The organism is Rubrobacter aplysinae (genome assembly GCF_001029505.1).
Classification (GTDB): domain Bacteria; phylum Actinomycetota; class Rubrobacteria; order Rubrobacterales; family Rubrobacteraceae; genus Rubrobacter_A; species Rubrobacter_A aplysinae.
Map to the genome: position 1 here is coordinate 1 of NZ_LEKH01000011.1, position 57,671 is coordinate 57,671.

Sequence of the window (57,671 nt, forward strand, 5' to 3'; positions counted from 1 at the left end):
TGGTAAGCTCAAGTGCTTCCGGCGTATCGCCACTCGTTACGATAGGAAGGCCCTGTACTATAAGTCTTTCGTGTATCTGGCAGCTTCTCTAATGTGGCTATGATCCGCAAATGTCGATTCTGCCTAGGCGTAGTAGTCCGGGGCCTTCTTGAATTTGGGCCAGGCGTCGGGGTCGTGGCCGGTCACGAGGGTCGCGCCCTGGCCCTCCACGGTGCGCCGGACCTTCTCGGTGGAGTAGGCCACGTCGGCGGCGGAGTGGACGAGGCCGGGGAGCGCCTTGTTCTCGTAATGGTCCATCGTGTAGCAGGCGTCCGCCGTAAGCATCATCGGGCCGCTCTCGGGCAGATCCACCAGGAGCGAGGTGTGGCCCGGCGCGTGGCCGGGGGTGAACATCGTCTTCATGGTGCCGTCGCTGAAGAGATCGTAGCCGTCGTCGTTGGGGCCGTCGAGAAACACCCAGCTAACGTCCTTGTCGAAGTCGGGCCGGATGTAGGCCGGCTTCTGGAACCAGTCCGGCGTGAACGCGTACTGGAGCTCGCGGCGCTGCACGACGTAGCGGGCGTTCGGGAAATGGCCTATCGCGCCGGAGTGGTCGAGGTGCAAATGAGACTGCACGACGTACTTCACGCTCGCCGGGTCCACATCGAGAGCCTGGAGCTGGTCCACGACGAATTCATCGGGGCGCATCACGGGCTGGTAGGCGTCGGCGACCGCGCCCCAGTAGTCGTGGGCGTCCACGTCTCCCGAGACCTCGCGGGCGTTGCCGCCGTCGAAGAGGACGTTGCCCCTGGGGTGTGTGATCAGGAAAAACGGCACCGGGATCTCGTACGGGTCCCCGAGCCCCTGGTTCATCTTGATGAACTGCACCTGGGTCTTTAGACTGCCGCACTCCATGAAGTACAGTCGCAAATCTTCAGCCATTCTCTTCTCCTTTCTGTCGTTTCCGCGGTTTCTCTGGTGCGCCTATCTGATGTACCGGAGGTTTACTCTAGTAGTCCTACCAATTCTCCAGGGACTCGCGCAGGATATTCGCTAGATCCTCCTCGGTGGCCTCTTTCGGCGCGCCGACGAGCAGCCGCTGCTGCTTCATCGCACCCTCGACGAGCGCGCCTATATCCGACTCGTCGTAGCCGAGCTCCCGCACGCCGCGCGGCGCGCCGACATCCTTCATCAGGCTCAGGAGTATGTCCGGCAGCGTGTTCTCGTCGTGGTTCTGTATGCGCTCCCCGGCGAGCAGCTCGGCGACCTCGCGGTGGCGCTCGGGTTGGGCATCGTAGGTGAAGCGGAAGGCGGCGGGCGCGGTGACGATGACCGACCAGCCGTGGGGCACGAAGCCGTGGTCCTCCGGGTAACCGGGCGGCTGGTACTCGTGCTTTAGCCCGGCTATGGGGTAGGCGCAGGCGTGCGGGATGTGGACCCCGGCGGATCCGAAGCCGATCCCGGCGAGCGTCGCCCCGAGCATCATCGCGCCCCGGGCCTCGGTGTCCTCGCCGTCGGCCACGGCTCGCCTGAGATACTGCCCACCATACTCCAGCGCCTTCGAGGACCACATGTCCGCTATGGGGTTCGCCCCCTGGTATGGCGGGCGCTCGTCCGGACTAGAGACCGCCGGGCGCTCGTTGTAGGGCTTCGAGATGTAGGACTCGGCGGCGTGGCAGATCACGTCCAGGCCCGTCGAGGACGTAACCTCCGACGGCAGGCTCCGCGTGAGCAGCGGGTCCACCACCCCGCGGTCCGGCCGCATGTAGGCGTGGGAGATACCCGTCTTTACCTGTTGCTCGGGGATGTCGAGGATGGCGACGGTCGTGGCCTCGGCCCCGGTCCCGGCGGTCGTCGGCACCGCCAGGAGCGGCTTGAGTGGTGAGGGCGGCTTCTTGCCGCCGCCCACGGGCGGGTTGACGTAGTCCATGATCTCCCCACCGTGGGTGGAGATGAGATCCGATACCTTCGCCGTATCTATGCTGGTCCCGCCGCCGACGGCGACGAAGCCGTCGAAATCACCCTCACGGGCGAAGTCCGCGGCGGCCTGCAGGGAGTCGGCGGTCGGCTCGACGCGGGAGCGGTCCCAGACCTCGACCTGTATCCCCTCCGCCTCTATAAGCTCGCGGGCCCTACCGGCTATACCGGCCTCGACCACGCCGGGGTCGGTCACCATCATCACCCTGCCGACGCCGAGCCGTTTTAGCTCCCAGCCCACCTCTTCGGAGGCGCCGGGGCCGTACTTTATCGGCGTCGCCTCCATCGTAAAGATCTGCTCGTAGTTCCCGTTGTCACCAGAGTTACCGTTGGACGGCATCCAGCGCGCCTCCTCTCCTCTTTTAGGCCCGCTTCGGGGCCCCTGTCCCCTCTGCCGGCAAGACGCCGGCAACCGGATTATTGCAGCGCTCCCATCTCCGGGGCAAACCGGGCTCCCGTTGCTGTTCGCCGCTGTTCGCCGCTGATAGCTATTGAACGCTGTTGACACGCGGCGGCGCACGGTAAAGAATCAGCTAAAGGGTGCGCGCCCGGGTCCGAGCCGGGCCGCCGGAGGAAAGAGAGGATCGGGTGGAGTCTTCCCCGTATCGCAGCAAGCCGTGGCTGGATCGCTACGCCCCGCACGTCCCGGCCGAGTTGCCGCCGCCCACGCGAAGCATGATCGACCTCTTCGAAGATTCGGCGCGGAGGCGTCCGGACACAGACGCCATACGCTACTTCGACACTGCCATCTCCCACGCCGAGCTCGACCGGCTGGCGGAAGGCTTCGCCGCGCTGCTCTCCAGGCACGGGATCGGCAAGGGCGAGCGGGTCGCGGTCTACCTGCAGAACAACCCGCAGTTTCTCGTGGCCCAGTACGGGGCCTGGAAACGCGGCTGCATCGTGGTCCCCGTAAACCCGATGCTCAAGGCCCGCGAGCTCGACTACCACCTGAACGACTCCGGCGCGCGGGCGCTCGTGTGCCTGGAGAGCCTGTACCACGGCGTGGCCCGTGAGGTGGTGCCGCAGAGCTCCGTCGAGTTGGTAGTCACCACGAGCGAGCTGGACCTGATCCGGGGCGAGATCCCCGAGCCGCTCCAGGGCTCACAGAAGCTGTACTTCGACGAGACGGTAGACCTCATACAAAACGCCGAGAACGGCGGAGCGGACCTCGATGCTCGCATCGCCGTCTCGCCGGAGGACGAGGCGTACATCGTCTACACCTCTGGCACCACCGGCAAGCCAAAGGGAGCGGTCGAGACCCACTCCAACGTCGCGTTCAACGCCGAGGTGTACCGGACCTGGATGCAGATCGGCGACGAGGACTCCGTGTTCGGGGTAGCGCCGCTATTCCACATAACCGGCCTGGTCGGGCACGCCGCGCTCGCCGGGCTCGCGGGCATCCCGCTCGTGCTCTTGCACCGCTTCGAGCCCCGCGAGGGGATCAGGCTGATACAGAAGTGGCGTCCCACGATGACGGTCGGCGCGATCACGGCGTTCATCTCCATGATGAACGCGCCCGAGGCGGAGAACGCGGACCTCTCCTCCCTGACCAAGTGCTACAGCGGCGGCGCGCCCATAGCCCCCTCCATAACCGAAGGATTCGAGACCCGGTTCGGCGTCTACATCCACAACATCTACGGCCTGACCGAGTCCAACTCCCCGACCCACGCAACGCCCCTGGGTGGGCGGGCTCCCGTGGACGAGGCGAGCGGCGCGCTCTCGGTCGGGGTGCCGGTCCCGAGTTGCGACGCACGGCTGGTGAGCCTCGAAGACCCGACGCAAGAGGTGCCGGTCGGGGAGCCCGGCGAGTTCGCCGCGAAGGGGCCGATGGTCTTCCGCGAGTACTGGAACAAGCCCGAGGAGACCGAGAACGCCTCCGCCGAGGGATATTTCCTGACCGGCGACGTCGCGATAATGGGCGAGAGCGGCTGGTTCTACATCGTGGACCGCAAGAAGGACATGATCAACGCCGGAGGCTACAAGGTCTGGCCCCGCGAGGTCGAGGATGTGCTCTACACCCACCCCCGGGTAAAGGAGGCCGCCGTCGTCGGCGTCCCCGACGAGTACCGGGGCGAGACCGTCCACGCCTTCGTCGCCCTCAAGGAGAGCGCGGAAGAAGCCGCAACGGAACAAGACCTGATCTCCTTCTGCAAACAGCACATGGCCGACTACAAGTACCCGCGCCACGTCTCGTTCCTGGACGAGATCCCCAAAACGGCCACCGGAAAGTTCCTCCGCCGCGAGCTCCGAGACGTGTAAAGACACATAAGCCACGCCAGCCCGCCTCCAAGCAAGTATATGCTTTTTACACATAAACCCTCGATCCTAGTATAATGATCCCGAGATACGGGAAAAGACTGGCGCGGGCCGTACGCGAGGTGCGTCCAGAGGCGCTCAGACGAGGAGGTTTCGAGGTTGACGGAAGGTAGCAAGAGCATGGGTGCCATGGATCCCATGGAGCTGTGGCGGCAGTGGTACGAGACGAGCTCTAAGATGTGGTCCGACGCGATGCAGGGCGGCCGGGAGAGCGCCGTGGACCCTTACGGGCTATACCGGCAGTGGGTTAGCGGGATGCAGGAGTTCCAGCAGAAAGCCGAAGAAGGGGCCGAGAGCATACCGCAGTTCGGCGGTGCGGCCAGCATGGGCGGTGTACCAAACGTAGACCCGGACGAGGTGCGCCAGAACATGCAGCGCTGGATGGACGCCACCGCCGACTCCTACCGGCAGGCAATGGAGGCCAGCCGGGGCATGATGGATCTCGCGCCCAAGTGGATGCGCGTATTCGAGGACTCCCGGCAGAACCTCATGCAGCAGGAAGGCATACCCTCGGACCCCGTCTCCTTCGGGGTGCAGTGGTACAACGCCACTAGCGGCCCCGTAGCCGAGTTCGCCGAGGGCGCGCTGCAAAAAGACGAGGTGCTAGGCCCGGCCAGCCGCTTTCTGGAGAGCTACACCACCTTCTACAACGTCTTCAAGAAAAACGCCGAGGAGAACCTCGGCACGTTGCAGATGCCGAGCCGGTCCGACATCTCGCGCGTGGCGAGCCTCGTGATCGCGCTGGAAGACAAGGTGGACCGCATCGAGGAGGCCTTCGAGGACTTTGAGTACGGCTACACCGAGCCCGCAAGCTCCGACTCCGTGCACAAGCTCGAAGAGCGCATGGACCGCGTCGAGGGCAAGCTCGACCGCCTGCTCTCCGCCGTCGAGAACGGACCGGCGAGCAGTGGTCCGGCGAACGGCTCACAGGCCGCCTCCTCTGGCAACGGCTCGTCACAGAGCAGCCCGTCGCAAGCATCGCAGGGTGGGGATCAGGAAGAGGTAAAGGCGACCCAGGCCGCACAACGCAAGGCCCGGGAGCTAGGCGTGACCCTCTCGGAGGTCAGCGGCACCGGGGCGGACGGCCAGATCACGGTAGAGGACGTGCGTAAGAAAGGAGAGAGCTAGATGGTTCAGGGCACACAGCAGACGGAGCAGCAGTCCCCGGCGGGCTTCGAGGAGTTCTTCGAGAAGTATCAGCAGGGCATGAGCATCGTCCTCGAAGGGGCCCAGGCCGAGACCGGCAAGACCCCCAAGGAGACGATCTGGACCAAGAACAAGGCCAGCCTCTACCGCTACCAGACCACGGCGGAGAAGAAGTACGATACCCCGATACTCTTCGTCTTCGCGCTCATCAACAAGCCCTACATCCTGGACCTCATGCCGGGCAACAGCCTCATAGAGTTCCTCTGCGACCAGGGCTACGACGTGTATCTTCTGGACTGGGGCACCCCCGGCGACGAGGACGCGAACATGAGCTTCGAGAACTACGTCCTCGACTACATCCCGCGGGCGGCCCGCAAGGTCCTCAAGCACTCAGGCGCTGATCAGTTCACCCTCTTCGGCTACTGCATGGGCGGCACCATGAGCGCCATGTACGCCTCGCTCTTCCCCGAGAAGCTGAAGAACCTGATCCTGATGACCACCCCGATAGACTTCGACAAGGAAGAGCTCGGGATGTACGGCCTGTTCACCGACGAGCGTTACATAGACGTCGGCACCATGACCGAGACCTTCGGCAACATCCCCGGTGACATGATCGACACCGGGAATCGCATGCTAAAGCCCGTAACCAACTACGTCGGCACCTACGTGAACATGTGGGAGCGCATCTTCGAGGACAAGCCGATGGAGACCTGGCTCGCCATGAACAAGTGGGTCAATGATGGCCCGCCGTTCCCCGGCGCGACGTTCAAGCAGTGGATCACGGACTTCTACCAGAAGAACAAGCTCTCAAAGGGCGAGATGTACCTGCGGGGCCGCCACATAGACCTCTCGAAGATAGACGTCCCGTTCCTCGTGATCGCCGGTACCAAGGACCACATCTGCACCCCGCCCCAGGCCGAGGCGGTCATGGACCTCGTCTCCAGCCAGGACAAGGAGTTCTTCACCATGGACGCCGGACACGTCGGCCTCATGACCGGCCGCGGCTCCAAGAAGATCCTGTGGCCCAAGGTGGACGACTGGCTCTCGGATCGCTCCGAGCTAAAAGCCGAGAGGTAAAACAAGAAGTAGCCGCTAGCGAATAACCGAATACGTTGAATCCGAGGGGGCCGTCCGGCCCCCTCTTCCATCTGTAGAGCCTAATACACTCTAGTCCGGTTCTGTAGGGAGTCCATGAAGGTCGAGCGCGGGGACCGCGCTTATCGCAACGAGGATAATAGAGAACTCACCTTGCCTTCGGAGTAGCAAAGATGGTGTAACATCAGGCGTATAGATGTGGGCTTACTCGGTGGAGACTTTGAGGACCATTGGATAATCTGGAAGCCATCCTCTGGGCCGTCGTCGGTGCGCTTACCCTGGTAGGCGAGGTACTGAGTGTCTCTTTCTTCCTGATTTTCTTTACCTTGGGGGCGGTCGTCGGGCTTGCTCTGGCTCTTCTCGGGTTCGGGCTGACGCTACAAATCACGGGATTCATCGCGGTCTCCGTACTGAGTATGCTCGTGTTAAGACCCGCGCTACTAGACCGGCTAGCCGTCCAGAGTGGTGAGAGATACGAAGGCCACAGGGGAATAGCCGGGAAGAGCGCGACCGTCAGAGAAGTCATAGAGGCCGGTGAAAGCGGAGTCGTCCAACTAGAAGGCGGCGAGTACTGGACGGCCCGGTCTGCGCTCCCGAAGAGGAGGATAGAGAAGGGCGAGCGGGTCAGGGTACTGGATACGGACGGGATAACGGCCCTGGTCGACACTCTGGACAGCACCGAGGGCCCGGAGAACGAGACGGAGGTTTAAAGCATGATTGGCTTGATAGTACTCGGAATCCTCGCGGTAGTCGTGCTGATCGTCGCGGCGCAGACGGTCAGGATCATTCCCCAGAGCCGGGTCGCCATAGTGCAGCGCTTCGGGCGCTACCACCGCACGGCGGAGAGCGGTATCACGGCGATCATCCCGGTGGTGGACAAGATGCTCCCGAGGACCGACCTCAGAGAGCAGGTCGTCGCGTTCCAGCCCCAGGCAGTCATCACCAACGACAACGTCGGGATCCAGATCTCGACGGTCGTCTACTACCAGATCGTGGACGCCCGGGCGGCGGAGTACGAGGTAGCGAGCCTCCACACGGCGATGGAGCAGATCACCCAGACCAGCCTCAGAAACGTCATCGGGAACATGCAGCTCGACCAGACCCTAACCTCCCGGGACGAGATCAACGCAAAGCTCCGCTCCATCCTCGACGAGGTCACAGGCAAGTGGGGTGTGAGGATCACCCGCGTGGAGCTCAAGGAGATAACGCCTCCGGGCGACATCCAGCAGGCGATGGAGAAGCAGATGCAGGCCGAGCGCAACCGGCGGGCGGCCATACTCACCGCCGAAGGCGACAAAAAGGCAGCGGTACTGAAGGCGGAGGGCGACAAGGAGGCGGCGATCCAACGCGCCGAGGGCGAGAAGCAGGGCTCTGTACTGCGCGCCGAGGGCGAGGCCGAAGCCTACCGTAACGTACAGCAGGCCCAGATCGAGATGGCCGGCTCTCTCTTCGAGCGTCTGCATGACTCAGACCTCTCACCAGAGTCCCTGCGCTATCTGTACCTGAAGACCCTGCCGGAGATGGCTAAGGGAGAAGCGAATAAGCTCTTCGTCGTACCTTCGGAGCTGCAGGACCTCGCCGGTGCGGTCGGCGCCCTGGCTGGCGGCGCCTCGATGGCGAGCGAAGCTAGCGGGGCCAGCGAGGGCGGCTCTCCCGCATCCCCGGAGGGCAGGGCCAGCAATGGCAGTAACAGAAAGGGTATCTCGAAGGGAGCAGAGGGCCCCGGCTCCTGAGCAACAAGGCCTCGCCCGGGCGTTTGATAGTGGCGGTCCGCTCTATTTCTTGACGAGGGTAAGAGCGTTGGCAGAGCGACCGCGCCCCTCCCACAGACTCCCGAACCGGGTTTGCGGAGCAGAATCATCGAAACCTTCGTCTGGCGCTAGCCCCCAACCCTCCGCACGCTCCGCCAGCTCAACCATCCGGCAGAAATACTCCTCGTGGTCGGTGACGGCCACCAGCCTGCCGCCGGTTTCCAGCGCCTCGTGCATCTCTTGCAGGAAACGCCCGGAGAAGATCCTCCTCCGGCGCTGACGCTCTTTCATGCCGGGGTCCGGGAACAGGAGGTATGCCGCCGCCAGCGACTCTGGTACGAGCAGCGGGTACAGTAAATTGAAGTCTGCTCGAACAAAGAGCACGTTGTCCAGCTCTCGTTCGGCGGCCCCGGAGACGGCCCGGTACAACGACTTTACGTGCAGGTCGACGCCGACGAAGTTCGTACCGGGGCGACTCTCTGCCCGGGAGCGCAGGAACTCGCCGGTGCCGCAGCCTATCTCCAGTTCTAGCGGCGCGTCGCTTCTAAAGGGGCCGAATAGAGCCTGCGAGGAGATGCGGGGCAGCGTCTCGGGCTCGTGGTGCAGGCGCTCCCCGGGCAGCCACAGCAGGTAGCGCCGGGCGGTCTCTTCGTCCGGCGTCTCGACCTTCATCCTGCCTAGCTTTCCGCGGGGCATGCTCTCCTGGACCTTCTGGCCTCTACGTATACCGTAACCATCACGACCGACGTGTAGAAGTTAGCAGCAGGCCTCGCGTCGTCAACCCCCGACTTGTAGTAGCTTACGGGTGTACAGGGAGGTATTCGGTACAGGCGTGGAGAAGCGTGGAGAACACGGAAAGATACGGAAAGGTGTAGCGATGACCATGAAGCCAGAGTCGGTTCGCGGGGCATCCGGCGCGACGGATTTTATCGGCGTAGACCGATTGCTCACCGACGAGGAGCGCGAGATGCGCGACCGGACGCGGGCGTTCGTGGACGAGCGGGTTATCCCGGTCGCCGCCGACTACTGGGACAGGGCCGAGTTTCCGTTCGAGCTCCTGGAGCCTCTGGGCGAGCTGGGCGTTCTCGGCGCGACCTTCGATCCGGAGTACGGCGGGTCGGGCGTGAGCAACGTCGCCTACGGGCTCGCCATCGCGGAGCTGGCGCGCGGGTCGGGCAGCCTCTCCACCTTCCTGCACGTCCAGAGCGGGCTCGCCATGGCCGCCATCCACTCGCTGGGTTCGGAGGACCAGAAAGGGGAGTGGCTCCCGGGGCTGGCCCGCTGCGAGAAGATCGGCTGCTTCGGGCTGACAGAGCCCGACGCGGGATCCGACCCGGGCTCGATGAAGACGACCGCCACCCCCACCGGCGACGGCTACGTGCTAAACGGCGAGAAGAAGTGGATCGGCAACGGCTCGTTCTCCGACGTGGCCGTGATCTGGGCCCGCATCAGCGGCGGAGAGGACGACGGCAGGATCTCGGGCTTCCTCGTGCGCGGCGACGCCGCAGGCTACGACGCCGGGATCATCCCGCGCAAGGGTTCCCAGCGCGCCGTGTGGCAGACTCACATAACCCTCACCGATTGCCACGTGCCGGAGCAGGACCGTCTGCCGGGGGCGAAGGGCCTCGGCTCCACCCTCTCGGTGCTCGCCCACTCCCGCTACGGCGTCGCCTGGGACGGGCTCGGACAGGCCACGGACTGCTACGAGACAGCCCTGACCTACGCCACCGAGCGCGAGCAGTTCGGCCACGCTCTGGCGAGCTTCCAGCTCACCCAGCAGAAGCTAGTCGAGATGGTGAACGAGATCTCCCAGATGCAGCTACTATCCATCCAGATAGGCCGCCTCAAGGACGACGGCGAGATGACCGCCCCCCAGGTCTCGATGCACAAGATGAACAACCTCAACAAGGCCCGCCGCATAGCGGCCACCGCCCGTGACGCCCTCGGCGGTAACGGCGTCCTGCTGGACTACCGCGTAATGGAGCACATGGCCGACATAGAGGGCGTCTACTCCTACGAGGGCACCAACGACGTGAACACCCTTATAGTGGGACAGGCCATAACCGGACACAAGGCGTTCTCCCCCGCACCGGCGAAGAACCCCGAAAAGAACGGCCGCGCGGAGCGCGCGGAGGAGAAGCCCGAGTAGAGAGCCGCAGAGCCCCATAGAGCCTAGGACAGACGATTAAGACGGTCAGAGCACCGGGAAGTGGAGGCGAAGTTGCGGGCCTCAACGGCTCCGCCCGGTGGGAAAGACCCTACGACAGGAGCGTAACACGAAGCCTGTCTGCGGGATCAGGGCTCCGGAGCCGCCTCTAAACTGCTTCTGAACGAAGAGGCCCGGCGCTGGGGGCTCCGGGCCTCGAAATTCTTTCGGACTCCCGGGCTAGATCCGCTCGAAGATCGCGGCTATACCCATGCCGCCGCCAATACAGAGCGTAACCAGACCGTAGCGGCCATTCGTGCGGGCGAGCTCGTGCAGGATCTTGACCATCAGGATGGCTCCCGTGGCCCCGATGGGATGCCCGAGGGCCACGGCCCCGCCCATCGGGTTCATCTTCTCGTCCGGCACCCCGAGCTCGCGCCCGACTGCGACGGCGATGGACGCGAAAGCCTCGTTCGCCTCTACGACGTCCAGATCGTCCACGGTGAGCCCGGCCTTCTTCATGGCCTGCCGGGAGGCCGGGACCATGCCGATACCCATTACCGAGGGGTCCACACCGGCGACGGCGGCGGAGACGAGCCTGCCGGCGACGGGGAGCCCGAGCTCCTCGGCCTTCTGGGAGCTCGAGACCAGCGCCATCCCCGCACCGTCGTTGATGCCGCTGGCGTTACCCGCGGTCACCGTGCCGTCTTTGGTGAAGGCCGGCTTGAGCTTGGAGAAGGACTGCTCGTCGGCGTCCCGGCGGACGTGCTCGTGGTCGGTGAACTGGACGGTATCGCGCTTTTGCTTGATCTCTACGGGCACGATCTGGTCGTCGAAGTAGCCTTCTTCCATGGACTTCTGCGCCCGCTGGTGGCTGCGCAGCGCGTAGGCGTCCTGCTCCTCGCGGGTAACGTTGTACCGCTCGGCGATGTTCTCGGCGGTCATGCCCATGTGATAGTCGTTGAAGATGTCCCACAGCCCGTCGAAGACCATGTGGTCCTGTATCTCGGCGTTCGGCATGCCCATGCGGTAGCCGTAGCGGCCCTTGGGCAGGAGGAACGGCGCCGCGTCCATGTTCTCCGTGCCGCCGGCCATGACCACCTCGGCGTCGCCGAGGGCAACCTCCTGGGCGGCGGATACTATGGCCTGCAGACCCGAGCCGCACATCCGGTTCAGCGTCATACCCGGCGTCTCGACCGGGAGCCCGGCTTTCATGCCGACCTGACGTCCCGGGTTCATCCCCTGTCCGGCGGAGAGGATGTTGCCGATTATGACCTGGTCTACCTGCTCGCCCTCTATACCGGCGCGGGAGAGGACCCCCTCGCCGACCGTCGCGCCGAGGTCGGTGGCCGGGGTGTCCTTGAGCGCCCCGCCGAAGGTCCCTATACCCGTCCTGAGCGGGGCGGAGATCACGATCTCGCTCCCATTATTGGCGAAGCTCATGGCTTCTCCTTTCCCTTTCTTCTACTCTTCTCCTACGCTACGTCGCCGTCCCTTACACGTCACCTGTACGGCCTTTACGCAGCATACAACAAAGGACCGGCCTCGGAGCCCTCCCCGAATGCCGGTCCTTGCTATAGCGCCCTCTTATACGGGCCCTGATCATCTGACGACCTGCCCGGCCTCCGGAGCTAGCTCCTGGAGCCGCTCCTGCCCTGATAGTAGGAGAGCATGGAGTTGAGAAACTCCATGTAGAGGTTCGCCGACTCCTGGGAGAGCGACTGGAAGGCCTCCTGCTGCTTGCGGGTCTGCTCCATCATCTCCTTGGAGATCTGCTCGTTCGAGCGGGACTGGCGGTCCAACTCGTGGATCACACCCTCGAAGAAGTTCTGCGTCATCTTCGTGCTCTGCTCCTGGGCTTCCCTGGAGCGATTGCCCATCGTCTCGTAGGACTCGCGTACGGCCTCGGCGAACTTCTCCGCCGCCTCGTTTACCTTCCTCATCTGCCTGTCGTCCATGGCGTGTCTCCTCTTTCGCTCTTTCTTCTCTTGTGCTATCCGTTCCCCGGGCCCAGCATAGCAAAACGAGAGACACCGGGGCTGACCCCGGATCTCCCGCGTCTACCTGGCTCTATCTGGAGGCCTTCTTTGCGGCCTCCAGGCCCTGCTTGTAGTAGGTAAGCGGAGAGTAGAGCAGGTCCATGTAGGCATCCAGAGACTCCTCGAGGAGAGTCTGGAAGGCGTCTCGCTGCTTCTCGGCCCGCTCGACGAGCTGCTGGGTCATTGCCCGATTGTTCTCGGCCTGATGCCGCAGCTCCTTGATGGAACCTTCCACCATGTCCTGCATGAAGCGGATATTGCGCTCCTGCAGGCTCACGCCGTGCTCTACCATGCTCTCGTATGAGTCCCGCGTGTTTCGGGCGACCTGCTCGGCGGCCCTGTTGCTCTTCTCCGCGCTAGCCACTTTACTACTCCCTTTCTCGCGATCCCTCGCGAAAGTCTACGGTGATCCCGGATTCCCGGCTAAGGCTCTGATTAGCTGGCCTCGTCTTCGTGATCCCCACGGCTCTGTCCGCTCTCTTCTCTACCGGACTCTTCCTGCCGGAGCGGCCGCCCGGTATAGAGCCTGAAGAAAGAGTCCATCGTCCTCTGATACTGCTCCAGAGAACGGGCCCAGAAGTCTAGGTAGTCCACCCCGGTGTCCGTGATCGAGTACATCCGTCGCGCCGGACCGCCCTTGGAGGTCTCCCAGCTGGACTCCACTATCCCGTCCTTCTCCATCTGGCGCAGCGTCCGGTACAGCGTGCCGGGATTCATGGCCTCGAAGCCAAATGCCGTGGCCCGCTCCATCAACTCGTACCCGTAGGAGTTCCATTCCCTCAAGGAGAGCAGTATCACGGGGACCAGCCAGTTCTTCGGCCTGGCCTCCGCCCCGCTCCTCTGCCCCTCTCGGGGCTCTTTGCCTTCACTCATGATTACCTCTCTCGCAATCTCTATGTGCATTTTACATATACACGGCTGTGAGTCAAGTGTGACCCGGCCGGATCCTCTCGCGAGGCCGTAACTCCGGCCTCTTCTGCGGCCCCATCCACCTCGGGGGAGAGAGCCGGCGTCGGCGCCTCACATACCCTGAGTACTAGCCCGCCCTCACCCGGTACGCCGTGCGGGTGTAGCATCGGACTATATATGCTTATTGTACATAGTTTGAAACTGATTTTACCTACCACTAGACTGGTTCCGCAAGGATTTCATGTTTTGGACGGCTAGAGACGTAGAGATACGGGGAAGGAGCTTGAGTGGGTAATTTGGAGGGTTCCGTAGCAGTCGTAACCGGCGCGGGCCGGGGGTTGGGGAGGAGCATAGCCGAAGAGCTCGGAGGCGAGGGGGCGAGCGTGGTGGTCAACTACGCCAACAGCCAGGGTCCCGCCGAGGAGGTCGTCTCCAATCTGGCGCAGGCGGGCTCCAAGGATTCCGTGGCGATCAAGGCCGACGTCTCGGACGCGGGCGAGGCCTCCTCACTCATAGAGCAGACGCTAGAGAAGTTCGGCAGGATAGACGTGCTGGTGAACAATGCCGGCATCACCCGCGACAAGAGCATGAAAAAGCTCTCGACCGACGACTGGGACGCGGTGGTGCAGACCAACCTCAACAGCTGCTTCTATACGGTAAAGGCCGCGCTAACGCAGTTCACCGAGCAGGGCAGCGGCAAGATCGTGAATATAAGCTCCTTCGTCGGCCAGGCGGGTAACTTCGGCCAGACCAACTACGCGGCGGCGAAGGCCGGTATTATCGGCTTTACCAAGGCGGCCGCCAAGGAGCTAGCCCGCTACAACGTCTGCGTGAACGCCGTCTGCCCCGGCTTCATAGAGACCGACATGTTCGCCGGGGTCTCCGAGGAGGTGCAGGAGCAGATCAGGTCTGGCATCCCGCTCGCGCGCCTCGGACAGCCGGACGAGGTCGCCCGCGCCGTCCGCTACCTCGTCGTGGAGGGCGACTACATTACCGGCCAGACGCTAAACATAAACGGCGGCGTCTACATCTAGCTCCTCTGCTCCGCACCCGATAAGGAGCTTAGAGAGCCAAGAAGCCGCCAGCGGACGTGTCACGACCGCCGCACTCCGGACCACCCGAGCCCTCCAGATGGAGGGCTCTCTTACGTTTTTACGTCCGGTGCCCACGCCGGTGGCCAGATCCTCTCGTCCGGCGCTTATCTACGGCACGTATCTACGATACACATATACGTTTAGTACATATATAATTGGTAAATGTATATAGCTTTGTCGGTTTACCCTCGTCGAGGAGGAGAGTTTTAGATGGGAAAGTTAGACGGGCGCGTTGCGATCATAACCGGTGCTGGCCGCGGTATCGGGAGGGCCGAGGCCGAGAGGCTGGCCGAGGACGGGGCCAAGATAGCGGTTCTGGACCTCTCCGCCGAGGCCTGCGGGGACACGGTCGAGGCCGTGGAGAAGATCGGCTCGGAGGCCATAGCGGTGGCCTGTGACGTGTCGAGCGCGCAGCAGGTCGAGGCGGCTTTCCAGGAGGTGGCCGACCGTTTCGGTCACGTGGATATCCTGGTGAATAACGCCGGTCTACTCCGGGACAACCTCTCGTTCAAGATGAGCGAGGACGACTGGGACAAGGTGCTCGACGTACATCTGAAGGGCAGCTTCCTGTGCTCGCAGGCGGCGCAGAAGTACATGGTGGATCAGGAGCACGGCAAGATCGTGATGACCTCCTCCATCGTCGCGCTCGGCAACAAGGGCCAGGCCAACTACTCCGCCGCGAAGGGCGCGTTGCAGTCGCTGGCGCGGACGCTGGCGCTGGAGCTCGGACGGTTCAACGTAAACGTGAACGCCGTGGCGCCGGGTTGGATCGAGACGGAGATGACCAAGGAGGCCGCCGAGCGGGCCGGCATCAGCATGGAGGACATGAAGGAGCAGTTCTCCAAGGGCATCCCGCTAAAGCGTTTCGGACGCCCCGAGGACATAGCCAACGTCGTGGCCTTCCTGGTCTCCGACGACGCCTCCTACATCAGTGGCGAGACGCTATACGTCGCCGGTGGCCCGTCTAGCTCCGTGGTCTAGGTCCGTAATCTAGGACCGAGACCACCCGATATCCGCATCACCGGAGGGGTGGGGCTCGTCCCGCCCCTCTTTCCGGTCTCCGGGCTAGCCGGTCCTCTCCCGGCGGGAGATGAACCGCAGGCGCTCTCCCGTGGCCGCGTGGTCTCCCGCGTGATCCACCTGGAGGGTCGTGTGCTCGATGCCGTACTCGTTTATCAGCAGTGACTCTAGCTCGCGCCGCCGCCCGTGACAGTCCTCTTCCGCGCCGACCAGCACGTGCGCCGCGAGCGCCGGAAAGCCCGAGGTGACGGTCCAGATGTGCAGGTCGTGGACCTCCGTAACGCCCTCCATGCTCGCCATCCTCTGCCCCACCTCCTCGGCGTCTATGCCGGGTGGCGAGCCTTCGAGCAGGACGCCCACCGAGTCCCTGAGAAGCTTGTAGGAGCTAACGAGGATGAGCGCCCCTATAAAGGCACTGATTATGGGGTCCGCGTAGCTCCAGCCGGTCACGACGATGACCACCGCCGCCACGATAACCCCGATGGATCCCAGCAAGTCCGCCATTACGTGCCTCAGGGCGCCCTGCATGTTCAGGTTCTCCCCGGCGGAGCGGGTGAGGATGATGGTCCCGGCGAGGTTGACCAGCAGCCCCACGACGGCGACGATCATCATCCACCCGCCGAGGACCTCGGGGGGGTCCTGTAGACGCTGGTAGGCCTCGTAGAAGATCCACAAAGATACCGCGACGATGGTGATCCCGTTGAACAGGGCGGCCAGGATCTCGGTCCGCTTGTAACCGAAGCTCCGGTTCGGCGTCGGGGGCTTGGCCGAGAGCCAGAAGGCGAAAAGCGCGAGCCCGAGCGCCACGTTGTCCGAGGCCATGTGCGCCGCGTCCGCCAGTAGCGCCAGCGAGCCGGTTATCAAGCCGCCCACGATCTCGGCGACCATGTACGTCAGGGTGAGGGCGAGCACCACGGCGAGAGCCTTCTTGTTCGCCCCCGCGCCGTGACCGTGCGAGTGTTCCCCGGACGAATGCCCCTGCTCCGCGTGAGAGTGCGACATTACCGCGCCGGTCCCCCGTACTGCCGCAGGGCGATCCAGAGCCCGCCGCCGAGCTCGGCGGCGGCCAGCGCCCGGACCAGACCGGGACGCTCGGCGAACCCCTCCATCATCCTCCGGTAGCCCTCCGGACCGAACTTCCACAGCAGCATGTGCCGCCGGGGCGCGACGAGCCCTACCACCCCTTCTCCTATACCGAGTAACGCAACCAGCTCCGCAAGGTTCCTCATGCCGGTAACTATCCTCTCTCCAGACTCTCGTGAAGGACCAGCTTATATGAACACTTACTCATCTTACATAACATGAGCGTACAATCATGCGATCTGGATGTCAAGCTACGGGTTCACGGGGCCTCGTGTTTAGAGCGGGAGGCTGCCAGACGTCTAGTCGTGGCGGATGTGCTCTACCACCAGGGTAATGAGGTCGAGGACGTGGTCGTCGGCCAGGGAATAGTAGACGGTCTTCCACTCTCTGCGGTACTTGACCAGGTTGGCGTCGCGGAGGCTCCGTAGCTGGTGGGAGACGGCGGACTGGCTCATGTCGAGGCTCTGCTGGAGGTCGCTCACGGAGAGCTCACCCCGGAGCAGGGCGCAGAGTATGCGCATCCGGGTAAGGTCGCCGACGACCTTCAGGAGATCGCTGGCCCTCCGTATCTCGTCGGGCGAGGGTTCGTAAGCGGCTCTAGCCTCTCCAGAGGCAAAGTCCGCCCGCGAACCGGCGGGATCTTCCGGGAGCGCCTGGCACCTGTCTTGCATACGAGGATTGTACAGCCCCGGCACTCGCGGCATCCACGGGGCGCAAGAAAGAGAGCGGGGACGTCACGTCGAGTGTGTCGCAGCCTTTGCGGAACTCCATCTCCGTGGGCGGTCCTACCCCAGAGCAGGCTCCCCAGAGCAGCCTGCCATCGTCCGCTCCGGTGTCAGTCCTGGATACTCACGAGCCACATCGCTATCGCGTTCATCAGTAGCCCGAACGCCCCGACTATCAGGAGCGACTGGGTCAGGGTGACGAGGTGATCGCCGATGGTTATTCCGAGCCCGGCCTGTCCGAACGCCTCACTCGTGACGCCCTGGGCACCGAGCACTATTCTTCGCAGGGGGTCTATGGCGTAGCTTACGGGGTTGAACTGCACCAGCCAGCTCATCCAGGTCGGCAGCCCCTGCAGTGGGAAGAATACGCCAGAGAGGAAGACGAGCGGGAAGATCACGAACTGGCTTACCAGCTGAAATCCCTGGGTGCTGCTCATCCTGGCCGCAAGCGCCACGCCCATCGAAGAAAGCGCGAACGCACCGAGCAGCATCACGGGCAGGATCTGGAGTACCATCGTCACCGTAAGCTGTATACCGACGAGCGGCGCGAGCAGCAGGACCAGAGAGCCCTGGAGACTAGCCACGGTCGCGCCGCCAAGCGTCTTGCCCAGGGCGACCGCCGCCCGGTTTATAGGGGCCACGATCACCTCTTTCAGCACGCCGTACTCGCGGTCCTGGACGAGTGATATTCCGTTGAACACGGCTCCTATGAGCACGTTGAACCCGATAATGCCGGGAAAGATGAACTGCTTGAAGTCTATGGACGGTCCGCCGCCGCTTCCGCCTATTAGCGAGCCCATAGCTCCAGATAGGCCGCTGCCGAAAACGAACAGAAAGATCAGGGGAAAGCTCAGAGAGCCGACGATTCGGAGCTTGTCGCGCCACCACCGGATCATCTCCCGCTTCCAGATGGCGTACACGGCTTCTAGGGACTGCATAATTTAACCTCTCTACCTACGCGCGCCGCTGCCGGATGTTCTCGTTCCGGAGGATTGCCCGCCAGAGGGCTCCCCCGCCTCCTCCGGGCCGGCTCCCGGGTCTCTGAGGCTCCGGCCCGTGAGGTTCAGGAACACGTCGTCGAGGGTCGGCCGCCGGACGCTGACGGCCTCGACTGTGGCGGGGAGCTCGCCGAGTAACCGGGGCACGAAGCGCGTGCCGTTCTCGACCTCGAAGTACAGCTCCATATACCCATCCTCCCCGCCCCGGACGGTCACCCCTTTATCTTCGGCGAAGCTCCTGAGCTGGGTGGCGGCGCTCTCATCCACGGGCGTCACACTGACGACGTCTGAGCCAACCCTCCCCTTGAGATCCTCGGGCGCACCTTCCTCGACGACCTTGCCGCCGTCCATAATGGCGATGCGATCACAGTACTCGGCTTCGTCCATGTAGTGTGTGGTCATGAACACCGTAACGTCGCTCTCCTCGCGCAGTTTCAGAAGGTGCTCCCAGATGCTGTTCCGGGTCTGGGGGTCGAGGCCCTGCGTCGGCTCGTCCAAAAACAGCACGCGCGGGGTGTGCAAGAGGCCGCGGGCTATCTCCAACCGGCGCTTCATGCCGCCGGAGAACTCCTCTATCTTCTGATCGGCCCTGTCTTCGAGGTCAACGGTCTGCAAGACTTCGGCGGCCCGCTTTTTACGCTCGCGGCGCGGGACGCCGTAGAGCACGGCGTGGAAGTCCAGGTTCTCGCGGGCCGTGAGCTTCTCGTCTATGCTCTGCTCCTGGAAGACCATCCCTATGGCCCGCCGGACGGCGGCCTGCTCCTCTACTATGTCGTGTCCGTCTATCGTGGCGGTCCCCGAGGTCGGCTTTAGAAGGGTGGTTAGCATGGAGATCGTGGTCGTCTTACCGGCCCCGTTCGGCCCGAGAAAACCGTAGATCTCACCCCGCCCGACGTCCAGATCCACGTTATCCACCGCCGTGAACTCCCCGTAACACCGGACGAGCCCCCTGACCTCTATGACGTTGTCGTTCTTCGTCGTGCCCCTCTTCGTGCTCCTCTGCGGCATGCCGCCCCTCTTCCCTGGATCCAAGCTAAGAGATGTGTATAGAGGACGTACATCCACGCCCCCGCACTGGACCGGCCGGTCTGCGCCGGTTCTACCGACTGCCGAGCCTGTGTAACCCACGAAGCTCCCTCCGGAGCCCGCCCATAGTTTGTACTGTACAAACTATAAGTTTCAAGTTGACAACATATAGTTGGTGCGATACAAACTATATGCCCGGCAGTCATCCCCCCCTCCAGACGCCGGCGGATCAACCGGTGGGGCTCCCCGGGGAGCCCCACCGGCGCTTTAGTCTGGTCCGGGAGCCCGGAGAGAAGTTCTGGAGGAAAATTCGGTATGACACCATGGGAGACTATGAGAGACGGAAGAGCAGGACCGGGTCTTTCATGCCCCACTTGAGGCGGGACGGGAAGTTTATATCGGGGAGGCGGAGAGCAGAGATGGAAGACAGACAGCGGTTGGTGGATGAGATCCTCGCGATGGACGAGAAGCTACAGAGGATATATCTGGCCGACGACTCCAACCCTTTGCTGGCTCTGGATCTCACCATCCAGCAGCTCAAGGCGCTTCTCATACTGTCGTTTAGCGGCAGCGCTTCGGGCCAGGAGCTCTCCGAGGGGCTCGGCATACACCTCGCCACGGCGACCGGGCTGGTCGACCGGCTGGTGGCCCAGGGCATGGCCTACCGGGCGGAGGACTCGGAGGATCGGCGTGTAAGACGCGCCTACCCGACCACGGAAGGCACGGCGACGGTAGAGCGTATCTATAGCGCGGGCATGGAGCAGAAGCGCAAGGTTTTAAGCGAGCTAAGCCTGGAGGGCCTGGAGAAGCTGCGGGACGCGACCGAGGAGCTCGGGACGGTGGCCGCGGAACAGGTATCGGCCCGGTCGAGCTAGCAGGAGCCTGAAAGAAGCCTGCATCCATACACGGCCTGTAACGCGCAAGAGTAGTGCGGTAGTGAGAGCGGCAGTTCGAGGAGGAGCAAGGTGGAGTACAGAACGCTCGGCAGGACCGGCGTAAAGGTTAGCCCACTGTGTCTGGGCACGATGATGTTCGGAGCCTGGGGCAACCCGGATCACGAGGACTCGGTGAGAATCATCCACCGGGCGCTGGACGTGGGAGTGAACTTCGTGGACACGGCGGACGTGTACTCTGATGGTGAGTCCGAGGAGATCGTCGGCAAAGCTCTAAAGGACGGCAGGCGCGACGACGTGGTGCTCGCGACCAAGGCCCACGGCCAGATGGGCGAGGACGCCAACACCCGCGGGAACTCCCGCCGGTGGATCGTGCGGGAGGTAGAGAACAGCCTGCGCCGCCTGGGAACGGACTACATAGACCTGTACCAGATCCATCGCCCCGATCCCGACACGGACATCGAGGAGACTCTTTCGGCGCTCACGGACCTGGTGCGCGACGGCAAGATCCTGTACGCCGGAAGCTCCACGTTCCCCGCCCACGAGATGGTGGAGGCGCAGTGGGTGTCGGAGAGCCGGGGCCTCACGCGGTTCGTCACCGAGCAGCCGCCCTACTCCATACTCACCCGCGGTATAGAGTCCAGCGTGCTGCCGGTCGCCCGCAAGTACGGTATGGGCGTGATCCCGTGGAGCCCGCTCGCCGGCGGCATGCTCAGCGGCAAGTACCGCAAGGGACAGAGCCCGGAGCCCTCCCACCGCGACCAGATGATGGCCCGGATGGGCAGGTCCACCGAAGGCCCCGAGCAGGAGGCGAAGCGTATAGCGGCAGAGGAGCTCGGAGAGGTGGCGGAGGAGCACGGTCTGAGCACCATAGAGCTTGCCCTGGCGTTCGTTATAAAGCATCCCGCCGTCACCTCAGCCATCATCGGCCCCCGGACGATGGAGCAGCTGGAGTCTCAGCTTTCGGCCTCGGAAGTTTCGCTATCGGAAGAGCTTCTGGACCGGGTGGACGAGATCGTGCCGCCGGGGAGAAACCTGGACCCAGCGGACGCCGGATGGACCCCGGCTAGCCTCGACGCCGAGAACCGGCGCCGCGAGCCCGCCCGCCAGTCCTCCTGAAAGAGCGATCTACGTCCGGGAGGCCCGAGTCTCGCGGTCAACTCTCGGGGTTGGAGCCGGGCGTGCGCGAGCCTATTATGGCCGCCGTCGGCTCTAGAACCGGCTCCACCCTCGAGAATCCGCAAAAGTGAGCGTAAATCGTGGACCATTTCCTCGAACAACCCCGGCTTGATCCATCACCGGGTTTGCTGGTGGGCCTCCCCCGCGGCACCAAGTCTTGAGGCGTGTATCTCCCCAGGTAGCCTGCGCGAGCCACCCGCCTTGGTCAGTCGAGTATCTCGCGTAGGTCATGATCGCACCGAGGAGCGTCTTCCAGGACAAGCGTCTTATACGAGGCGGCAAACGCACCTCCTTCGTCTGAGACGTCGCTTGAGTGCGACTCTCGGATAGTCACGGCCGGACGCTAACGCTCATAATAGCCTCTAGAACCTCTCACCGGGACTATTCAGAGGCTCGGGCGCGGAGAGAGGCTTTCAGGATCTTCCCGGTGGTGTTACGCGGCAACGCCTCTACCTCTTCCAGCTTGCGCGGCATCTTGTAGTCGGCGAGCTTGTCCTCGGCGAAGGAGCGCAGCTCTTCGAGCGTCGGAGCTTGCCGAGAAGCGGCCAGCACCACTATCGCCGCCACGGTCTCCCCCCACTCCTCGTGCGGGACGCCGACGACCGCCACCTCGGAGATGCCGGGATGTTCCACGAGCGCCCGCTCCACCTCCGTGGGATAGACGTTTACGCCCCCGGAGATTATGACGTCCTTCTTGCGGTCGGCGATCCAGAGGTAGCCGTCGCCGTCCCGGCGGGCCAGGTCGCCGGTGCGGAGCCAGCCCTCATCATCGAGCACCTCTTGTGTGGCCTCTGGCTTGCCGCGGTAGCCCCGCATCATGGACTCCGAGCGCAGCCAGATCTCCCCCATCTCGCCTTCGGCCACCTCGTCGCCTTCGTCCGTCACCAGACGAGCCTCGCAGGTCAGGGTGGACCGCCAGCCGATGCTCCCGGCTTTGTCGGCGTGGTCCTCGTGATCCAGCAGCGTCCCGTTCGGCCCCGCCTCGGTGGGGCCGTAGACCGCCATCCACCGGGCGCTATTTTGTTGGGAGCCACCATAGCCCCGCATGACGGCCTCCACCTGCTCCTTCGACATCGGCGAGCCTCCGTACATCCAGCATCGCATGCCGGAGAGGTCGCGGGAGGCAGAGCCCGCCTTGAGACCGAGCATGTAGGCCACCGGGGCCGCGAAGGTGTGGGTCGTCTCGTGGCGAGCGGCCTCCTCCGGGAGCATCCCGGGCCTCCGAACGGGATCGAAGGTGCCGACCACCTGGGCGGCCCCGGCGTAGAAGCTGCCATAGGCCATCAGGTGTAGCGGCGCGGAGTGCGTGAGGGGCATTAGCTGCAGGACCCTGTCGAGGGGGCGGATGCGGGCTTCCGAGACTATAACTCGCGCCGCCGCGAGCGCCGCCCGGTGGGAGATCTCGACCCCTTTTGGCCTGCCGGTGGTCCCGGAGGTGTACATGATCGCCGAGATCGCATCCTCCGAGAGTTCACCGGGGCCGGGAACCGCTCCTCTTCGCCCCGCACCCTCCGCACCGGTCAGCTCCCCGACGCTCATCCGGAAGCCGCTCCAGTCGTCCGGCAAGGCGTCTTCGAGGCTCTCATCGTACACCACGCCCCGGGCCCCGGAGTCTTTGAGTATGTACTCGATCTCCTCCTGGGCGAGCCTGATGTTGATGGGTACGATGGCGCTCCCGGCTCTCTGAATGCCGAGCGCCGCGAGCAGATAGACACCGGAGTTGGGGACAAGGAGGGCTACGGGCTCCCCGGCGTCCTCATCTCCCGCAAGCATCCCGGCAGCGGCCTCTACAGACTCCGCGGCCCGCGCATAGCTCGTTGCGGCTCCGTCGTGGGACTCGATCCAGGCCGCCGACTCCGGCTGGCGGCGGGCGGTACGGGCGAACACTTCCTCAACGCGCATTAATTATCTCCTCTCTACGGGCTTTACAGCCGACTCCGGGGACCACACGTTGCCCCGGTACCCCGAACACGCCGTTGAACGTGCCGTGTAACAGCGCCTTGTCGTGACCTGCGGGCTCTCCCGGAAGCGTACGATCTCAGTCTGATCTCATGCGTTTCACGTTTTGCTGGTCTGTAGTGGCTCGTGCGGTTCTCCGCTTTGTCTCTCGCCCTTTTCATCTACTTCGCGTCCGGAGGGCTCCGGGCGTGCGCGATCCACTATGGTCTTTAGGTCCAGGCCTTTCGGGAGGGTGCCGAAGGCGTGTCCCCAGTCACCGCCGAACCGGGAGGCGCAGAAGGCGTCGGCGGTCGCCGGGCCGCCGCGCCGGACGAGCAGGGAGCCTTGCAGGGCGAGCGCCATACGCTCGACTACCATGCGGGCCCGGCTCTCCAGGTCCTCCGGGTCAGAAAGCTCCTTCTTCAGAGCGCGGACCGCCTGATCGAGCCTACGGTCGGCCCCGGCGGCCTCGTCGAGCTCCGCCAGGAAGGTGTCCACGCCCTCGGGCTCCCGGCTCATGGCCCGCAGCACGTCGAGCGCGGCGACGTTGCCGGAGCCCTCCCACACGCTCTGGATGGGCGCTTCCCGGTACAGGCGGGGCATGCCGGACTCCTCCACGTAGCCGTTGCCGCCCAGGCACTCCAGGGCTTCGGCGGCGTGCATGGGCCACCGCTTGGTCACCCAGTACTTCGACACCGCTCCGGCGAGCCGCTTGAACGCCTCCTCGCTCTCGTCTCCGGCGAGCGAGCGGTCTACCGCCCCGGCGAGCCGCATCGAGAGCATCATCGCCGCCTCTGACTCGACGGCCAGGTCGGCGAGCACGTTCGTCATCAGGGGCTGCTCGATGAGGAGCTTGCCAAACGCCTGACGGTGGGCGGCGTGGTGCACGGCCTGATGGACGCCCCACCTCATGCCGCCGGAGGCCCCGATTACGCAGTCCAGGCGTGTCATGTTGACCATCTCGACTATGGTCCTGACGCCCCGGCCCTCCTCGCCGACGCGCCAGGCGATGGCCTCATCGTACTCGACCTCGGAGGAGGCGTTTGAGCGGTTACCGAGCTTGTCCTTGAGCCTCTGCAGGTGCATCCGGTTGCGCTCGCCGCCGGGCAGCACGCGCGGCAGCATAAAGCAGGTCAAGCCTCCGGGGGCCTGCGCCAGCACGAGGAAGAGGTCGCTCATCGGCGCGGAGCAGAACCACTTGTGTCCCGTGAGCCGGTACGTCGCCTCGCCGGTGTCGTCCGGCACGGCGCGGGTGGTGTTGGCGCGCACGTCGGATCCACCCTGCTTCTCGGTCATGGCCATGCCTGCGATCAGGCCGCGCTTGGCCTCGGGCGGGCGGAGCCCGAAGTCGTACTCACCGGAGGCGAGCAGGGGCTCGAAACGCTCCGCGAGCTCCGGCTGCCGGCGCAGGACCGGCACGGCGGCGTAGGTCATCGTTACGGGGCAGCAGCTCCCTTGCTCTGGCTGCGTGGCCCACACGACGTACTTGGCCGCCCGCGCCACGTGGGCGCCCGATCCAGTCTCGGTCCAGGGCTTGCCGTGCAGCCCGTGCCGGACCGCGGTGTCCATGAGCTCGTGCCAGGCGGGGTGGAACTCGACCTCGTCTACGCGATGGCCGTAGCGGTCGTGGGTGCGGAGCTTTGGCGGGTACTCGCTCGCGAGCCACGTCTGCTCCTGCACCTCCGCCGAGCCCACGATCTTGCCGATCTCGCGTACCTCGGGTTCGGCCTCCGCGCCTCCTTCTCCGCGCAGACTCTCGATAAGCGCCGGGTCCGCGGCGGCATCGTAGTCCACCAGCGGCGGGGCCTGATTGGTTACCTCGTGTGTCGTGCGCACTACTGCCTCCTCTCGTCACGCAGGACGCCGGGAGTCCCGGATACGGCCGGCGGCTCGTCTCTCTTCTCCCGGAGAAGCTCGATGAAGCGTCTCTCGAAGCCCCGGAGATCGGCTAGGGTGGCCTCCACGTCTTCTCTCTGACGCTCGAGGGCGGCAATCTTGTCGCGGCCCACCTCTATGCAGTGCTCTAGCTGCCGGGCCTCTCCATCGTCTAGCTCGTAGAGACTCAGCATCTCCCGGACCTCCTCGAGATCAAACCCCAGACGCTTTCCCCGCAGGATGAGCCGCAACCGGACCCGGTCCCGCTCGTCGTAGACCCGGGTCCTGGCGTTCCTGTCCGGGGAGATCAAACCCCGCTCCTCGTAGAACCGGATGGTCCGCGCCGTAACGTCAAACTCCTCTACCAGCTCCCCGATCATGTAACCCAAATCTCTCCTCCTCGTTAAACAAGGACATTAAATTACGTTTACGTTAACGTCAAGTAAGCTGGAAGAGCCTCAAGCCTGATAAGCATTACGAGCGTCACCGAGGGTAAACGACTCCGTCGGCTCGGCGAGGTGAGTTGGGGACTGCGCGGAACCACTCGCGGGCCAGGCCTGAATCAACGCCAGGAAACCTGCGTATGCGTGTATACATGCTTCAGTTTGTCTTCGGTGCCGGTGGCCTGTTTCGAGCTCACTGCCTCGCGTAGACTCGCACAGGCTAGGAGCCGGGCCGCAGCTCCTCCCGGAGGAGTTTTATGTGCTCGGGGCCTATGCCGCAGCAGCCGCCTATGGCGGTGGCCCCAAGGTCGCGCCAGCGGCAGGCTTCGGCGACAAAGTCTTCTGGTGAGATCACGCCCTCGAACTGCCAGTGGGGCATGATGAACCTGCCCGAGTGCGGGTACGCCCCGAGTGGTCCGTGCCAGTGGGTCCCTATCTCCTCCAGCGCCTCCGGCGCGTCCTCGGTCAGGGTGTGCATGACGGAGACGAGCGAAGGCCCGAGCGGAGCCAGCTCCGCCACGCCCTCGGCGAGGGTCTGGCCGCCCTCCCAGAGCACGAGCCAGCCGTTCTCGTCGCGGGTGGCGCTGAAGCCGAGCCACACGGGCAGGCCGGTCTCCAGCGCGGCGGAGAGCGCCAGGCGCGTCTTTTCTACGTCCCGGACCATCTCGAAGGCGATTAGGTCCGCCCCGGCCCCGGCCAGTATCCGGGCCTGATCCCGGTAGTTCTCCAGCGCCCGCTCCGGGGACGGGTTGTAGGCCGGGTCCAGGCGCGGCGGGAAGGTGGAGATGGAGCCCGCCACGTACACCGGATACTCCGAGTTCCCGGCGGCGCGCTCACGGGCCTCCCTCGCGAGCCCGACGCCCCGGGCATTTAGCTCCTCGAAGCGGTCCCCGAGCCCGGCCTCCTCGAGTATGTGGCGGGAGGTGGTGAAGGTGTTGGCTATGATCACCTCCGCCCCGGCCCGGATGTAGCTCTCGTGTACCTCCCGCACGACCTCCGGGTGGCTGTCCAGGGCGGCGGCGCACCACGAGGCGTCGTCCATCGGCACGCCGCGCTTCTCGATCTCGGTGCCCGTCCCGCCGTCTATTATTAGCGGGGAGCTTTCCCGTAGCCTGTGGTCCAGATCGCTCAAGACGCCTTCTCCGGTCTCATCGTCCACGATGCTCTAGTTCGCCGTTGATTTCTGGCGCAGCCCCACAGGCTAGGCTCGGTCGAGGAAGTTCTGCAGCAGAGAGCCAACCTTTCCCGGGGCCTCTATCTGGGGGCTGTGGGTGACGCCGGACAGCAGGACGTGCTCTCCAGCGGGAAAGCGGCGCGCCGTGGCCTCGGCCGATGAAGGTGGCACGAGAGTGTCGCGGTCGCCGGAGACGACGAGCACTGGGCCGTGGTAGCGCGATGCCTCACCGTTTACGCTCTCCTCGGAGAGCATGCGGGCGTTGCCGGCGAAGCCCTTGGGGTGCATCTTTCCAGCCTCCTCGACCAGCTCCTCGATGTACTCCGGGATCCGGCTACGCATCATCCGTTTGAGGGCGCGGCGCAGGGCGCGCCGGTCGTGGCGCAGGGCCTTGAGCAGTGGGTACATGTAGTCCGGCGTCTGGAGGCCGCCCGGCGGGGCGGGGCTCAGGAGCATCATGCCGGGGAAACGATCCGGATCGGAGAGCGCGAGCTGCATGGCCACCGCGCCTCCCATGGAATGCCCGACCAGCACGGCCTCGTCCACGTCGAGAGAGTCCAGAAAGCCGTGGAGGGCGTCCACGTAGAGCTTCATGGAGGGTACGAAGTGGCGTCCGGCCAGGCTGTCGCCGAAGCCGGGGAGATCGGGAGCCAGGAGCCGCGAGCCCTCGGGCGGCTCCTCGTAGAGCTCGCGCCACCAGTTCTTGCCGGAGAAGTTACCGTGTATCATGAGCACGTTCTTCTCCGCGAGCGATCCAGAGGCTCCACCGTGGGCCTCCAGATAGCTAAGATGCGGGGTTCCGGGCCTTACCCAGGGCTCGCTCCGCTGGGCCAATTTAGGGGTTCAGCACGATCTTGCCGGTGGTCCTGCGGCCTTCGAGATCGGAGTGAGCCTGCTCAGCGTCCTGTAGCTTGTAGCTGGCCCCGAGGGTAAGCCTGACCTCGCCCGAGGAGATCCAGCCCAGCATCTCCTGCAGGCTCGGCACGAAGAGGTCGGGACGGCTCATCACCTGCGGCAAGAAAAACCCTATGATGGAGTGATTCTTGCGCAGGAGCTCCATCGGGGAGATCTCCCCGCGCTCGCCGCTCGCCGCCCCGAAGACGACCATCCGGCCCCAGGCGTTCATGCAGCGCAGGTTCTTCTCTATAAAGTCGCCGCCGACCATCTCCAGGATCACGTCCGCGCCCGCACCGTCCGTCGCCTCCCGGACCTTCTCGGGCCAGTCCTCCTCGGTGTAGTCGATCAGGACGTCCGCGCCGAGATCCTTCGCGAGGTCCAGCTTCTTCTGGGAGCTGGCCGTGGCGATGACCGGGCTCGCGCCCATGATCTTGGCCATCTGCACCGCGAGCGTCCCGACCCCTCCGGCGGCGGCGTGTACCAGCACCGACTCGCCCTCCTTTAGCTGCCCGGAGGTCTTGAGGACGTGGTAGGCGGTCAGGCCCTGTAGCGGGATGGCGGCGGCCGTGTCGAAGTCCAGCTCGTCGGGGATCGGGATCAGGGCCTGCGACGAGGCCAGCGCGTACTCCGCATAAGCCCCCTCGCCGACCAGCGAGACCACCCGGTCGCCGACCGACACTCCCTCCACACCCTCGCCAAGCTCGGTGACGACGCCCGCGATCTCTGCGCCAGGCACGAACGGTAGCTCCTGACGGATCACGTACTGGTTGCGCCGGCGCATGGTGTCGGCGTAGTTGACGCCGACGGAGCGCACCTCCACCAGCACCTCGCCCATCGAGGGCTCGGGACGCTCGGCGTCCTCGTATCTCAGTACCTCGGGCTCGCCGAACTCCTCTACCCGGACAGCCTTCATCTGTGCCACGTTCCTCCCCTGCTATTACTGCCGTTGCCTCTGTTAGCTGCGCTTAATTACGCTACCGCAGATATTTTACCCGCATCGGAGAGCCGGCAATCAGCCCCCTTCGCGCCCCGCCGAACCGCGTTAGGTAGCCTTCTCCCAGGGCTATCTGAACGCCTGTATACCGGTGATGGCCTGGCCGAGCACGAGGGTGTGTACCTCGCTCGTTCCCTCGTAGGTCAGGACGCTTTCCAGGTTCGCCATGTGGCGCATCACGGGGTACTCTCCGGTGACGCCGTTGCCCCCGAGTATGGTCCGGGCCTCGCGGGCTACGTCCAAAGCCTCACGCACGTTGTTCAGCTTGCCGAAGGAGATCTGCTGCGGCGTCGCGCGTCCGGCCTCTTTCTCGCGGCCGATGTGCAGCGCGAGCAGAAGGCCCTTCTCTATCTCCAGCTTCATCTCCACGAGCTTCTGCTGGGTTAGCTGGAAACCGGCGACGGGCTTTCCGAACTGCTCCCGCTGCGTGGAGTAATTCAGCGCCGTCTCGTAGCAGTCGCGGGCCGCGCCCAGAACCCCCCAAACTATCCCGTAGCGGGCCTCGTTCAGGCACGCGAACGGTCCCTTGAGACCCTCCACGCCGGGCAGCAGCGCCTCCTCGCCGACCTCGACGCCGTTCAGCTCTATGTCGCACTGGATTGAGGCGCGCATGGAGTGCTTCTGGCGGATCTCGGTGGCCTCGAAGCCCGGCGAGTTGGTCGGCACGAGGAAGCCGCGCACCTTGCCGCTCTCTTCGTCCCGGGCCCAGACCACTACCACGTCGGCGACAGTCGCGAGCCCGATCCAACGCTTCGCCCCGTCTATAATCCAACCGCCATCCGCTGAACGCCGCGCGGTGGTGGTCATGGAGCCGGGGTCACTCCCGGCGCCGGGCTCGGTTAGCCCGAAGCTACCGAGCTTCTCTCCACGGGCCATCGGCGGCAGCCACTCCTGTTTCTGCTCCTCGGTGCCGAACTTGTGGATCGCGCTCATAGCCAACGAGCCCTGGACGCTCACCAGGGTTCTGACCCCAGAATCCCCGGCCTCTAGCTCCATGCACGCCAGCCCGTAGGCCACCGCCCCCTTACCGGCGCAGCCGTAGCCTTCGAGGTGCATCCCGAAAAGCCCGAGCTCCGCCAGCTCGGGGATGAGCTCCCTACTGAAGCTGGCCGACTCGAAAGAGTCCTCTATGGAGGGCTTCAGGCTCTCCCGGACGAAGCTCCGCACGCGGCTCCTCACGTCCTTCTCGTCCCCGGTGAGCTGGGACTCGATACCGAGGATGTAGTCGTCTTGGGCGCCTTGGACGGTAACGTCTTCTTCGGTGCGCCCGGCGGCCGTCTGGGATGTGGTTGATGCTGTCATCTCTGCCTCCGTCTCCCTGTTTCGGTCTGCTAATTGTCCCACAATTCGTAACCCCAGGGAGAAAACGCGCACACAACGGGCGGCCGGGGCATAGTCGCAGGCCCGGCCGAACATGAAGGACCATTCGAGAGGTCACTCCGGGAGGGAGGTCCTTTGCCACCGGGTGTCGGCGCTTCGGGTTCACCAGACATGCGGCCCGCCTGCCAGCGCGTTACCGTCGGACTTGAAGGACCCGAGAGCCTGGCCCGGATACCTTCCTGGATACTACGGACGAGCCGGTCACGGTGCTTTCAGTGGACGGAGTAGACGTCCCCGAGCTAGGCTACTCCGCACCACTCCAGATCCAGGGCCAGCTCCCGGCCCCGCTCTATGGCCTCGGGGGTAGCCCTGATGAGGCGGCGCTCGTACCCGCCGCCCATGCGCGTCGTGAGCAGCACCCAGGTTCCGGCGTCCAGACCACCCCGCGACATCAGGACGGGGAGCGGTAGAGGTGGCGCGAGGTCCGCCGCCGCGCCGGCGTCCCCGTGGCGCGCGCCGCAGAGCGGTCCGTAGAGCTTTGCCGTCCCGCGGGTCTCATCCACGTACACCACGTCCGCCCGTGTACCACTGGTTACGACAGGGCCCCGCCCGACGAGCGAGAGGTCGTCGACCAGCACGAGCTCGGCCTCGTCAGCGTCCAGCTCCCCGTCCACGGTAATGTCCAGGACTTCCGCGTCGAGCCCGGACAAGATCGCCCCCAGGTACCGCCCTATAAACTCTCCGCTATACCTCTTGGGATATGACCTCTCCACCGCTCCTCCGTTGCGCAGAACGAAACTTTTTCTCTCTACGCGATTCATACCACCGTGCTCGATGCGATTCAAGAGGAGATCGTGCCGCACTCACCTTGCCCTGCGAGGGAGTAAGCGGGAAGCGCGAGCCGAGCGCCGCAAAGCGGGCCCGGTAGAGGACTTCGGAGAGCTTCAGAGGACTACAACGAATCTGGAGCGACTACCCGCGACTACTTTTGGTTACTCGTTTACCCGGGGTTATCCCCGATTATCGGCCGGTGGTGGCGCCGCGATGATAGCCGAAGCGTCGGGAGATGTCCGAGCCCGCTCCGGCGGTCAGCCGGCCGTAGTCGGGGATGGATTCGAGCGGCAGCCGGAACGCCGGGCCGGAGAGGCTTACGGCGCCGACGACGTTGCCGTCGGAGGCGTGGATGGGGGCTCCCACGGCGTTCAGGCCGACCTCGAGCTCCTCAACGGTGTAGCCGTAGCCGCTTTCCCGGATCTCCTGGAACTGCTCGCGCAGGTGGTCCGGCTCCACGATGGTGTTATCCGTCTTCGCCTCCAGCTGCTTTCTGAGCAGCCCGTTCACGCGCCGGGAAGGCATGTGGGCCATGAGGACCTTGCCCGAGGCCGTGCAGTGCAACGGCGTGTGAGATCCCGACCAGTCCGCCCCCAGGACCGACGAGGAGGAGATGCTCTGGTGGATGATCACCGCCTCGTTGCCCTCTAGTACCTCCAGCGTCACCGTCTCCTCGGTCTCGTCAGAGAGGCTCTGGCAGATGCCCCGAGAGTGGCGCACGATGTCGAGGTCGGCGGTCACCGATCCCGCCATCGCCGCCAGCCCGAAGCCGAGCCGGTACCTCTCGGTGTCGGGGTCCTGCTCTACTATGCCCCGGTACTCCAGGGTCGCCAGGAGCCGGTAGACGGTTGACTTGTGTATATCTAGCTCGTTCGCGATCTCCGTTAGACTAGATAGACCTTGCCTGGAGAGAAACTCCATGACCGATACGGCACGGTCTACAGACTGCACGGGGGCGCTCTTTCGATTAGCAGGCATATGTATGGAGTTTACATTCTTTACCCCGGAAGTACCGCCCGTATTGCCGTTTTTCGGCCTCTCTACCAAAAGGTCTCGACCTCCTCCGAGCGCCGGAAACCACGCCCCAAAGGCCGTGTGCGGGCGGATTTACCGTTTGTCTCCGCCCTTGCATCCGGCGTGTGACGCTGTGTGAAAAGCCTCTCAAGCCCGAAGAATCTGGTGTCGTGACGGGTGGTCCCCGTCTCGGCGAGGTCGGCCATCACCTCCCCGACCACGCTGGCGAACTTGAACCCGTGCCCCGAACACGGCGATGCCAGGGCTACCTGCGGATACTCGGGATGCATGTCCAGGATAAAATGCTTGTCCGGCGTGTTGGTGAACATGCAGGCTTGCAGATCCATCGTGGGCCCACAGCCGTCCGGGAAGTATCGGGCGGCGAAGCCCCGCAGGAGCTCCTCGTCCTGGTCGTGGACCCGCCAGTCCACCTCGTCGGCGCGGCCCTGCTCCTGGAGGTGGTGGTACTTGCCGAACTTGAAGCCCGGCACACCGTACACCGGGAACCCATAGAAGCGGCCTTCCTCGGCCAGCAGGTTGAATACCGGGAAGTTGTCGGGGCGGAAGCTCTCGGGGAGGGTGGGCTGCAGCCAGGCCAGGACCTGACGCTCCGGCGTGGCGAGGCCGTCCAGCACGCCGAGCATATCCTGCATCCAGGCCCCGGTGGTAAAGACTATTCTTTCGGCCTCGTAGGAGCCGTGGCGGGTGTGGACGCGCACCCCGCCTTCCAGGGGCTCCCAGTCGAGGACGGGCTCGTGGCCGTGGATCTCGGCGCCTTCCGCCTGCGCCGCCCGCACGTAGGAGACTATGCACCGCTCGGGCTCCAGAAAGCCGCCGTCGGGCTGGAAGAGGGCGAGGTGATCCTTCGGCAGATGGTAGCCGGGGTGGCGGCGTCTAAGCTCCGCGCCGGTCAGGACCTCGTGGGGCAGGTCGTGCAGTCTACAGGAGTCCCAGGAGCCCTTGAAGACCCAGGACTCCTCGGGGCCGGCGTCGATGGAGCCGGTAGTGTGCAGGAGACGCTCCCCGACCGTATCTTCGAGCTCGCGCCACAGCTCGTGGGCGCGCAGGATCAGGGGCACGTAAGACGGGTCTTCGTAGTAGGCGAGCCGGATAATCCGGGTGTGACCGTGCGAGGAGCCCATATTGTGCGGGATGCCGTACCGCTCCAGGCCGAGCACCCTTTTTCCACGCCGGGCCAGTTGGTAGGCGGTTGCGCTGCCCATCGCGCCGACTCCGGCCACGATCACGTCGTAGCGCCCGCTGCGGTTCGTGTGGCCCACTGGTCTCATGGGAGCCCTACCTGCTCCCGCCCGTGGGGCTGCCGTTGTGCGGGCTTCCGTTGGAGGGCGCCGGAGCGCCGAGGGTAGACGGGGCTCCGGGGCCGGGAGCCGGCGAGAGCCGCGCCTGCCGCTCGTCGTCGGCGGGCTTAGCCCGGACGCGGGACCACTCGGGGTCGAAGAACGGGGTCGGGGCCACGCGGGCGAGCACGGGATGCCCGCCGACCTCGACGAGCAGGTTGCGGCCCGGCCAGCAGTGAGCCGTGTCCACGTAGGCCAGGGCGAGCGTCTCGCCGACGGTGTGGCCGCGGGCGCTGGACGTAATACGCCCGACCCGGCTCTCGCCCGGCATCAGGTCGTCCTCGTACTGCCCGGCCTCCGCGCCGTTCTCGACCAGCTCGCGGAAGGTCGCGACGTCGCTTATGGAGTGGACCGCGTCGCCCGGTGCGGCCGGGGCCTCGCTCTGCAGGATCAGGCCGACCCACCGCTCGTCCAGGCCTTGCTCCTGCATCCGGAGGAGTGCCTCCCGCCCGACGAAATCCCGCTTGCGGAAGGAGATCCAACGTTCGAGACCGACGTGGAACGGGGTCTGGCTCTCGCCTATGTCCGGCCCGTACAGCGGCAACGCCTTCTCGATACGCAGGCTCTGCATGGCTTCGAGGCCGTATGGTCTGAGGCCGAACTCCTTGCCGGTTTGCAGGATGTGCTCCCACAGGTAACCGGCCTCCTCTGCGGGGACGTACAGCTCGTAGCCGAGCTCGCCGGTGTAGCCGGAGCGGGAGACGATGACCTCCACGCCGCCGATGCGGCCGGTGGCGAAGCGGAAGAAGCGCAGGGAGTCGAGGTCTACGTCCTCTACGACGGACTTGAGGTACAGCCGCGAGCGGGGACCCTGGATCACTGGCAGCGCCAGGGCGGCGGTCACGTCGGTGACGTAGGCGCTAGATCCACGGGCGTGATCTGAGATCCAACGCACGGACTTCTTGCGTGGCCCAGAGCTCGCAACGACCATGAAGTGCTCGTCGTCGAACTTGTACACGGTCACGTCGTCCACGACACCGCCGGCCTCGTTGCACATGGTGGAGTAGCGGAGCTGTCCGGGCTGGAGGTCCAGCACCTCGTTCACCAGCAACCGGTTCAGGAGCCGCTCGGCTCCGGGTCCTTTCACGTCGATCTCACCCATCGTCGAGAGGTCCTGCATCCCGACGTTGGTGCGCACGTTTCGGTGCTCCTCGACGGGCGAGGCGTAGGAGGTCGGGAACATGAACTCCCCGCCGCCCTTTATGAGGTCGCGCGCGGAGCGCAGGTGGTAATCGTAGAAGGGTGTCCTTCTCTCGGTCATCGTGGCCTCCTTTCCCGGGCCACCGCTCTTCCGGGCCTTGCCGGTGGCGGCCTCGTGTTGGGCGTCCGCACTTCTTTCCCCCGTTCTATTCCCCGCCGGAGAGACGCCGCGCCAGGGCGGCGGTCTCTTGATAGAGGCCGGTGGCGCGGTCACGGCGGTCTCTGGCGTCTGCGGCTCCGTTGCCGTGGATCTCCTCCACGTTCAGCCTCACGAGCTCCGCGGCGGATCTGGCCGCGGCCTCGGACAGATACAGGGCTGTGAGGGCGTCGCCCCGCAGGTTGGGGTTGCCCTCCTCGGCGAGCCGGGCGGCGATCTCTGCCGTCTCCCGGGCGAGCTCCGCGACCCGGAGCGGCACGTCGGCGGCCTCTCCGAAAGCCAGATCCAGAGCCTCCCGGCGTCCGGGCTCTCCGGCCGGGAGACGCAGCGCCGCCAGCACCCGCCCGTAGGCCTCGCCGTCGGCGCGGGCCAGGGGCAAGGCCTGCCCGCGCAGGCCCTCGGCGCGCCCGGCTAGCTCTCCGGCGTCCTCCACATGCTTCTCCGAGAGCCGGGCGGACATACAGACCAGCCCGGCGGCGAGCGAGGCCGTTACGGCAGCGGCCCCGCCACCGCCCGGCGCGGGGCTGTCGGAGGCGACCGAGTCCAGGAACTCCCCGAGCGAGAGCCCCTGGTAGTCCGGCGCTCGGGCCGGGCGGGTGGAGTCCGCTCTGCTCACGAGAGGCCGACCACCTCCCCGTTCTCGTCCAGGTCGATGTTCTCCGCGGCGGGGGTCGCGCTCAGGCCGGGCATGGTGCGCATCTCGCCGCAGATCGGGTACACGAAGCCCGCGCCGGCGGAGAGCCGGGCCTCGCGCACCGGCAGGGTCCAGCCCTTGGGCGCGCCGAGCAGGGTCGGGTCGCTGGAGATCGAGAGGTGGGTCTTTGCGATGCACACCGGCAGGTTGCCGTAGCCGGAGCTCTCGTAGGAGTCGAGCTGTCCGGCGGCGAGCGGGGAGTAGTCCACGCCGGAGGCCCCGTACACCTCGCTCGCGATGGTCTCGATCTTCTCCCGCAGGCTGGCGGAGTCCGGGTAGAGCAGCGCGAAGCCCGAAGGCTCCTCGGCTGCCTCCGCGACGGCCTCGGCGAGCTCCGTGGCCCCCTTGCCGCCCTCGGTGAAGTGCTCGGAGACCGCGACGCGGACACCCATCTCCTCGGAGATCTCACGAATCGCGGCGTGCTCGGAGGCGTGGTCCGTGGGGAAGGCGTTTATGGCGACCACGGGCGAGACGCCGTGCAGCTTTATGTTGGAGATCTGCTTCCGCAGGTTATCCGCCCCGGCGTACACGTCGTCGGGGTTCTCCTCCAGAAGCTCCGGCGGCAGCGGCTTCCCGGCGGCGACCTTGTGACGGCCGGAGTGGACCTTGAGCGCGCGCACGGTTGCGACGAGCACGGCGGCGTCCGGGGCGATGCCGGAGGCGCGGCTCTTGATGTTGAAGAACCGCTCCGCGCCCATGTCGGCCCCGAAACCGGCCTCGGTTATGAGGTAATCCCCGGCGCGGGCGCCGACCCGGTCGGCCACGATGGAGGAGTTGCCGTGGGCGATGTTGCCGAACGGCCCGGCGTGGACCAGCACCGGCGTGTTCTCCAGCGTCTGCATCAGGTTCGGCTTCAGGGCCTCGCGCAATATTACCGCCATGGCCCCGGCGGCCTTTATGTCCTCGGCGGTGACCGGGTATCCGTCGACGTCGTTGGCGACCACGATGCGCCCGAGCCGCTGCCGCAGGTCACCGAGCGAGTCCGCCAGAGCGAGCACGGCCATGACCTCGCTGGCGGCGGTGATGTCGAAGCCGGACTGGTTCGGTACTCCGTCTCCCCGCGCCCCGAGGCCGCTAACTATGTTGCGCAGGGAGCGGTCGTTCACGTCCATGACGCGCCGCCAGCGCACGTCGCGCGGGTCGAGCCTGGGCTCGCCGCCCTGGTGGATGTGGTTGTCCACCATCGCGGAGAGCAGATTGTGGGCGGCGGTTACGGCGTGCATGTCGCCGGTCAGGTGCAGGTTCAGCGTCTCCATCGGCACGACCTGGCTGTAGCCGCCGCCGGCGGCTCCGCCCTTGATGCCGAAGGTCGGCCCCATCGAGGGCTGGCGCACGGCAACGGTCGCCTTCTTGCCGAGGTGGGAGAACGCCTGGCCGAGCCCGACGGTCGTCGTGGTCTTGCCCTCACCGAGCGGCGTCGGCGTAATCGCCGAGACGACGACGTACTTTGCCCTCGGACGGTCGGCCAGCTCGTCTATGGCCCCGAGCTTTACCTTGGCAACGTTCTCGCCGTAGGGCTCTAGCAGATGAGGCCCGATCCCCATGCCGGAAGCTACCTCCTGCATCGGCACGAGTCGTGCCTGACGGGCTATCTCGAGATCCGATGGAAACTTTTTCGTCTCTTTGGTCTCTTTGTTCTGCGTGGTAAACATCTCCGTGCCTCTTCTCCTCGCGCGGATTTTACACCGCTGTAGTTAGGCGGGGCTCTCGCTCGCCCCGGCCTCCGGGTTGAGCCACTCACTCTCCAGAATGTCGAGCATCTCCCACCGCCAGCTCTCGGTGCTCTCGGCCTGGTTGAAGGTGTTTATGTGGAACCCGGCAAGACCGTAGTACGTGTCGCCGAAGTATGGTGCGAGAGATTCCACGAGCTCGTCCGGCCTGTAGCCGCCGGGCTTGACGAGCCGCGTCGCGAGCCCGGCCTGCTTCTTCAGGAACCGGGCCGAGTCTCCGACGCCGATCTTCATCGAGATCGAGAGCAGCTTCTTGCGCTCCACCGCGCCCGGCAGCCCGACATACACCGGCAACTCCACGCCCCGCTCGCGCAGGCCGGAGAGCCAGCTCGCCACCACGCTCGAATCGAAGCAGATCTGGGTCACCGCATAGTGCGCGAACTGCTGCTTTTCTCGCAACGCCTCGACCAGTTCCTCGTCGCCGATCAGCGGGTGCGACTCGGGATAGGCGGTAACGCCTATACGCTCGACGCCGTGATCCAGCCCGGACATCTCGTGCAGCAACGTAGCAGCACTATAAAACGGGCCCACGGGCTCGCGGGCGTCACCGCCGACGACGAAGATTTCCTGCATCCCGGCGGCGTCCAAGCGGTGCAGGATGTTTTGCAGATGCTCGCGGCTCTGTACGAGGCGGGCCGAGAGGTGCGGTACCACCCGGAAACCGCTCTGCGCGAGCCGCTCCGAGAGCTCAAGGGTGTTCTCCTGTCCCAGTGTCGGTGAGCAGGTGACCGTAATCTGCGCCCCGCGGGGGAGCTTCCAGGCCTCGTTTTCGGCGCCGGCTATGGGTATGATCTCGAACCGGGGATCGGCCATCGCCGGGACGACGCCGGGCATGGTCCCCGCCACCCGGATCGGCACTTCCTTTGCGTCTCTGTCGTATATCACCCTATTCTCCTCCCGTCGCCGGGCCGGACTTGTAGATCCCGGCCCGGCGGCATGTGCTCGGGCTAGACCGTCCTCAGGGAGGCCTTCGGGATCTCCTTGTTCGGGTCCACGAACGGCCTCTGGACGACCGTCGCCGGATGGACGCCGGTGGGGGTCTTTATCTCCAGGGCGGTGCCGTACTCGATGTAGTCTATGGGGACCATCGCGTAGCCGATGTTCTTCTCGATGCGCGGCGAGTAGCAGGCCGAGGAGACGTAGCCGATCTTCGAGCCCTGGTCGAGCACGTCGTAGTAGTCGATCATGGAGCTGTCGTTGAACGCGCCCATCTTCGGGCCACCGATCTCGACGCCGACCAGCTTGCGGCCCACGCCCTGGCTCTTGATCCTCTCCAGAGCCGCCCGGCCCATGAAGTCGGCCTCCTGGTCGAGGTCAACCATCCACTCGTAGCCGTAGTTGACCTCGAACGGGTTGGTGTCGAGGCGAATGTCGCAGCCCCAGGAGAGGATGCCACCCTCGATGCGCCGGATGTGACACGGCCCTATAACGCTCATGTCGTAGGGCTTTCCGGCCTCCCAGACCGTCTCCCAGAACCTGTCGCCGTCGCGGGAGGCGTTCTTGAGGTAGATCTCGAACCCGAGCTCCGAGGTGTAGCCGGTGCGGCTTATAACGACCTCCATGCCGTCCAGCTCGGCGTAATCCAGGTAGTAGTACGGGATGTCCAGCACGCTCTCGCCGAAGAGGTCCACCATCACGTCCTTGCTCTTCGGGCCCTGGACCTGCACCGGCCCGACGTCCGGCTCCGTGACCTCCACGTCGTAGCCGTAGGCCGTGGCGAGAGCCCGCGCCCACAGCAGCACGTCGCTGTCGGCCAGAGAGAGCCAGAAGTGGTTCTCGTCCAGGCGCAGCAGCACCGGGTCGTTGATGATGCCGCCGTCCTCGGCGGTGATGAAGGTGTACTTGCACTGGCCCACGTTGCACTTGTGCAGGTCGCGCGGGATCAGGAGGTTCGTGAAGTCGAAGGCGTCGGGGCCGGTGATCTCGACCTGACGCTCGGCCGCCCCGACGTCCCACAGGGTGACGTTGTTCAGGAGCGCCTCGTACTCGGCGAACGGGTCGCCGTAGTGCCGCGGGTGGTAGCTGTGGTTGTACACGCTGTACTGTGCCACGCCGTGCTTGCGCGACGAGTAGAAGAACGGTCCGCGCCTAAGGCGCGGGTACTGCAGTATTTCGGGATGCGGGTTCGTCTTGTCCACGATACTCTCCTGGTGCCCGTTTTCGCTTCCGTTGGTGCTTCCGTTGGTGTGCTCTGTATGCTCGTTGATCTCGGTCATGAGATCCTCTCTTTCTCGGTATCCACTCTCTCGGTTAACGCCGGACTCTGAGGCTACTCAACTACTTCGTCGCATCCCCCACCCCCTCGACGCTGACAAAGTCCGTTGGCTCCTCGGGTGCCAGCCTTTCGGCCAGGTACTTCTCCCCCTCGTCGCAGAGCACGGTCACCACGCTCCGCAGCCCGTACTCCTCCTGCACCTTGCGCGCCGCTATGACGTGAGCCCCGCTGGACGGCCCGACGAACAGACCATAGTCCCTGGCGAGCCTGCGGGCCTCGGCGACCGCCGCGTCGCTGGAGACCGGGATCAGGCCGTCCACCATGCCGCCGTGGCGGTCGAAGATGCCGGGCACGAAACCGTCGGAGATCCCCTCGACCAGGTGACGCCCGATCTCACCGCAAAGCAGCGTGCACGACTCGTCGGGCTCGACCCCGAACAGCTTCGCCTCCTGGTTCGCATCCCGGAAAGCCTGCCCAACCCCGACGAGCGTCCCGCCCGTCCCCACGCCCATCACGAGGGCATCCGGCGTCTCGCCTGGGGGCAGGTCGGAGAGGATCTCCGGCCCGAGCCAGCTCCGGTTCTCCTCGACGTTGTGCTCGCTCTCGAACTGCGCAGGACAGAAGTAGCCGTCCCGCTCACCGAGCTCACGGGCCTTCTCCAGAGCCTCGTTCACGTGGAAGTCGCCGACCTCCAGCACCTCGGCCCCGAAGAGCCGGCTTATGGCGAGCCGTTCGCTCGACATACCTTCCGGCATCACCACGAGCATGCGGTAACCCTTCACGGCTGCCACCATCGCCAGGGCGTTTCCGGTGTTCCCGCTCGACGCCTCGACGATGGTGTCGCCGGGCGAGAGCAGACCCTCTTCCTCGGCGCGCTCGACCATGTACTTGGCGATGCGGGCCTTTATTGAACCGGAGGGATTCAGATACTCGCACTTGGCCCACACGCCATCCACCGGGACCAGCGGCGTGCCGCCGATGCCGTCCAGCACGCTACGGCTGGCGGAACGGGGCTCGCGGGACTCTCTCAGCGGCATCACGACGAGCCTCCCGGACGACGGGCAACCGGGACTAGAAACTTAGGGATGATCTTGTTAGAATCGTGGCGTTGCAAGGTGACTCCTAGTAGATCCTTGTGGCTTTGCCGGACGGTTCGCGTGGTCGCCAAACCTAGTGTTGCGGGCCGTCCCGGCGGTTTCTTCTGGGGTTAGGTCACGGTTTCTCCCAAAAGCTCTCCTATCCCGCTTTCGTCAGTGGTCGCGGCGACTTGCTCGACGAACCCCGCATCCGCTTCATCTCCGGGTCGAACATCGGCTCCTCAGCCACCGTCGCCGGGTGCCGCTCATCGAAGTACTCGACGGCGAGGCCAGTGCCGGGCTCGGCCAGTTCCGGCGGCAGCCAGGCGTAGGCGATGCTCTGCCCGAGGCTGTAGCCGTAGGCGGCGCTCGTGACGTAGCCGACGGCGCAGTCGCCGCTCCACACAGGCTCGCCGCCCATCACGACCTCGCCGTCGTCTACCGTGAGCGGGGCCAGCCTGCGGCGCGGCCCCTCGGCAAAGCGGTTCATCAGGGCCTCCCGGCCCACGAACTCGCCCTTGTCCAGCTTCACGGCGAAGCCCAGCCCCGCCTCGTAGGGATCGTGCTCGGTCGTCATGTCGCCGCCGTAGGAGCGGTAGCCCTTCTCCAGGCGCAGCCCGTTGAACGCCCCACGCCCGCCCGCGACGATTCCGTATGGCTGGCCGGCCTCCCACAGCCGGTCCCAGAGCCTGAGCCCGAGGTCGGCGGTAGTGTACAGCTCCCAGCCGAGCTCCCCGACGTAGGAGACGCGCAGCGCGAGCACCGGGACCTCACCGACGTATACGTGGCGGCAGTTGAAGAAGCCGAAGGACTCGTTAGAGAGGTCGTCGGGGCTGATGCTCTGCACCAGATCCCTCGCGTGAGGCCCCCACACCCCGACGCAGCAGGTGCCGGAGGTGGTATCCCGCACCTGTACCGTGCCGTCGGCGGGGAGATGCTTTTCGAGCCACACCACGTCGCGCGGGCCGTTGATGCCGAGCTGGAAGCTCTCCTCTCCGGTGCGGGCGACGGTAATGTCGCTGCGGATTCCGGCGTTCACGTCCAGCATCAGGGTGTAGACGACCTTACCGACCGGCTTATCCAGCTCGTTGGTGCATAACTTCTGCAAGTAGTCGAGCGCGCCCGGCCCCCACACCTCGGCGGTCTTGAGGGCGGTCATGTCGAACATGGCGACGCTTTCGCGGGTGGCCCGATGCTCGACCGGGATCGCCGGGGACCAGTAACGGGCGGCCCACTCGCCGGGCCGGGGCGCCATCTCTTCTTCCGAGGAGGGCAAGTTCGCCTCGTACCACTGCGGGCGCTCCCAGCCCGAGGCTTCGAGGAAGTACGCGCCGAGCCCCTGCTGACGCGGGTAGAACGGGCTGGTGCGCAGCGGGCGCGGGCTCTCTATGGGCTGCTGCGGGTGGATCACGTCGTACACCTCGGAGAAGGACTGCGAGCTGCGCGACACGACGTACTCGGGGCTGCGGGCATGGGCCTCGAAGCGGTTCACATCCGCCCCGGAGACGTCTATGCTCGGGGCACCCTTAACGAGCCACTCGGCCATCACGCGGCCGACACCCGCGCCGTGCGTGATCCAGACCGCCTCCGCGCTCCAGAAGCCCTTTACGCGCCGCGACTCTCCGAGTAGAGGTCCGCCGTCCGGGGTGAACGAGAACAGCCCGTTCATCGTCGAGTCGAACTCCGCGCCTTCCAGGGCGGGCAGCATGCGCACCGCCTCTCGCCACGGACCCTCGAAGTCCTCGGGGGTGAACTCCATCATCGAGGGCATGCGCTCGGCGTCGGCGTAGCGTGGGATGTCGTCGGAGGAGATGGGCATCGCCCGGTGCCGGTAAGAGCCTATGCCGTAGCCTTCGCCGCGCTGGCGGAAGTACATGGAGTGATCCTGGTGGCGGAGCATGACGTGATCGGACTCCGAGGTCGTCCCGGCAAGCTCCTCGAGCGGCCCGGTCCACGCGAACTGGTGCTGCATCGGGGTGAGTAGCGGCGTCTCGATGCCGGCCATGCGCATGATGCGCGGCCCCCACATCCCGGCGCAGCTAAGCACGGTGTTGGTCTCGATCCTGCCCCGGTCCGTCTCCACGGCCCGCACTCGGCCCCGCTCGGCCTCTATATCCAGTACCTCGGTCTCACCCTGGAACCGCACCCCCTCGGCTTCCGCCCGGCGGGCCATCGCCTCGCAGGCCCTGATGGCCTTGGCGATCCCGTCCGAAGGCACGTACAACCCGCCGTAGACGTTGTGGTGATCCAGCAGCGGGCTCTTCTCGGCGCATTCCTCGGGCGTGATCAGATGCGCCTCCAGGCCCCAGGAGCTGGCCAGCCCACGCTTGCGCTTGAGATCGTTCCACCGCTCCGGTGTGGCGGCGACCTCCACGCTGCCGACGTCGTAGAAACAAGGCTCGCCGTCCAGCTCCAGCTCGGAGTAGTGCCGCACACTATAGGAGGCCAGCGCGGTCGTGGACTTCGAGGCGTTGGTCTGGAACATCAGCCCCGGCGCGTGAGACGTCGAGCCGCCGGTCTTGAAGAGCGGCCCCTGATCCAGAACCACCACGTCCGTCCGCCCCAGACGCGCCAGGTGCTCCGCCACGGCGCACCCTACGATCCCGGCCCCGATTATTACAGTATTTGCACTCGTCTCCACCTAGAGACCCCCTATAAGACAGCAGGGGGCAGACCGCCGGGCGCCACCAGAGAACCGGACGACCGGCCTCGTGCAGCTAACGCGGAGCGGCTCCCCCACCCTTACCCCTTGCGTTTCGTTTTGGAAAATTGTTTTCCATATTGAAACTAGTATCATTCACGACCATCGAGTTCAAGGGTGAAAAAGCTCACCTCCGGGAAATTTTTTCGATTTTCTTAATATTTGGCCATTTGGCCCATTGGTAGGCGTGTTTATCAGCCTGTATCGCGGCTTTTTACCGGCCCGGTTCGCGGCTATTTCAAAGCTTTTACGACGTCCAGGGGGCCAACCACGCCCGGAGCCCGGGATAGCCCGGGGAGACACGGGGATCATCCGGGGAGCTTTATCCGGCGCCGGCTTCGTACACGATGTTACGTGCATTACGTGCGTCTGGCACGTATTATCCCTTGACACGCGGGTGCGGCCCATATAGTGTTCTTTCCAGCCGTTTGTTAGCGAGTAGCAAGGATGCTCTTGAGCGGAGTTTCTGAAGAGGCGCGGATTTTGGTTTCGGGGGGTCTCCCCGGGACGCTGCGCCTGCTCGCGCCACCGATTCACCCACGAGTACCCAGGGATGGCTACGTCCTACCCGCCCTAATTATCGGGGCGGGCCGGGGCCTAGTCATCCGGTCCGCCTAGAGCCGCCGGGGCGTAACCCGTTCCGCGGCCAGTTTTCTGGACGAGTTTCCTTTGAAGAGCTAGAACAGAGCAAGAAGAGGAATGGGGTAGCCGTGGAGAATACCGCTTTTAAAGATTTGAATAGCCTGAATGTAGAGTACAAGCCGCGCACCGGCAGCGAGGCCATGTGTGAGGCTCTACTGGATGAAGGTGTTGAGCACCTCTTCGGGTATCCGGGGGGTGCGATCATGCCTTTCTACGACGCCATCTACGACTATCCGCTAAAGCACGTGCTGGTACGCCACGAGCAGGGCGCCGCCCACGCCGCCGACGGGTACGCCCGGGCGACAAACAGGGTCGGCGTGTGCGTGGCGACGAGTGGCCCCGGAGCGACCAACATCGTCACCGGGCTGGCGACGGCGCAGATGGACTCCGTGCCGATGGTCGCCGTCACCGGGCAGGTCGGTAGAGGCGCGATGGGCAAGGACTCCTTCCAGGAGACCAACGTGATGGGCATGACGCTGCCCTTCACCAAGCACTCGTTCCTCGTCGAGGACCCGGACGAGCTGTACGAGACCATGCGTAGGGCGTTCGAGATCGCCCGCAGCGGCAGGCCCGGACCCGTGCTCGTGGACGTGCCCAAGGACGTGCAGCAGGCCGCCTGCGCCGCGTCCAACGGCGGCGGAGCCGGATACCGCAGGCTCAGGGAGGCCGAGCCGCCCGTCTCCCCGCCCGCGCTCGAAGCGGCGGCAACACTGCTCGGTCGGGCCAAGCGTCCGGTCATCCTCGCCGGGCATGGTGTCACGCTCTCCGGCGCGGAGAAGGAGCTCAGGCTGCTCGCCGAGCGCAGCGGCGCGCCCGTCTCGACGACGCTGCTCGGGATCAGCGCCTTCCCCGAGGCGCATCCGCTGTATATAGGGTGGCCCGGCATGCACGGCCAGGCCTCGGTGAACCGGGCCATAGACAAGGCGGACCTCATCTTCGCCGTCGGGATGCGCTTCGACGACAGGATCACGGGCGACCCCTCCCGGTTCGCCCCGAACGCGAAGGTCGTGCACATAGACGCCGACCCCGCCGAGCTCGGCAAGGTCATAAAGCCTACCGTCGGCATCGCCGCCGACGCGAGGATAGCCCTGCGCGGCGTGCTGGAGCATTTCGACGCCGACCCCGAGAAGCGGCTGCAGGGCTGCGCAGATTGGGTGGCCGAGATCTCCGAGTCCCAGAAGCCGGAACAGCGCCGGGAGGACAAGGCTCGCGGCGAGTACGGCCCGGTCCGGATAATGGACGCGATCCGGGAGGCCGCCGGCCCCGACCTGCGGGTCGTCACCGACGTCGGCCAGCATCAGATGTGGGCGGCGCAGTTCTTCAAGTTCAACAAGCACAACACCCACATCACGAGCGGCGGGCTCGGCACGATGGGCTTCTCGCTGCCCGCTGCAATGGGCGTCGCCTTCGCCTACCCGGACGACCCGGTGTGGATCATCGCCGGTGACGGCAGCTTCCAGATGAACATCCAGGAACTCGCCACCATCCGGGACTTCGGGCTGAACATAAAGGTAGCCATCCTCAACAACGGCTATCTCGGCATGGTGCGGCAGTGGCAGCACTTCTTCCACAAGGACCGCTACTCGGAGACTCCGATCACCGGGCCGGAGTACCCGCAGCTCGCCGCCGCCTACGGTCTCGCCGGACGGGCGGTGAACCCCGGCGACGACGTCGAGGAGGCCGTGCGCTGGGCCGAGGATCAGAACGGCTGCACGATACTCGACTTCCGCATAGATCCGGAGGCGAACGTGTATCCCATGATCCCGTCCGGCGCGAGCGTGAACGAGATCATAGAAGCGCACGAGGGTGAGTAAGGGTGAGTAGATCCCGCGGGCCGTCCGGCGGGGCGGCCTCCGGTAAAAACACCGGCAACAGCGGTCAGAAACTTCCTTACGGTTTCCTTACCGGCTCGGCGGATAACGCCGTGGAGGTCCGGCTGAAGGGCGACTCGACCGCCCTCACCCGCTTCGTAATGACGCTCCAAAACAAGCGCATGCCTCTGCGCGGACTTACTATGGGCCGCGACGGCGAGGGGATCAGGCTGACGCTCCTCGTGGAGGGCGACGAGGAGTCCGCCCGCCGCTACACCACGCTGCTCTCGGGGCTTGAAGACGTGCGCGGCATAGAGGCCACGAAAGACACTCTCCAGGTCGTGCTGGTGAAATTCTCACCCGGAACCACGGAAGATAGGTGGCGTGAGAGCGCAGAACGGCACGGCGTGCGGGCGCACGAGTCCGGGGGTACGATCGTGGCCTCCGGCCAGCCGGAGAGCGTCGAGGAGTGGCTCGGCGGATTAGACGGAATCGAGGAAGCGATCAGGCTCGGGCCGACGGCCCGGCCCGGGAACGGAGGAGAATAGTATGGCACGGGTATATCGCGCGGCGGATATAGGGGATGAGATCTTCCAGAAGAAGGTCGCCGTTCTGGGATACGGCAGCCAGGGCCACGCCCACGCTAGAAACATACAAGACTCCGGCGGCGAGGTCGCCGTCGGGCTGTACAAGGGCGGCGGTAGCTGGGGCCGCGCCGAGAGCGACGGCATGAACGTGATGACCGTCGCCGACGCCGTTGACTGGGCCGACGTGGTGATGATGCTCCTGCCGGACGAGAAGCAGCCCGAGGTCTTCGAGAACGAGGTCGCCCCGAACCTCTCTGAGAGCATGCTGATGCTCTTCGCCCACGGCTTCAACGTCCACTTCAACCAGATCCGGGTCCCCGAGAACGTGGACCTCGGACTCGTCGCCCCCAAGGGACCAGGCCACGTGCTGCGCCGCCTGTACACCGAGGGCAACGGGATGCCGTCGCTGTTCGCCGTGCAGAACGACGCGACCGGCGAGGCGCGGAGCCTGATCCTCTCCTACGCCAAGGCGATAGGCAGCGGCCGGGCCGGGGTGCTGGAGACGACCTTCGAGGAGGAGACCGAGACCGACCTCTTCGGCGAGCAGGCCGTGCTGTGCGGCGGGCTCACTTCCTTGCTCACAGCGGGCTACGAGACGCTCGTGGAGGCCGGATACCAGGAGGAGGCGGCGTACTACGAGTGCGTACACGAGCTGAAGCTGATCGTGGACCTGATCTACGAGGGTGGCCTTGAAAACATGCGCTACTCCATCTCCAACACCGCCGAGTACGGCGACTACACCTCCGGGCCACGCATCATAGACGAGGGCGTGAAGGACCGGATGCGCGAGGTACTCGCCGACATCCAGAACGGACACTTCGCCCGCGATTGGGTACTCGAGAACAAGTCCGGCGGCGCGAGCTTCCTCTCCATGCGCGACAAGCAGGCCCGCCACGACATCACCCGCGTAGGGTCCGGGCTGCGCGCCATGATCAACGAGGGCGTCGAGGGATAGGCCGGAGGGTTAGACGATGACGGACCAGACACAGCAAAGAGAGCGCAAGGCGTTTACCGCCTCGGACGCCGACTGGATGTATCACGGCGGCGGGTACGTGAGGATGGGCGGCGTGCGTCTCTCGCCCGCCACCCACGGTCTCAACTACGGCACCGGCGTCTTTGAAGGAATCAGGGCGTACTGGAACGAGCAGAAAGAGACGCTACAGGTCCTCAAGCTGCGCGAGCACTACGAGCGGTTCGAGCAGTCCTGCAAGCTCCTCCGCATAGACCTGCCGCACACGATAGACGAGCTGTGCGACATAACCATCGAGGTGCTAAAGAAAAACGCCCCGCGCGAGGACACCTACATCCGGCCGCTGGCGTACAAGTCCGCCACCGCCATCGGCGTGAAGTTGGCGCTGGACGCCGAGCTCTCCATATTCACCGTGCCGATGGGCAACTACGTCGAGCTTACCGGCCTGAGGTGCGCCGTTAGCTCGTGGCGGCGGACCTCGGACAACGCCATACCGGCCCGCGCAAAGCTTACCGGCTCGTACATAAACACCGCGCTCGCCGTGGACGAGGCGCAAAGAGGCGGCTACGACGACGCCATCTTCCTCACGGAGGACGGGCAGGTATCGGAGGCCAGCGCCGCGAACATCTTTATCGTGCGCAAGGGCGCGCTCTCCACCCCGACCGGCACGGCGGACATCCTGGAGGGCATAACCAGAGACGCGGTCATGGATCTTGCCCGCAGAGAGCTGGACATACCGGTGATCGCCCGCGACGTGGACCGCACCGAGCTGTACGCCGCTGACGAGGTATTTCTGACGGGCACGGGTTTCCAGATCGCACCCGTCACCGAGATAGACGGCCGCGTGATCGGTAGCGGCAAGGTCGGGCCGGTGGCTGAGCGGCTGCAGGAACTGTACTTCCGCGCCGCCCGCGGCGAGAACCCCGACTACGCCGACTGGACCGTCGCCGTAGACGTTGCGAATGGTTCACGGGACTGAGATACTAAAAGCATATGAGTATGAGTCATAAAGCCCCTGCAATAGTTACTCTTCTGAGCGGTTTAACTTGGTTTCTTTACTTCCTGGTGACCGGCTTTGAGTCAAGTACGTTGATCTCGAACGTCTTGCAGGGCGCTTTTATATTCGCGGCAGCGCTCTTGTTCGGATACATCGTAGGGCTCGCGTTGAATGTCGATACTCTGGCAGGAAAAGACTAAGGTGTACTCAGTGAGCCTTGAAACCTCTCATGGTCTCCAGAACCACGCCACTGGGGCAAAGCTGCGACTACTACGACTAGCCGGGGTGGACCGCGGTCTCCCCGGCCTCCGCAGCCGGCACGCCAGGCGAATTATCCGTCCCGGCGTCTAGCCGGGCGGGGCCTGTACCGAGTCTCTGTGGCCACCTAAAACACCAGGTCTAAAAGCCGTAGCATCGAAAGTCTTACGAGCCTTGGCTGTATAGAAGAATAGGAGAGAGGTTATGGAAGGTAAGGAAGGCACGGAGCGAGTACACATCTTCGACACCACCCTGCGCGACGGCGAGCAGTCGCCCGGTATCTCACTCTCGGTAGAGGAAAAGGTAGAGATCGCCCAGCAGCTCGGGCGGCTCAAGGTAGACGTAATAGAGGCCGGGTTCCCCATTACGAGCGAGGGCGACTTCGAGTCCGTAAGCCGCATCGCAAGCGAGGTGCGGGGCCCCATAATTACCGGTCTCGCCCGCGTACACGAGGCGGACATCGTCCGCGCCTGGGAGGCGGTGCAGTGGTCCGAGCGGCCCCGCATCCACACCTTCGTCGGCACCTCCGATCTCCACATCGAGCATCAGATGCGCTCCAACAAGGAGGACATCGTGAAGATGGCCCGTGAGGCCGTCGGGCACGCGAAGTCGCTCTCGCCGGACGTTGAGTTCTCCCCGATGGACGCGACCCGCACGGATATCGGCTTTCTGTCCGAGGTGGTCGCCGCGGCGGTCGAGGCCGGGGCGGACGTAGTGAACATCGCCGACACCGTCGGCTACACCACCCCGGTGGAGTTCGCCGCTTTCCTGCGCGATCTGAAGGAGCGCGTACCCGAGCTTGCGGAGCGTACCCTCTCCGTCCACTGCCACGATGACCTGGGGCTCGCGGTTGCGAACTCTCTGGCTGGCGTGACTGCGGGGGCGCGTCAGATCGAGGTCGCGGTGAACGGCATCGGCGAGCGGGCCGGGAATGCCTCTCTAGAGGAGGTCGTGATGGCGCTCGCCACCCGGGAAGACTTCTACGGCGTGGAGGTCGGCACCGAGACGCGCCAGCTCTCGAACACGTCGCGCCTGATCTCCAACGTCACCGGCTACGACGTGCCGCCGAACAAGGCGATCGTCGGGCGCAACGCCTTCGCCCACGAGTCCGGCATCCACCAGGACGGCGTCTTAAAGGACCGGCGGACGTTCGAGATCATGAAGCCCGAGGACATCGGCCTCGACTCCAACAACATCTTCCTCGGCAAGCACTCCGGCCGCCACGCCCTCTCCGACGCCCTCGCAGAGCTCGGCTACCACCTCGAAGGCGAGCCGCTCAAGCGGGCCTTCGAGCGGTTCAAGGAGATAGCGGACCACAAGAAGAGCGTCACCGCCGCCGACCTCGAAGCCATCGCCGCCGACGAGGTCGGGGCCTTCGAGGGCAAGTACGTCCTCGAGTCGTTCCGCGTCGTCGCCGCAACGGGCCGCCAGAGCCGGGCCGCCGTTACCATCTCGCACGCCGACCACGGCACCTTCGAGGCCGAGGCCGAGGGCGACGGTCCCGTGGACTCCGTTTTCCGCGCCGTGGACGCGGCGACCGGCGTGAAGGGCCGCCTCACCGACTTCCGCATAGACGCCGTTACCGGTGGCAAGGACGCCCTCGGCGAGGTTCGGGTCACGGTAGAGTTCGACGGCGCGGAGTACTCGGGCCGCGGCCTCTCCCAGGACGTCGTGGACGCCGCCGCCCGCGCCTACGTGCGGGCCGCAAACGTGTACGCCACCGGCAAGAAGCTGAGCGCGGATTGGGCCGCGAGCACGCCGTAGACTCCGTAACCCGGGACGGGGCGGCGTTGCCGGAGTACCCCCGGCTGGAGGGCGAGAACGGGGCCGTGGTCCGCCACGCCCCGCACCTCCCGCTGCTGGGCCGGGAGGTACTTGCCCACCTGGAGACGGGGCTCGCCGCGCTGCCAGAGATGCTCGGCATTTCGGCACCGGCTCTGGAGGCGCTGGTCGTCGCCGGCGACGACTGGGACGCGGCCCCCAGGGACAACTCGCGCCCCTATCCTCGCGGACTGCCGTACTTCACCCGCGCTACGGAGCCCCCGGCGCTCGTAATTCCTGAGAGGCTATCCGGGGCGATACAGCCCCGGACCGGGGCGACGCTGCCGCTGGTAGTCCACCATGAGCTGGCCCACGCTTTCCTGGCCGGAGTGGTAGCCGTCCGCATCCCATCCTGGCTGCGCGAGCTGCCGCCTCAGGCCGCCTCCGCCGCCGTTGCCCGCAGGGAGGCGCTACCGCTAGACGAACATCTGACTCGCATGGAGAGCCCCGGCTTCACGATCCGGGGATTTCATACGCCGGCGGCGGCCGGTGAGCAGATGGCCTTCCAGAACCTGCTGCTGAGGCTCGGCGCGGCGGCGCTCGCGGGCTTCGGCGAGGCGTTCCTGCCGCGGCTGGTCGCGGCGCTGCGGCGCGAGACAGAGTTAGACGAGTCGCGGGCGGAGGATCTGCTGGCGGAGGCGCTCGGACCCGGGGGACGGGAGTGGCTAGACTCACAGGAGGAGTTCTAACAGTGACGCATTGTCATAATGTAAGGAGATTTTAGATGAGCCAGTCTTACAAGATACTGCTACTCCCCGGCGACGGCATCGGCCCGGAGGTCGTCGGCGCGGCGCGGGAGGTACTGGACGCGGCGGCGGGGCGCTTCGGCTTCGAGGTCGAGTACGAAGAGCGGCTCGCGGGGGCGGGGGCGATCCGCTCCGAAGGAGCCCCGATCTCCGATGAGACGCTGGAGGCGGCCCGGGGCTCGGACGCGGTCTTGCTCGGAGCGGTCGGCCACCCGGACTACGACGGCGGCTCCGTAAGGCCCGAGGCGGGACTACTCAAACTGCGCAGCGCCCTGGAGGTTTTCGCCAACCTCCGCCCCGTCGCCTCCAACCCGGCGCTCACGCCATACTCACCGCTAAAGCCCGAGGTCGTCGAGGGTGTGGATCTCCTCATAGTGCGCGAGCTCACCGGCGGCATGTACTTCGGCGAGAAAGAGGAGGCCGGCGAGAGCGGGGATCTCGCCTCGGACTCGGTCGTCTACACAACAGAGGAGATAAGGCGCGTCGCCCGCGTCGCCTTCGAGGCCGCCCGGGGCCGTAACGGGAAGCTCACCTCGGTGGACAAGGCAAACGTCGTCGCCACGAGCCGCCTGTGGCGCCGGGTGGTAAACGAGCTAGCGGCGGAGTACCCGGATGTGGAGCTGGAGCACGTGCTGGTGGACGCAGCGGCGATGTATCTCGTGCAGAACCCCAAGCGCTTCGACGTGATCGTGACCGAGAACCTCTTCGGCGACATTCTCTCCGACGAGGCTGCGATGCTGCCGGGCTCGATGGGCATGCTCCCCTCCGCCTCGCTCGGGGCCCCCGGAAAGCCCGGCCTGTACGAGCCGGTCCACGGCTCGGCACCGGACATCGCCGGTCAGGGCGTGGCGAACCCCTACGCCGCGATCCTCTCGGCGGCGCTGCTCCTGCGCCACTCGCTGGGAGAGGCCACGGCGGCTGACGCCATCGAGCAGGCGGTACACGTCTCCACAGAGAACGGCATCCTCACCCGCGACCTCGGCGGGGAGAGCGGAACGGAGGAGGCCACGCGGGCGGTCCTGGAGCATATGTCTAATACAAGTAACACGCAGCAGGGACAGAAAGAACAGGAGGAGGCGCGATGAGCGTCAGGCTATTCGACACGACGCTGCGTGACGGGACACAGCGCGAGGGCGTTACTCTAACCACCGAGGACAAGATCCGGATAGCCCGCGAGCTAGACACCCTCGGCATCCACTACATCGAGGCTGGTTTCCCGGCCTCCAATCCCAAGGATCTGGAGTTCTTCGAGGGCTTCGACGCCTCCGAGCTCGAGACCGCCAGGATAGTGGCCTTCACTCGCGCCCGTCGTCCAAATGGCCGCGCCGACGATGATCCCGCGGTAACGCTTCTGGCCTCACTCTCCGCTCCGGTGGCGTGCATCGTGGCCAAGAGTTGGCGGATGCAGGTCGAGAAGGTGCTCGGCACCACCCCGGAAGAGAACCTGGCCTCCATAGGCGACACCGTGCGCTACCTCGCGGCGGCGGACAAGGAGGTCATCTTCGACGCCGAGCACTACTTCGACGGCTACAAGGACGATCCCGGACACGCCCTCTCCACGCTGCGGGCGGCGGCGGAGGCGGGGGCGAATACGGTGGTCCTCTGCGACACCAACGGCGGCACGGTACCGGGCGAGCTACAGGGGATCGTGTCGGAGACGGTCGGAGAGATCACCCGCGTCCACCCGGGCGTCGAGGTCGGCATCCACACCCACAACGACTCGGGGTGCGGCGTGGCAAACGCCCTAGCCGCGGTAGAGGCGGGGGGGACCCACGTGCAGGGCACCATCAACGGCGTCGGCGAGCGTTGCGGCAACTGTGACCTGGTGCCCGTAATCGCGAACCTGCAGCTAAAGATGGACCATCGGATCGTGGGCGAAGATCAGCTCACCCGCCTCACCGAGGCGTCCAACTACATCTCCGAGCTGATGAACCTCACCCCCGACACCCACCGGCCGTACGTCGGGCGCAGCGCCTTCGCCCACAAGGGCGGGCTGCACGTGGACGGCATCTCCAAGGACCCTGGCACCTACGAGCACGTCGCTCCCGAGAGCGTTGGCAACGTCCGAAGGATGCCCGTCGGCGAGCTATCGGGCAAGAACACCATCCGGCGCAAGGCCGAGGAGCTCGGCATCCGGGAGGTGGACGCGAACGCGGTGCTCGAAGCCATAAAGCGCCGCGAGTACGAGGGATACCACTACGAGGCCGCCGACGCCTCGCTGGCGCTCTTGATCGGACGCACCTCCGGCGAGGACGCGCCGCTCTTCGAGCTCGAGACGTTCAGGATCATCTCCGAGAAACGTTCCGACGGAGAAGCGATCACCGAGGCCACCATAAAGCTGTGGGTAAAGGGACAGCGCGTCATTACCACCGCCGAGGGCAACGGCCCCGTAAGCGCCCTGGACCGCGCTCTGCGCCGCGCCATAGAGTCTCACTACCCAGAGCTCGCCGAGATACACCTCACCAACTACAAGGTGCGCATTTTGGACGAGCACCGCGCCACCGACGCGACGACCCGCGTACTAATAGACTCCTCCGACGGCAAGAAGCTCTGGGGCGCGGTCGGAGTCGGCGAGAACATCATCGAGGCCTCCTGGCAGGCCCTGGTGGACGGTCTGGAGTACGGTGTAACCGAGGCCCGGCAGCCTTCGGGCTCCGAGACGGGGCGTGGCTAGCATAGCGGGTGACGAGAGCGGCGTCGTAGAGCTCCTGGGCAGGCGCGTCCGGCTCCTAGACCTGAGCCGGACCGTAGGACCGACCCCGGGCGAGCCGGATCCCCCACGGCTGCGATACACCTCCCACGAAGAAGGCGCGGAGCTCTGGCGGCACCTCTTCGGCATTCCTCCGGAGGCTCTGCCCTCGGGCCTGGGCCTCGCCGGCGAGAAGGCCAAGCTCTCTACCCACGCCGGGACCCACATGGATGCTCCCTGGCATTATGCTCCGGTCTCTGAGGGTGAGCCGGCGCACAAGATCGACGAGACGCCCCTGAGCCTCTGCGTAGGCCCCGCGATCGTGCTCGACGTATCGGACCTGCCAACGGGATACCTGGTAACCCCGGCAGAGATACAAGAACGTCTCCAAGGCCTGGATCATACACTGTCCCCGGGAGACATCGTGCTTTTCCGGACCGGGGCGGACGCCCTGTGGGGCACCGAGGAGTACTTCACTTACGGCTGTGGCCTCGGGCGGGAGGCGGTTCTCTACCTGGCGGATCGGGGCGTAAGGCTCACAGGGACCGACGCCTGGAGCCTCGACAGACCGTACACGCTAATAGGTGAGGAGTGGCGGGAGAAGAAAGACCCTTCCCTACTCTGGCCCGCCCACTACGCCGGGCTAGAGCGGAGCTACTGGCACCTGGAAAAGCTCGCCAACCTGGCGAAGCTACCGGCACTGGGCGCCACACTCCTGGCATTGCCGATCAAACTAGAAAAAGCCAGCGGCGCGTGGGTAAGGGCGGTGGGTCTCGTTCCCGTGGAGTAACGCCGAGCTTCTGAATAGACTCGCTTTCTAGTCGAACAGCCTCGCCTGGGTGCCGGGCTCGTCCGGACGGCGGAAGTGGGCGGTCGAGAGCGGGGCGCGGCCTTCGGGGATTCCGGCCCGGCGGCGGCTTATGGCGAAGAGCTGGTGGATCCCTTCGGCGAAGATGTCCTCGCCCTGCATGCGGGATCCGAACCGCGGGTCGTTGAGACGGCCGCCGCGCATCGAGCGTAGCCGGTTGAGAACCTTCTCCTTGCGGTCGGGGAGGTTCCTCTCCAGCCAGTCCTCGAAGAGCGGTGCCACCGCGCCCGGCAGCCGCACCACCGTATGGGCGGCGAACTGCGCGCCTGCATCCGCCGCGGCCCGCAGTAGGTCGGGGAGCTTGTGATCGTTGACGGCGGGTATGATCGGGGCCGTCATCACCCCGACGGGTACGCCCGCCTCGGCGAGAAGCTCTACTGCGGCGAGACGGCGCTTCGGAGGCGAGGTACGGGGCTCCAGCACCCGCTTTAGCTCCGGGTCCAGGGTGGTGAGCGAGATGGCGACGGAGACAGCATCGTAGTGCGCCAGCTCTGCGAGCAGGTCCACGTCGCGGGTGACGAGGTGATTCTTGGTAACCACGGCGACGGGGTTGCGGGCCTCGGCGAGCACCTCCAGACAGCCGCGGGTGATGCGCAGCCTGCGCTCCACCGGCTGGTAGGGATCGGTAACGCCGCTCATGGCGAGGGTCTTCGGCTCCCAGCTCTTGGACGAGAGCTTCCGGCGCAGCAAGGTCGGGGCGTCACGCTTGGCCATCACCTTGCTCTCGAAGTCCAGCCCGGCAGAGAGCCCGAGATACTCGTGGGTTGGACGGGCGTAGCAGTTGTGGCTCACCACTCCGTTGGCGATAAAGTCTCCGGTGCCCGTGGTGATGTCGTACATCCTCATGGTGCCGACCGGCTCGATGGAGGCCACCCGGAGGTCTGCCCCGTTCTTGACAGCCTGCCCGGAGATGTCGCGCTTTCGCCCGATTGTCGGGTCCACGAGGTGGAAGAAACGCAGGTGCTCGCCGAGGCCTCCTCGAACCCGTATCGACTTCAGCGGCTCCGTCCGGCTGCCGGCGCGCTCTTCTGTTACCGTTTCGAATCCCAGTGAGCCGAGACGACGCAGGACACGCTCGATGATCTCGGTATCCGTATTGAAGATGCGCAGCACGCCGTTACGGTAGCTTCCCTCTGCATCGAAGATACCCGCGAGAAACCCTTTACTCCAGGCTCCGCAGTAGTCATCGGGCCATGCAATGGTCTCCTTTACGAGCTCCACGCTGGCTAGTGCCGAGGCGCGGATGCCCCGCATCTCCTTCCCGGTGGTAGTGGCTTTCTGAAAGAGGAAATCGTGCGTGGGAACCTCGAAGTCCAGCAGGTAACGGCTCGCGCGCGTCAGGGCCTCTTCGTCGGATAGTGCGAGCCGGGACTGGTGTTGGTTTCCGTGGGCGCGTCCGGCACGTTCGTACTTATATGAGGCGAGGTGACCATCTCCGCGGATGATCCCGCAGAGATACCCTCGCCGGTAGTCGTAATCCTTCTCGGGTGGCCGGGCGAATGAGCCAACGCCCATCAGACTGTTGTTCGACGTCAGGTGAGGCCTCTGTCCGTCTCCGTGACCGGAGCCGGTCACGTACTTCCAGCCGCGTTCGGTGAGGAAGCGGTGGTCTCCGCTGGCGATGAGTTGCGTGCCGTCTTCCAGGGTGAGGCGGTAGGCTCGCTTTATCGTGCTCCAGTGGGCCAGCACGGAAGTTCTCGTGTAGCGACGGTAGTAGCCGTCTCTGGTGGTGCCGTAGATCCCCTCCCCAACCCGCAAGTCTTGCAGCTCGCGGGTGCTCCCGTCCGCCAGCAGTACGGGAGTGTCGCCGGAGAGGCAGTAGGCGCAGCCATGTTCGCAGCCCCGGTAGGGGTTGAGGCTCGCGGAGAAGGGGATGTCCGGGCTGTCGTTGGTGGTGATGATCGAACGCGAAGAGTCCTCGTAGAACCGCGTCGTGGGAGAAGGGTCTCCGGCGGTTTCTTCCGGGTCGGGCTCTATCTCAATGGGCTCGAAGCGGCCCGCGGGGTTCAGGCCGGCACCACGCCCGCGATTACTCCCGCCTTGCGTATCAGACTGCTCCATCCGTTGAGGATACGGGTGATCTCTGGGGCTACCAACGGTGACATGGCATTCTACTCGCTAGCGCCGGTCGCCTCCGATGTGACGGTCCAGCTCGTCTACCCGCTTCTCCAGAGAGTCGAGCTTCTCAAGGATGCGGTCCAGCCGATCGTCCTCCCCACGCCCCTCCCCGGAGGAGCTCTCGACGAAGTAGGCCGCGATCCCGGCTGTCAACACACCGAAGACCGTTATGCCGACTACCATGACGACAAAGGCTACAGTGCGCCCTGCGGGAGTCACCGGATAAACGTCCCCGTAGCCCACGGAGGTAACGGTGGCGAGCGCCCACCACAGCGCGTCCCCAAAGCTCTGTATGGGACCGCCGGTATCGTGCTCGGAGATCAAGACCAGACCCGTACCGGCTAGTAGCGTCGCGCCGCCGAGCACCAGCACATTCGCGCCCTGATAGTTGCCCAGCACGCGCTTCACGCCCGCAAGGCCCCGCAAGATGAAGGGGAGAGCTCTCAACACCGCCAGTACCCGGAGCGGTCTCAAGAAAGGCAAAATCACGATTGCAACCTGAATCCAGTTCTCTTTCAGATAGGCGAGCCGGGGCCGGGCGACGGCAACCTTCACGGCCAGCTCGGCGGCGAAGGCGGCAACGATCACACCCTCCACAAACAGGGCGTTCTGGAGTAGACCGGAGCCCGGCTCGGATAGATAGCCCGCGACGAGCACGAACACGTAGACCAGTGAGAGCAGGAGCATGGGAAGCTCGGTAACGCGCTCCACCCTCTCCACCAGCCTGCCGTAACGACCGTCGCTCCGGGGATTTATCCTGACTCTCACCCGCCCAAAGTACCGCCACGTACTGGAGACTGCAAACTACAGCGCCACGATGCGGGCCTCGATCTCTCCTCCGTCCGTCTCCAGGACGGCGAAGGTGTACTCCGGCTGGCGGCGCTTATCGGTCGGGCTGCCGGGGTTGAGGAGCATCAAGCCGCCTTCATCCTCCAGTAATGGTATGTGCGAGTGCCCGAATACGACCACGCGAGCCTCCGGGAAGCGACGCGACATCCTCCTGCGGCGGCCCTCCTTGCGCCCGGAGTCGTGGATCATGGCGACCCGCACCCCACCGAGATCGAGCTCAACCGTCTCCGGCAGCCCGGCCTCCGGTGGGTCGAGGTTGCCCCGGACGGCGTAGGTCGGAGCGTATCCAGCCAGCGTATCCAGCACAGCGGGGTCCATGAGG

The 57,671-nt window shown here is 65.2% G+C and carries 51 protein-coding genes and 1 pseudogene (1 of these 52 running past the window's edge); 20 read left to right on the forward strand and 32 right to left on the reverse strand.

The genetic code is table 11. The annotated features are described in order from the left end of the window. Positions 1–103 (forward strand): annotated as a pseudogene (locus ABD53_RS17725) (IS5-like element ISNeu3 family transposase); the annotation flags it as partial. A gap of 20 nt (positions 104–123) precedes the next feature. On the opposite strand, the gene attM reads toward ABD53_RS17725, so the two are convergent. Both attM and ABD53_RS11255 read right to left on the reverse strand, forming a co-directional pair. Beyond that, entirely contained in the window at positions 124–921 is a 798-nt protein-coding gene (gene attM, locus ABD53_RS11250) for an AttM family quorum-quenching N-acyl homoserine lactonase (RefSeq protein ID WP_047865905.1), read from the reverse strand. 76 nt (positions 922–997) lie between these two features. Further along, positions 998–2,296, reverse strand: a complete 1,299-nt coding sequence (locus tag ABD53_RS11255) for a hydroxyacid-oxoacid transhydrogenase (RefSeq protein ID WP_047865906.1) — start codon at positions 2,294–2,296, stop codon at positions 998–1,000. A 248-nt stretch (positions 2,297–2,544) separates the two neighbouring features. Between ABD53_RS11255 and ABD53_RS11260 the strand changes: the two genes are divergently transcribed. The 5 genes from ABD53_RS11260 (at position 2,545) to ABD53_RS11280 (ending at position 8,246) form a co-directional block, all read left to right on the forward strand. Beyond that, positions 2,545–4,215: an AMP-binding protein gene (locus ABD53_RS11260; RefSeq protein WP_047865907.1), complete on the forward strand. Its 1,671-nt coding sequence runs from the start codon at positions 2,545–2,547 to the stop codon at positions 4,213–4,215. Between the two features lie 156 nt (positions 4,216–4,371). Beyond that, entirely contained in the window at positions 4,372–5,400 is a 1,029-nt protein-coding gene (locus tag ABD53_RS17510; protein ID WP_047865908.1) for an E3 binding domain-containing protein, read from the forward strand. Continuing rightward, positions 5,401–6,495, forward strand: coding sequence for a class III poly(R)-hydroxyalkanoic acid synthase subunit PhaC (gene phaC / locus ABD53_RS11270; protein ID WP_047865909.1), 1,095 nt, complete (start codon positions 5,401–5,403; stop codon positions 6,493–6,495). A gap of 248 nt (positions 6,496–6,743) precedes the next feature. Further along, complete coding sequence (locus ABD53_RS11275) at positions 6,744–7,223, forward strand: NfeD family protein (RefSeq protein WP_053057988.1); 480 nt, start codon at positions 6,744–6,746, stop codon at positions 7,221–7,223. Between the two features lie 3 nt (positions 7,224–7,226). Then, positions 7,227–8,246, forward strand: coding sequence for an SPFH domain-containing protein (locus ABD53_RS11280; RefSeq protein WP_047865910.1), 1,020 nt, complete (start codon positions 7,227–7,229; stop codon positions 8,244–8,246). 42 nt (positions 8,247–8,288) lie between these two features. Here the strand turns inward: ABD53_RS11280 and trmB are convergent, their stop codons facing one another. After that, positions 8,289–8,960 carry a tRNA (guanine(46)-N(7))-methyltransferase TrmB gene (gene trmB, locus ABD53_RS11285; RefSeq protein WP_084709560.1) on the reverse strand — a complete coding sequence of 224 codons (672 nt, stop codon included), beginning with the start codon at positions 8,958–8,960 and terminating at the stop codon, positions 8,289–8,291. A gap of 181 nt (positions 8,961–9,141) precedes the next feature. On the opposite strand from trmB, the gene ABD53_RS11290 reads away from it, so the two are divergent. Beyond that, positions 9,142–10,413: an acyl-CoA dehydrogenase family protein gene (locus ABD53_RS11290; protein ID WP_047865960.1), complete on the forward strand. Its 1,272-nt coding sequence runs from the start codon at positions 9,142–9,144 to the stop codon at positions 10,411–10,413. Between the two features lie 237 nt (positions 10,414–10,650). Here the strand turns inward: ABD53_RS11290 and ABD53_RS11295 are convergent, their stop codons facing one another. The 4 genes from ABD53_RS11295 to ABD53_RS11310 form a co-directional block, all read right to left on the reverse strand. Further along, positions 10,651–11,853, reverse strand: a complete 1,203-nt coding sequence (locus ABD53_RS11295; RefSeq protein ID WP_047865911.1) for a thiolase family protein — start codon at positions 11,851–11,853, stop codon at positions 10,651–10,653. Between the two features lie 188 nt (positions 11,854–12,041). Beyond that, positions 12,042–12,368 carry a hypothetical protein gene (locus ABD53_RS11300; protein WP_047865912.1) on the reverse strand — a complete coding sequence of 109 codons (327 nt, stop codon included), beginning with the start codon at positions 12,366–12,368 and terminating at the stop codon, positions 12,042–12,044. Between the two features lie 112 nt (positions 12,369–12,480). After that, on the reverse strand, positions 12,481–12,813 hold the full coding sequence (locus tag ABD53_RS11305; protein WP_047865913.1) for a hypothetical protein: 333 nt from the start codon (positions 12,811–12,813) through the stop codon (positions 12,481–12,483). 71 nt (positions 12,814–12,884) lie between these two features. Further along, positions 12,885–13,322, reverse strand: coding sequence for a helix-turn-helix transcriptional regulator (locus ABD53_RS11310; protein ID WP_047865914.1), 438 nt, complete (start codon positions 13,320–13,322; stop codon positions 12,885–12,887). Positions 13,323–13,645: 323 nt separating this feature from the next. Between ABD53_RS11310 and ABD53_RS11315 the strand changes: the two genes are divergently transcribed. Together ABD53_RS11315 and ABD53_RS11320 are read left to right on the forward strand one after the other, a co-directional pair. Further along, complete coding sequence (locus ABD53_RS11315) at positions 13,646–14,392, forward strand: 3-oxoacyl-ACP reductase family protein (protein ID WP_047865915.1); 747 nt, start codon at positions 13,646–13,648, stop codon at positions 14,390–14,392. 270 nt (positions 14,393–14,662) lie between these two features. Next, complete coding sequence (locus tag ABD53_RS11320; RefSeq protein ID WP_047865916.1) at positions 14,663–15,433, forward strand: SDR family NAD(P)-dependent oxidoreductase; 771 nt, start codon at positions 14,663–14,665, stop codon at positions 15,431–15,433. Positions 15,434–15,517: 84 nt separating this feature from the next. Here ABD53_RS11320 and ABD53_RS11325 read toward each other — a convergent pair whose 3' ends face one another. The 5 genes from ABD53_RS11325 to ABD53_RS11345 all read right to left on the reverse strand — a co-directional run bounded on the left by ABD53_RS11325 (position 15,518) and on the right by ABD53_RS11345 (position 19,286). Further along, positions 15,518–16,474, reverse strand: coding sequence for a cation diffusion facilitator family transporter (locus ABD53_RS11325; RefSeq protein ID WP_047865917.1), 957 nt, complete (start codon positions 16,472–16,474; stop codon positions 15,518–15,520). Further along, positions 16,474–16,701 carry a hypothetical protein gene (locus ABD53_RS11330; RefSeq protein WP_047865918.1) on the reverse strand — a complete coding sequence of 76 codons (228 nt, stop codon included), beginning with the start codon at positions 16,699–16,701 and terminating at the stop codon, positions 16,474–16,476. The genes ABD53_RS11325 and ABD53_RS11330 overlap by 1 nt, the downstream gene beginning before the upstream one ends. Positions 16,702–16,854: 153 nt before the next feature. Beyond that, entirely contained in the window at positions 16,855–17,226 is a 372-nt protein-coding gene (locus tag ABD53_RS11335; RefSeq protein WP_084709561.1) for an ArsR/SmtB family transcription factor, read from the reverse strand. Between the two features lie 164 nt (positions 17,227–17,390). After that, a complete protein-coding gene (locus ABD53_RS11340; RefSeq protein ID WP_047865919.1) occupies positions 17,391–18,218 on the reverse strand; it encodes an ABC transporter permease in 828 nt (275 codons plus the stop codon). A 12-nt stretch (positions 18,219–18,230) separates the two neighbouring features. Then, the gene (locus ABD53_RS11345) at positions 18,231–19,286 is read right to left on the reverse strand and encodes an ATP-binding cassette domain-containing protein (RefSeq protein WP_047865920.1); all 1,056 of its coding nucleotides are present in this window, start codon (positions 19,284–19,286) and stop codon (positions 18,231–18,233) included. 437 nt (positions 19,287–19,723) lie between these two features. Between ABD53_RS11345 and ABD53_RS17305 the strand changes: the two genes are divergently transcribed. Then, on the forward strand, positions 19,724–20,179 hold the full coding sequence (locus ABD53_RS17305) for a MarR family transcriptional regulator (protein ID WP_047865962.1): 456 nt from the start codon (positions 19,724–19,726) through the stop codon (positions 20,177–20,179). 90 nt (positions 20,180–20,269) lie between these two features. Next, a complete protein-coding gene (locus tag ABD53_RS11355) occupies positions 20,270–21,316 on the forward strand; it encodes an aldo/keto reductase (RefSeq protein WP_047865921.1) in 1,047 nt (348 codons plus the stop codon). Positions 21,317–21,757: 441 nt separating this feature from the next. Here the strand turns inward: ABD53_RS11355 and ABD53_RS11360 are convergent, their stop codons facing one another. The 17 genes from ABD53_RS11360 to ABD53_RS11440 form a co-directional block, all read right to left on the reverse strand. Further along, positions 21,758–23,278, reverse strand: coding sequence for a class I adenylate-forming enzyme family protein (locus ABD53_RS11360; protein ID WP_047865922.1), 1,521 nt, complete (start codon positions 23,276–23,278; stop codon positions 21,758–21,760). Between the two features lie 156 nt (positions 23,279–23,434). Beyond that, positions 23,435–25,150 carry an acyl-CoA dehydrogenase family protein gene (locus ABD53_RS11365; RefSeq protein WP_084709564.1) on the reverse strand — a complete coding sequence of 572 codons (1,716 nt, stop codon included), beginning with the start codon at positions 25,148–25,150 and terminating at the stop codon, positions 23,435–23,437. Further along, the gene (locus tag ABD53_RS11370; RefSeq protein WP_047865964.1) at positions 25,150–25,569 is read right to left on the reverse strand and encodes a MerR family transcriptional regulator; all 420 of its coding nucleotides are present in this window, start codon (positions 25,567–25,569) and stop codon (positions 25,150–25,152) included. Before ABD53_RS11370 ends, ABD53_RS11365 begins: the two co-directional genes overlap by 1 nt. 283 nt (positions 25,570–25,852) lie before the next feature. Next, on the reverse strand, positions 25,853–26,764 hold the full coding sequence (locus ABD53_RS11375) for a homocysteine S-methyltransferase family protein (RefSeq protein WP_047865965.1): 912 nt from the start codon (positions 26,762–26,764) through the stop codon (positions 25,853–25,855). Between the two features lie 69 nt (positions 26,765–26,833). Further along, entirely contained in the window at positions 26,834–27,640 is an 807-nt protein-coding gene (locus ABD53_RS11380) for an alpha/beta fold hydrolase (protein WP_200900371.1), read from the reverse strand. A gap of 1 nt (position 27,641) precedes the next feature. Then, the gene (locus ABD53_RS11385) at positions 27,642–28,616 is read right to left on the reverse strand and encodes a quinone oxidoreductase family protein (protein WP_047865923.1); all 975 of its coding nucleotides are present in this window, start codon (positions 28,614–28,616) and stop codon (positions 27,642–27,644) included. 150 nt (positions 28,617–28,766) lie between these two features. After that, entirely contained in the window at positions 28,767–29,999 is a 1,233-nt protein-coding gene (locus ABD53_RS11390) for an acyl-CoA dehydrogenase family protein (protein ID WP_084709568.1), read from the reverse strand. Between the two features lie 317 nt (positions 30,000–30,316). After that, a complete protein-coding gene (locus ABD53_RS11395; RefSeq protein ID WP_047865924.1) occupies positions 30,317–30,790 on the reverse strand; it encodes a hypothetical protein in 474 nt (157 codons plus the stop codon). A 247-nt stretch (positions 30,791–31,037) separates the two neighbouring features. Next, positions 31,038–31,799 (reverse strand): IclR family transcriptional regulator, encoded by a 762-nt coding sequence (locus ABD53_RS11400; RefSeq protein WP_235401561.1) that lies wholly within the window; start codon positions 31,797–31,799, stop codon positions 31,038–31,040. Positions 31,800–31,888: 89 nt separating this feature from the next. After that, on the reverse strand, positions 31,889–33,151 hold the full coding sequence (gene solA / locus ABD53_RS11405; RefSeq protein WP_047865925.1) for an N-methyl-L-tryptophan oxidase: 1,263 nt from the start codon (positions 33,149–33,151) through the stop codon (positions 31,889–31,891). 7 nt (positions 33,152–33,158) lie between these two features. Continuing rightward, complete coding sequence (locus ABD53_RS11410) at positions 33,159–34,481, reverse strand: aminomethyltransferase family protein (RefSeq protein WP_053057992.1); 1,323 nt, start codon at positions 34,479–34,481, stop codon at positions 33,159–33,161. 85 nt (positions 34,482–34,566) lie between these two features. Beyond that, positions 34,567–35,193: a cyclodeaminase/cyclohydrolase family protein gene (locus tag ABD53_RS11415; protein WP_053057993.1), complete on the reverse strand. Its 627-nt coding sequence runs from the start codon at positions 35,191–35,193 to the stop codon at positions 34,567–34,569. Beyond that, positions 35,190–36,923, reverse strand: a complete 1,734-nt coding sequence (locus ABD53_RS11420) for a formate--tetrahydrofolate ligase (RefSeq protein ID WP_047865926.1) — start codon at positions 36,921–36,923, stop codon at positions 35,190–35,192. Before ABD53_RS11420 ends, ABD53_RS11415 begins: the two co-directional genes overlap by 4 nt. A 42-nt stretch (positions 36,924–36,965) precedes the next feature. Then, positions 36,966–37,886 carry a methylenetetrahydrofolate reductase gene (locus ABD53_RS11425; protein WP_053057994.1) on the reverse strand — a complete coding sequence of 307 codons (921 nt, stop codon included), beginning with the start codon at positions 37,884–37,886 and terminating at the stop codon, positions 36,966–36,968. A 62-nt stretch (positions 37,887–37,948) separates the two neighbouring features. Then, positions 37,949–39,217 carry a glycine cleavage T C-terminal barrel domain-containing protein gene (locus ABD53_RS11430; RefSeq protein ID WP_084709570.1) on the reverse strand — a complete coding sequence of 423 codons (1,269 nt, stop codon included), beginning with the start codon at positions 39,215–39,217 and terminating at the stop codon, positions 37,949–37,951. A 61-nt stretch (positions 39,218–39,278) separates the two neighbouring features. Then, the gene (locus ABD53_RS11435; protein WP_047865973.1) at positions 39,279–40,253 is read right to left on the reverse strand and encodes a PLP-dependent cysteine synthase family protein; all 975 of its coding nucleotides are present in this window, start codon (positions 40,251–40,253) and stop codon (positions 39,279–39,281) included. Positions 40,254–40,452: 199 nt separating this feature from the next. Next, positions 40,453–42,933 carry a GcvT family protein gene (locus tag ABD53_RS11440; RefSeq protein WP_047865927.1) on the reverse strand — a complete coding sequence of 827 codons (2,481 nt, stop codon included), beginning with the start codon at positions 42,931–42,933 and terminating at the stop codon, positions 40,453–40,455. A 794-nt stretch (positions 42,934–43,727) separates the two neighbouring features. Here ABD53_RS11440 and ilvB point away from each other — a divergent pair. From ilvB to ABD53_RS11485, 9 genes are all read left to right on the forward strand, one after another. Next, entirely contained in the window at positions 43,728–45,449 is a 1,722-nt protein-coding gene (gene ilvB, locus ABD53_RS11445; RefSeq protein ID WP_235401563.1) for a biosynthetic-type acetolactate synthase large subunit, read from the forward strand. A 2-nt stretch (positions 45,450–45,451) separates the two neighbouring features. Then, positions 45,452–45,994 (forward strand): hypothetical protein, encoded by a 543-nt coding sequence (locus ABD53_RS11450; RefSeq protein ID WP_047865928.1) that lies wholly within the window; start codon positions 45,452–45,454, stop codon positions 45,992–45,994. 1 nt (position 45,995) lies between these two features. Next, the gene (ilvC, locus tag ABD53_RS11455; protein WP_047865929.1) at positions 45,996–46,988 is read left to right on the forward strand and encodes a ketol-acid reductoisomerase; all 993 of its coding nucleotides are present in this window, start codon (positions 45,996–45,998) and stop codon (positions 46,986–46,988) included. A gap of 16 nt (positions 46,989–47,004) precedes the next feature. After that, on the forward strand, positions 47,005–47,982 hold the full coding sequence (locus ABD53_RS11460; RefSeq protein ID WP_084709571.1) for a branched-chain amino acid transaminase: 978 nt from the start codon (positions 47,005–47,007) through the stop codon (positions 47,980–47,982). Positions 47,983–48,462: 480 nt separating this feature from the next. After that, positions 48,463–50,022, forward strand: coding sequence for a 2-isopropylmalate synthase (locus ABD53_RS11465; protein ID WP_047865930.1), 1,560 nt, complete (start codon positions 48,463–48,465; stop codon positions 50,020–50,022). After that, positions 50,001–50,768 (forward strand): hypothetical protein, encoded by a 768-nt coding sequence (locus ABD53_RS11470; protein ID WP_047865931.1) that lies wholly within the window; start codon positions 50,001–50,003, stop codon positions 50,766–50,768. The genes ABD53_RS11465 and ABD53_RS11470 overlap by 22 nt, the downstream gene beginning before the upstream one ends. Positions 50,769–50,803: 35 nt before the next feature. Continuing rightward, positions 50,804–51,910 (forward strand): 3-isopropylmalate dehydrogenase, encoded by a 1,107-nt coding sequence (gene leuB / locus ABD53_RS11475; protein ID WP_047865932.1) that lies wholly within the window; start codon positions 50,804–50,806, stop codon positions 51,908–51,910. Continuing rightward, positions 51,907–53,499, forward strand: a complete 1,593-nt coding sequence (gene cimA / locus ABD53_RS11480) for a citramalate synthase (protein ID WP_047865933.1) — start codon at positions 51,907–51,909, stop codon at positions 53,497–53,499. Before leuB ends, cimA begins: the two co-directional genes overlap by 4 nt. Beyond that, positions 53,492–54,304: a cyclase family protein gene (locus ABD53_RS11485; protein WP_084709572.1), complete on the forward strand. Its 813-nt coding sequence runs from the start codon at positions 53,492–53,494 to the stop codon at positions 54,302–54,304. Before cimA ends, ABD53_RS11485 begins: the two co-directional genes overlap by 8 nt. 27 nt (positions 54,305–54,331) lie before the next feature. On the opposite strand, the gene ABD53_RS17515 is transcribed toward ABD53_RS11485, so the two are convergent. The 3 genes in view from ABD53_RS17515 to ABD53_RS11500 are tightly spaced (at most 57 nt apart) and all read right to left on the reverse strand, a layout consistent with a single transcriptional unit that may run on beyond the window. Next, positions 54,332–56,443: a PA0069 family radical SAM protein gene (locus tag ABD53_RS17515; protein ID WP_084709573.1), complete on the reverse strand. Its 2,112-nt coding sequence runs from the start codon at positions 56,441–56,443 to the stop codon at positions 54,332–54,334. Between the two features lie 57 nt (positions 56,444–56,500). Next, entirely contained in the window at positions 56,501–57,268 is a 768-nt protein-coding gene (locus ABD53_RS11495) for a potassium channel family protein (RefSeq protein ID WP_152670744.1), read from the reverse strand. Between the two features lie 36 nt (positions 57,269–57,304). Then, positions 57,305–57,671, reverse strand: partial view of a metallophosphoesterase family protein gene (locus ABD53_RS11500; RefSeq protein ID WP_047865934.1) — the 3' portion only. Its footprint extends 110 nt past the window's final position; the window shows 367 of its 477 coding nt (coding positions 111–477); its start codon lies beyond the right edge, outside the window; the stop codon is at positions 57,305–57,307.

What these genes read in the sequence shown, in the direction of transcription:
- ABD53_RS11300 (WP_047865912.1), bottom strand. Translation starts at nt 12,368, where the DNA reads ATGGACGACAGGCAGATGAGGAAGGTAAACGAGGCGGCGGAGAAGTTC.
- ABD53_RS11430 (WP_084709570.1), bottom strand. Translation starts at nt 39,217, where the DNA reads ATGACCGAGATCAACGAGCATACAGAGCACACCAACGGAAGCACCAAC.
- ABD53_RS11330 (WP_047865918.1), bottom strand. Translation starts at nt 16,701, where the DNA reads ATGAGGAACCTTGCGGAGCTGGTTGCGTTACTCGGTATAGGAGAAGGG.
- ABD53_RS11420 (WP_047865926.1), bottom strand. Translation starts at nt 36,923, where the DNA reads ATGTTTACCACGCAGAACAAAGAGACCAAAGAGACGAAAAAGTTTCCA.
- trmB (WP_084709560.1), bottom strand. Translation starts at nt 8,960, where the DNA reads ATGCCCCGCGGAAAGCTAGGCAGGATGAAGGTCGAGACGCCGGACGAA.
- ABD53_RS11370 (WP_047865964.1), bottom strand. Translation starts at nt 25,569, where the DNA reads ATGATCGGGGAGCTGGTAGAGGAGTTTGACGTTACGGCGCGGACCATC.
- ABD53_RS11280 (WP_047865910.1), top strand. Translation starts at nt 7,227, where the DNA reads ATGATTGGCTTGATAGTACTCGGAATCCTCGCGGTAGTCGTGCTGATC.
- ABD53_RS11465 (WP_047865930.1), top strand. Translation starts at nt 48,463, where the DNA reads ATGGAAGGTAAGGAAGGCACGGAGCGAGTACACATCTTCGACACCACC.
- ABD53_RS11325 (WP_047865917.1), bottom strand. Translation starts at nt 16,474, where the DNA reads ATGTCGCACTCTCACGCGGAGCAGGGGCATTCGTCCGGGGAACACTCG.
- ABD53_RS11320 (WP_047865916.1), top strand. Translation starts at nt 14,663, where the DNA reads ATGGGAAAGTTAGACGGGCGCGTTGCGATCATAACCGGTGCTGGCCGC.
- attM (WP_047865905.1), bottom strand. Translation starts at nt 921, where the DNA reads ATGGCTGAAGATTTGCGACTGTACTTCATGGAGTGCGGCAGTCTAAAG.
- ABD53_RS11310 (WP_047865914.1), bottom strand. Translation starts at nt 13,322, where the DNA reads ATGAGTGAAGGCAAAGAGCCCCGAGAGGGGCAGAGGAGCGGGGCGGAG.
- solA (WP_047865925.1), bottom strand. Translation starts at nt 33,151, where the DNA reads ATGAGACCAGTGGGCCACACGAACCGCAGCGGGCGCTACGACGTGATC.
- leuB (WP_047865932.1), top strand. Translation starts at nt 50,804, where the DNA reads ATGAGCCAGTCTTACAAGATACTGCTACTCCCCGGCGACGGCATCGGC.
- ABD53_RS11460 (WP_084709571.1), top strand. Translation starts at nt 47,005, where the DNA reads ATGACGGACCAGACACAGCAAAGAGAGCGCAAGGCGTTTACCGCCTCG.
- ABD53_RS11335 (WP_084709561.1), bottom strand. Translation starts at nt 17,226, where the DNA reads ATGCAAGACAGGTGCCAGGCGCTCCCGGAAGATCCCGCCGGTTCGCGG.
- ABD53_RS17515 (WP_084709573.1), bottom strand. Translation starts at nt 56,443, where the DNA reads ATGGAGCAGTCTGATACGCAAGGCGGGAGTAATCGCGGGCGTGGTGCC.
- ABD53_RS11410 (WP_053057992.1), bottom strand. Translation starts at nt 34,481, where the DNA reads ATGACCGAGAGAAGGACACCCTTCTACGATTACCACCTGCGCTCCGCG.
- ABD53_RS11295 (WP_047865911.1), bottom strand. Translation starts at nt 11,853, where the DNA reads ATGAGCTTCGCCAATAATGGGAGCGAGATCGTGATCTCCGCCCCGCTC.
- ABD53_RS11255 (WP_047865906.1), bottom strand. Translation starts at nt 2,296, where the DNA reads ATGCCGTCCAACGGTAACTCTGGTGACAACGGGAACTACGAGCAGATC.
- ABD53_RS11290 (WP_047865960.1), top strand. Translation starts at nt 9,142, where the DNA reads ATGACCATGAAGCCAGAGTCGGTTCGCGGGGCATCCGGCGCGACGGAT.
- ABD53_RS11360 (WP_047865922.1), bottom strand. Translation starts at nt 23,278, where the DNA reads ATGCGCGTTGAGGAAGTGTTCGCCCGTACCGCCCGCCGCCAGCCGGAG.
- ABD53_RS11390 (WP_084709568.1), bottom strand. Translation starts at nt 29,999, where the DNA reads ATGACAGCATCAACCACATCCCAGACGGCCGCCGGGCGCACCGAAGAA.
- ABD53_RS11340 (WP_047865919.1), bottom strand. Translation starts at nt 18,218, where the DNA reads ATGCAGTCCCTAGAAGCCGTGTACGCCATCTGGAAGCGGGAGATGATC.
- ilvC (WP_047865929.1), top strand. Translation starts at nt 45,996, where the DNA reads ATGGCACGGGTATATCGCGCGGCGGATATAGGGGATGAGATCTTCCAG.
- ABD53_RS11435 (WP_047865973.1), bottom strand. Translation starts at nt 40,253, where the DNA reads ATGCCGCTGAGAGAGTCCCGCGAGCCCCGTTCCGCCAGCCGTAGCGTG.
- phaC (WP_047865909.1), top strand. Translation starts at nt 5,401, where the DNA reads ATGGTTCAGGGCACACAGCAGACGGAGCAGCAGTCCCCGGCGGGCTTC.
- ABD53_RS11345 (WP_047865920.1), bottom strand. Translation starts at nt 19,286, where the DNA reads ATGCCGCAGAGGAGCACGAAGAGGGGCACGACGAAGAACGACAACGTC.
- ABD53_RS11385 (WP_047865923.1), bottom strand. Translation starts at nt 28,616, where the DNA reads ATGAAGGCTGTCCGGGTAGAGGAGTTCGGCGAGCCCGAGGTACTGAGA.
- cimA (WP_047865933.1), top strand. Translation starts at nt 51,907, where the DNA reads ATGAGCGTCAGGCTATTCGACACGACGCTGCGTGACGGGACACAGCGC.
- ABD53_RS17305 (WP_047865962.1), top strand. Translation starts at nt 19,724, where the DNA reads ATGGAAGACAGACAGCGGTTGGTGGATGAGATCCTCGCGATGGACGAG.